This window comes from Streptosporangium sp. NPDC051023, assembly GCF_040689595.1.
Classification (GTDB): domain Bacteria; phylum Actinomycetota; class Actinomycetes; order Streptosporangiales; family Streptosporangiaceae; genus Streptosporangium.
Genome location: NZ_JBFBCE010000005.1, coordinates 1 through 56159, shown reverse-complemented (window position 1 = coordinate 56159; position 56159 = coordinate 1). Strand labels below are relative to the sequence as shown.

Genomic DNA, 56159 nt, shown 5'->3' with positions numbered 1-56159 from the left:
CTGGGAGGAGAAGTACGCGGAGGTGACCGTGGAGACCGCGGTCGAGAGCGACTCCCACATCACGGCGCTCCAGCAGGCGGCGCGGGAGGCGGACGTGGTGCTGATCGGCGACCGCGCGCGGACCGACCCGGTCGAGCTGCCACTCGGCCCGGTCTGCCAGGCACTGCTGCGCGGGGCGTCCTGCCCGGTCATCGTGATTCCTTCGCAGAGGCCCGTCAAAGTCTCCCGGTGATCACCCGGTCACCGGGACCCGGGCCCCGGAGCACCTCACAGACTCGGGGCAGGTCACAGGCTCGGGCATGTCACAGTGACTCCGTCTCTGAGTGCTGCCACGTCCTGCCGCCGAACCTGCCGCGCTCGGCCCTGATGATGTGGATGACCGCGTTGATGAGGGCGAGGTGGGTGAAGGCCTGGGGGAAGTTGCCCAGGTGACGCCCGCTGACGGGATCGATCTCCTCGGCGTAGAGGCCGAGCGGGCTGGCGAAGGAGAGCACCTTCTCGCAGAGCCTGCGCGCCCTTGAGTGCTCCCCGATCTCCGTCAGCGCGGACACGAGCCAGAACGAGCAGATCGTGAAGGTCCCCTCCTCCCCCGCCAGGCCGTCGTCGGTCTCCTTGGGCAGGTAGCGAAGGACCATGTCGTCGATCGTCAACTCGTCGGCGATGGCCAGGACGGTGTTGCGGACCCTGGGGTCGTCCGGCGGCAGGAAGCCGACCAGCGGGATGAGCAGGAGTGAGGCGTCCAGGGCGTCGGTCTCGTAGTGCTGCTTGAAGATCCCCCGCTCGTTGACGCCGTTGGCGCACACGTCGGCGTGGATCTCGTTCGCGATCTCCTGCCAGCGCGTGGCCAGGACCATGTCCTGGCGGAGCCTGGCGAGCCGCGCCCCCCTGTCGGTCGCGACCCAGCACATGACCTTCGAGGTGGTGAAGTGCTTGGGCTCACCGCGCACCTCCCAGATGCCCCGGTCGGCCTCGCGCCAGTACGTGATGGCGGATTCGACCTGCCGCCTCAGCACGGGCCACATCCGCTCGTCCAGACGATCCCTCGACCGGGTGTGGATGTAGAAGGAGTCGAGGACCGCTCCCCAGACGTCGTTCTGCCGGTGGTTGTAGGCGGCGTTGCCGACGCGGACGGGCCTGGCCCCCTCGTATCCGTCGAGGTTGTCGAGGATGTACTCCTCCAGGATGCGTTCGCCGTCGACGCCGTACATGATCTGCAGTTCCTCGTCCCGCTCCGCGACGTCGGCGATGAACCAGAAGAAGTCGTCCGCCTCCCAGTCGAACCCCAGCGTGTACAGGCCCCAGAGGGCGAAGGTCGAGTCCCGGATCCAGCTGTAGCGGTAGTCCCAGTTGCGGTCTCCGCCCGGCACCTCCGGCAGGGAGGTGGTCGCCGCCGCGATCAGCGCGCCACTCGGGGCGAAGGTCAGGCCCTTCAGGGTGAGCGCGCTGCGTTCCAGGAAACTCCGCCACGGGTGATCCGGGAAGTCTCCCCTGGCGAGCCAGTGCTGCCAGTGGTGGGCGGTCCACACGAGCCTGCCGTACGCCTCCTCGAAGGTGTAGGGCGGCTCGTGGGGGGTCCAGGTGAGCGCGCAGAAGCGCGTCTCGCCCTCCCTCAGCAGGGTGCGCGCCGTCGCCCGCGTCCCCTCGAACCCCAGCCGCATGTCGGTGGTGAGCCTGAGCTCCAGGCTCTCCTCCTCGGCCCTGGCGATGCCCTGGTGGTAGCCCCTGTCGGTGTAGGACCAGCGGGCCGGTTTGCGGCCGTAGTCGAACATCGGCTCGCAGTCCAGCGTGACCTGCACCTCTCCGCTGACGCAGCGCACCGTGCGCAGCAGCACGTGGCTCGCGTCGTAGTCGGTCGGCGCCCTGCGGTGGGTGTGCGACAGCTCGTCGTCGTGGTGCCATGGGCCGATGACCAGCAGGTCGCGCACGATGATCCAGCCGGTCGGGGTGCCCCAGCTCGTCTCGAGCACCATGGTGCCCGGCAGGTAGCGGCGCGCCGCGGGCACCCTGAGATCGGCGGGCCCCAGGCGGAAGCCTCCGGCGTCCCGGTCCAGGATGGCGGCGAACACACTGGGCGAGTCCATCCGGGGCAGGCACAGCCATTCGACGTTGCCGCTCGGCGCGACCAGCGCGGTGGCCTCGCAGTCGGAAAGGAAGGCGTAGTCGGCGATGGGGGGGAACGGAGAACAGTCGCAGAACACGCCTACCGAGGAATTCACCGTCATGCGATGACCTGCTTTCCCCAGAGACCTCGTCCAGTTGACAACCAACGGGCCCCGGCGGCGCGACGACCAGCGGCGGCGAGGCCAACGCCGATCGTCAACCTCCACTTTAGGCACGAAAGCGCAGGTAGGAAAGCCTCAGCCGGTCCGTTCCCGGTCGCGGGCCAGGGAGGCGAACAGCAGGACGAGCGCGGTCTGGGCGAGCGCGCCAGGCGCGAGGGACGGCGCGGGCCCCACCGACTTGGTCAGCGCGTACCACCAGCGCAGCGCTCCGGGCAGGGTCTCCCAGGTGGTGGCGTAGCCCTGGTCGAGAGGGCCTGCGTCGTAGTTCGCGGCCACGTGCGCGTAGACACCGAAAACCGCCGCAACCAGTACGGCCAGCGCGAGCGCCCTGACCACCCTGACCGTCTTCGGCGAGTCCGAGAGGGCGAGTAGCACGCCCGCGACGACGAGGACGGCCAGCGCCGCCCAGGGGACCAGCTGCTCCCAGTTCTTCCAGTGCTGTTCTGTGGCGAGCTCGAAGGCGGTGCCGAGAACGCCGAGCGCGCTCACCCCGATGAGCCCCCGGCGCAGCGTCAGGAAACCGGCGCTCACGGGGTCAGCGCGGAGACGATCTTGTTGACGGTCTCCTCTCCCGGGTTGTATTTGGCGAGGTTCTGGCGTAGCGAGGTGAGGTCGGGGTCGTCGGCGGCGTAGGGCCGATACTCGACGACCTCCCTGGCCCACCGTTCCGGGTTGGGCACGCCCGCGGCCCCGAGCGCTCCGGCGATCTCGGCCTCGCTCGCGGTGTTCGCGGAGACCTTCGTGACCTGGGAGGATCCGCCCGTCGCCGGGTCGGGCGAGGACGCCTGCGACGCTGATCCGCCCGTGGCGGTCGCGGAGGGAGAGTCCTGGGCCGAGGAGGATCCGCCGCAGGCGGCGAGGGAGAGACAGGCGGCGAGCGCCGTCACGACCAGCTTTGTTTTAACTGCTTTCACGGTGAGCCGTCCTTATTCGAGTCCTTGTCACGTGAAGGCTGACCGAACCGTCTCAGACGAGTCTCTGTGAAGCATGAGGATCAGATGAGAATGGACCGTTCCGGCGGGCGTTGTCGCGCTCTTCCCTTCCATCAAGGCCCCCACGGTGACCTGCTGATCCTAGGGTCCTCATGATGTGCTGATCGTAAAGTTCTCATGATGTGCCAGGCCATCACGGAACGTGCGCGGGAAAGCCGCGGACGACACCGGCGGAAGCGGTCGGCGGCCGGTGCCGGGGAAAGCGGCGGCCGGTGCCGGAGAGAGCCCCCGCGATCAGGCGTCGGAGGCGGGGAGGGGGATTCTGAGCTTTCTCATCGCGGCGGCGAGTTCCTCTGCGGGATCGCCCTGATAGCTCCACGGAGCGCCGCGCCCGACGCGGTTGCCCACCTGCCTGAGATGCCTGGCCGCGAGGTCGTGCGTGGTGGTCTCGCGCATGAAGATCGCCCCGAACAGGTGATGGGCCTCCAGGTCACGAGGGTGCGGCGTCGCGTGGGCCGTCCAGCGGCGTTCCGCCTCCTTGAGCTCGTCGACGACCTGTTCGGAGAAGTACTTCATGCCGAACCTCACATAGGCCATCATCTTGTTCTCCAGCACGAGGCGGCGCTCCTCGGCGAGCAGATGCTCCAGGTGCGCCAGCGCCAGCATCGCCGTGAGCGGATGCCCCGCAGGTGCGATCGCCACCGCGTCGCGGGCGTGGGCGAACATCTCCTCGTGGGAGCCGCCCCACTTCTCGGTCAGCGCCTGCAGCCTGGCCCAGTGGGCGGAGAACAGCGTGTCGGACCGGGAAACGGTCTCCTCCCAGATCACCTCCTCCTCCACGCGGTCGAACTGCATGCCCATGGCGAACCAGATCATGGACTCCCACGGCACGGGGTCGTCGGGACGCAGCCTCGCCGCCTCCATGAGGGGGTCGTGAGCACCCGACAAGGTGGCGAAGAACATCTTGTACCGGTCCTCGCCGATGCTCTCGGCGAAGCTGCCACCGCGGATGGCCCAGGCCTCGTCGATGACCGTACGGCCAAGCCACAACAGGATGTCCGCCCTGTCACGGGACCCGTCGAGCAGCTCGGCGATTCCCTGGCTCCTGCCCACCGCGGCGCGGCTGAGCGCGTCGAGCCGCAGCGAGCGCAGTTCGGGGTCACGATGAGTCTCACCGAGAAGGGCGATCCCGGCGTTGAGATAGCCCTCCTCAACCGCCTCGACGGCGACATCAAGGGCGATGTCCTTCCAGACACGCCCGACGACGAAGGCACCGCCGACAGTTTGTCCGCCTTTACGGCGTCGGAAGATTCTCATAGAAGGCCATGTTTAGCACTTCGCGTTTGCTCAGACGAGCGAAAAACACAAGAGCCACGATCAATCATCCGTACGACATACCGGAAATACAACTTTAAGCAGAGTTTCGACTGGAAATCCGTGCGGTAAAGCGGTAATCCGGGATTCCGCTTGGCCGTCCGCGGGCGTGTCCCACCGATCTCCGTGTTCTCCGGCCGTCTGGACAGGCGGAAAACGGGAGGCGGGAAAACCCGGCCGAGCGACCTCACATTCGGCGGCCGGGGAACGTTTACCAGGTGTGAGACAGCAACCCTTCGAAGTGATCGTGGCCAGGTACGGGCCGATGGTACTGCGGGTGTGCCGTGCCGTACTGGGTCACACGGCCACCGCAGAGGACGCCTGGTCCGAGACGTTCCTCGCGGCGATGCGGGCCTATCCCGACCTGCCGCTGGACAGCGACGTCGAGGCATGGCTGGTCACGATCGCCCATCACAAGGCCATCGACCAGGTTCGTGCGGAGTCCCGGAGGGCGGTCCCGACAGAGCGGGTGCCCGAGGTGCCCAGCGTCGACGGGCTGCCCGGCGGCGAGGAGCGCGACCTGCTGGACGAGCTCAAGACGCTGCCGCTCAAACAGCGCCAGACCATCGCCTACCACTACCTGGCGGGCCTGCCGTACGCGGAGGTGGCCCAGATGGTCGGCGGTAGCGCCGAGGCCGCCCGCAGAGCGGCGGCCGACGGCATCGCCGCCCTGCGCAAAACCTACGGGAGAGGAGAGACCCGATGACGACCACGAACCGACCGCCCCTCGACGGCGACCTGTTCGCCGCACTGCCCGGCGTCGATGAGGAGACCCAGGCCCGGCTGCACGCCCGCCTCGCCGCTGCCTCCGACCGGACGGGCATCCTGGACGTCGCGTACCGCACGCTGGAAACCCCGGTCGGCTCGCTGCTGCTGGCCGCGACCGGCGAGGGCCTGGTGCGCGTCGCCTATGCCCGCGAGGACCACGAGAAGGTCCTGGAGCAGCTCGCCACGGACGTCAGCCCCCGGGTGCTGCGCGCCCCCGCGCGTCTGGACGGCACGGCCAGGGAGCTGGAGGAGTACTTCGCGGGTCGACGCCACCTGTTCGACCTGCCGCTGGACTTCCGGCTCGCACGCGGCTTCCGCCGTACCGTCCTGTCGCACCTGAGAGAGATCGGGTACGGCGCGACCGCGAGCTACGCGACCGTCGCCCAGGCGGCGGGCAGCCCCAGAGCGGTGCGCGCCGTCGGTACGGCGTGCGCGACCAACCCGCTGCCGATCGTGGTGCCCTGCCACCGCGTGGTGCGTAGCGACGGCACCATCGGCCAGTACGTCGGCGGCACGGAGGCGAAGAAGGCCCTGCTGGGACTGGAGGCCGCGGTATGAGCGGCGGGAACGACGGCGCGACCATGACAGACGGGATCGCGACCGGCCGGGCCGTGAGCGACCCGACCGTGAGAGGAGGGACCGCGGCCGGGGAGACCGGGATCGACCTGACGGCCGATCCGGCGAGCCGGGTCGGCCAGGTCGGCTGGGCGGCGCCGGCCGAGGAGCTCGACGCGCACGGATGTGCCTTGACTCCACGGATTCTCACCCCCGCCGAGTGCGAGAGCGTCTCCGGCCTGTACGAGGAGGCGGGGCGCTTCCGGTCAACCGTCGACATGGCCCGCTACCGGTTCGGATCCGGCCAGTACCGCTACTTCGGCCGCCCGTTCCCCGAGTTGGTCGGGCGGTTACGGCAGGCGTTGCTGCGTCCCGCGCGGCGGCGGTGCGGACACCCCCATAACGGGTGACCGACCGCCGCCGCGGGTACGGCTCGGTGCAGCCTGGACTCAGCAGTGCTTGTCCATCCGCAGGGACTTGATGAGGTTGAACTTGGCCGGGTTGAACCAGCCCGAGGCGAACCACCGGTACCGCTGGGTGCGGTCGGGCAGGTTCATGACGAACTTGCTCCGGTCGGCGGGGTCCTGGATGTTGTTGTTGACCAGCCTGCCGAGCACGGCCTTGTTTTCGTCCTGGATGTTCACCCACATCAGCCAGGCGTCGTTGTTGTCGCCGCTGGTGACCGTGGCGTCGAACGTCGCCGTGCCGTTCGGGTACAGGGTCCACTTCGCGCCCTGGAACATCGTGCAGTCGCCGGCCCGCAGACCGTTGTTCCAGGTGAAGACCTTGGGGTAGAGCGCGCCTGCCGACCCCGCGGCCGTGGCCGATGCCGGGGCCGGGGAGATCAGTCCGATGGCCAGGGCTCCCGCGACCGTGGCCGTACTTACCATCCTGCGGATCATGCGCACGAGACTTCCCTTTCTTCTGGGCTCCGGGCGGAGAGTTTCCGCCTCCCCGTCCGTGTCTTTCGGTCGGGTCTGTGACTGAACTGTCGCCCGGGAGGCGTGCGGGCCGCTTCGAGGCTGGCGCGGAAAACGGGCTGGGTGTTAGCACGGATGTCGTAGGGGCCTGTCCTCCTCTAGCGTTGGCCCATGCCCCGGCCCCGTGATCTCTCCTCAGCGACCGCGCTGCTCGCCACGGCGGTGACCGTCGCCGACTGCGCGCTGCTGTCCCTCGATCCGGGCCTCTCGGCGGCAGGTGTGACCGGCTTTCTGACGGTCGTCGTCACCGGGGCGTTCTCCACCGGTCTCGGCCTGTTCGTCTCCCGGCGGCATCCCGCCAATCCGGTCGGCTTCCTGCTCACCCTGATCGGGCTGGTGCCTCCGCTGATCGCGCTGACCGACATCTATGACAGCGTGAGCCTCGCCCGTCCCGGCCTGCTGCCGGGCGCCGAAGCGGTCCACCAGCTCGCCACGGGCCTGTGGGTGCTCTGGTACGCGCCGGTCATGTCGCTGGTGCTGATCTTCCCCGACGGGAGGCCGCCGCGGGGCCGTTTCCCCCGCCTGGTGCTGTACGGGGTGCTGGCCGACACGCTGCTCACCATCGTCCTGATCACCCTGGATCCGTCACCGTACCCTCCGCCCTTCCAGGGGTACGGGCATCCGCTGCCGACCCTGCCCGCGTCACTGGGCTGGATCTGGGCGATACCGCTCCTGCTGTTCATGGTGCTGCTGGTCTCCACGGTCCTGGTGATGCGCCGCCGCTATCGTGCCGCGGGCCCGGTCGAGCGGGCGCAGGTGAAGTGGTTCACGCTGGGTGCCGTGGCCCTGCCCGGCACACTCCTGCTCTGCTGGGCCGACTCTCTCCTGTTCGGCCAGGTCGGTTTCCTCAGCGTGATCGGTCTGGTCTCCCTCTACCTCGGCGTGCCCTCTCTCACCACACTCGCGATCCTGCGCCACGACCTGTACGACGTGGACCGTGCCACCAGCGCCGTCGTCACCTGGGGCATCGTGACCACAGGCCTGCTCGCGGTCTACAGCGCCGTCTCCTTCGCCGGCGGTCTCGCGCTTGGGCGCGACAGCGCGGTGACTGCGGCCGCGGTGACGGCGCTGATCGCCGTCGTCCTCGTACCGGCGAAGAAGCGGGTGCGCCAATGGGTCGACCGGCGCTTCTACCCCGTGCGGGAACGGGCGCTGGCGGCCGTGGCGGCGCTGGAGCGCCAAGTCCACGCTGGACAGGCACGACCCGAGCAGCTCGAAGAAGTGCTGCGGGAGGCACTGCGCGAACCACGGTTGCGGATCGGTTTCCTCCTGCCGGGCGGAACGGGATTTCACGACACGGCGGGCGCACCGGTGACGTCCGGAGTCGAGGTACGGCTGGCCGGGCGCCCGATCGGGATGATCGAAGGATCGTGCCCGCACGAGGTCGCAACCGCAGGCGCGCCACTCGTCGAGACCGTAAGGCTCCGGCTCGAACTCCGCCAGGCTCTGAGCGAGGTCGAGGCCAGTCGCAGCCGGATCCTGCGCGCCGGATACCGCGAACGGCGCCGCCTGGAACAGGACCTGCACGACGGTGCCCAGTCCCGGCTGGTCACCCTCGGCATGACGCTGCGGCTCGCCCAGCGCCACCTGGGCAACGGCAGCGTCGACGTCAACGGGCTCCTCGACCAGGCCGTCGCCGAGCTGGGCACGGCCGTCGTGGAGCTGCGCGAGCTCGCGCACGGGCTGCGGCCGAGTTCCCTCGACGACGGGCTCGGCCCCGCCCTTGAGGCCCTCGCCATCCGGTCTCCGGTACGGCTCGAATGGCGGCTCGACGGGCGCAGGCTGCCCGACGACATCGCCACCACGGCGTACTTCGTCGCCAGCGAGGCCGTCACGAACGCCGTCAAGCACGCCGACGCAACGGAGATCGACATCGTCGTCGGCGACGACGAGGATGGGGCGTTGCGCGTCACCGTCCAGGACGACGGGCGCGGCGGCGCCGACCCCGGCAAGGGGTCGGGGCTCTCCGGGCTCAAGGACCGAGTCGCCGCGCTCGGCGGACGACTACACATCACCAGCGCGCCCGACGGCGGCACGACAGTGGAGGCGGTGTTGCCATGCGCATCGTGATCGGTGAGGACTCCGTCCTGTTCCGGGAAGGCCTGGCCAGGCTTCTCGCGGACGCGGGCCACGAGATCGTCGCCCGCGCCGCCGACGCGCCCACACTCGTCGAGGCCGTGACCGAGACCCGGCCCGACCTGGCCGTCATCGACATCCGGATGCCGCCCGACCTCACCGACGACGGCGCCCGTGCCGCCAGACTGATCCGGAACACGCTCCCCGACCTCGGCATCGTGCTGCTCTCCCAGCACATCGAGACCCGCAACAGCGTGGAACTCGTCTCACAGGGCCGTTTCGGCTATCTCCTGAAGGACCGTGTCCTCGACGTGGACGACTTTCTTGAGGCGTTGCGCCGGGTCGCCGCAGGCGGTTCCGCGCTCGACCCGGAAGTGGTCGCCCGCATGCTCGGCGCCCGCCGCGATCCGCTCGCCTCGCTGACCCCCCGCGAGTCGGAGGTCCTGGGCCTGATGGCCGAGGGCCGTACGAACCTGGGCATCGCACGGCACCTGTGGCTGACCGAGCGGACCGTGGAGGCCCATGTCGCCTCGATCCTGGCGAAACTGGGACTCACGCCGGGTGAGGAGCACAACCGCCGCGTCCTGGCGGTGCTCGCCTACCTCACGGGCTGACCGCCCCGGACACGGGTCACGGCGTGTTCCTGTGGTAGGTCCACATCTCGCTCATGCGCCCGCCCATTCTCCCCGGCGTCGGAGCCGCGAAGGCGGCGATCACACCGGCGAGCGGGTACAGGAAGCGCATGACCCGAATGATCAAAGGGCTCCTGTTCGATCTCGACGGCACGCTGGTCGACCACGAAACGGCCGCCGCGACGGCGTTCGCGACGGCGCTCACGGCGGTCACGGGATCGGCGGGCGTCGACCACGAGACCGCGCGACGCCGCTGGTCGGAGCTCGAACACCACGCCATGGACCGCTACCTCGCCGGTGAGCTCACCTTCGCCGGACAGCGCCGCCTGCGCATCACGACCCTCGTCGCCGAGCTCGGCCTGGGAATCTGGGACGAGCAGAAGGCGGACGCCTGGTTCGCGGGCTACCTGCGACACTACGAGTCCGCGTGGAGGGCCTTCCCCGACGTTCTGGCGAGCCTCGGCGCACTGACTGAGGAACGGCCTGAGCTGCGGCTCGGGATCCTCACCAACGGCGAGGCCGGGCAGCAGCGCGACAAGGTCGACCGGGCCGGGCTGAGCGCGGCGCTGCCCGTGCTGGTCGCCTCAAGCGACGTCGGCGTCGCCAAACCGGAGGCGAGGATCTTCCACCTGGCCTGCGAGGCGATCGGCCTGCTCCCATCCGAGGTGGTCTACGTCGGAGACAGGCTCGACACCGACGCGGCCGCCGCGAGCGCGGCGGGGCTGCTTGGCATCTGGCTGAACCGCGCGGGCACCCCCGCGCGAACCGAACTCCCCGTCGTGCGCACCCTTCGGGAACTTCCCGCCCTTCTCACCGAACTCACCTCGGACGGCTGACGCGGATGTTTGACTCGGATGAGCGAAAGAGGCGGCGGCCGAACGCCGATTTCCACGAGGAGACCCGGTGGGCACGATGGGCGCGGAACGCAAAGTCCTGGCAAGATCCACACACATCTCGGCACCGCCTGGTAGTCAAGGAGATACGGAGCGGGATCCGGTACCGCGACGAGCGTTCGTCGCGCGTTCACTGTGACGACCGCATCAGGGAAAGGACCGTTCAGACCAGAGGATTTGAGTCCAGTCACAACCTTCCACACCGTGCGAAAAAGGTGCCCCTATGACTTCCCCGATCTCTCGCCGTGACCTGCTGCGTTCCGGGGCGGCAGGTGGCCTGGGCATTGCCATCGTCGGCAGCATCGAGGCCATCGCGGGACCGGCCGTCGCCCAGACCGCTCAGGCCGGCCTTGGCGCGGCGGGCTACGGCCCCGTCGTCGCGGACCCGGCCGGGCTGCTCGCCCTCCCCCGTGGCTTCTCCTACAAGATCGTCGCCCAGGCGGGCAAGACGCTGCTCGAGTCAGGGGAGCCGACGCCGAGCGACGCCGACGGCACCGGCTTCTTCCAGGGACACGGCGGCCTGTCCGTCCTGGTCAACAACCACGAGATCGGCGGCGGAGAGCCGTACTCCGTGCCCGCGCTGCCCGGCCTGACCTACGACCCCGGCGCACACGGCGGAACCACCAACATCGAGGTCGACCGGCGGGGAAACCGGGTCCGCGAGTACGTCAGCGTGGCCGGCACGCACAACAACTGCGCGGGCGGCATCACCCCCTGGGACACCTGGCTGACCTGTGAGGAGACCGAGCAGCGCGCGGGCGGAGCGTTCCAGAAGGACCACGGGTACGTCTTCGAGGTCGACCCGTTCGACCGCGACGCCAACCTCAACCCGGTGCCGCTGAAGTTCCTGGGCAGGTTCTCCCACGAGGCCGTTGCGGTCGACCCGCACACCTCCACGATCTACGAGACCGAGGACGCGAACGGCCCGCACGGCCTGTACTTCCGCTGGACCCCGCCCAGGCACTTCCGTGGCCGCAAGGGCGAGCTCAAGGCGCTCGCGCTCGGCCAGAACGGCGCGACCGCGGGCACCCTGGAGGCCATGAGCTGCTTCAAGGGCACCAAGCACATCGCCGACCTGTCCGAGGCCACCCAGCCCGGCACCCGCTACCGGGTGCAGTGGGTCGCCGTGCCTGACCGCGACGCCGCGACGGTCTCGGTGCGCAAGCAGTTCACCGACGACCAGGTGACCCGGGCCCGCAAGCTTGAGGGCGCCTGGTGGGGAGACGGCGGCGCCTACTTCGTCTCCAGCTACGCCCGCACCAGCGACGGCAGCGTCAACGAGCACGACGGGCAGGTGTGGTTCTACGACCCCAAGTCGGAGACGATCACCCTCAAGACGATCTTCGGGGTCAACCCCGACCCGACGCAGGACACCAACTACGACGGACCGGACAACATCACGGTCTCGCCGTACGGCGGAGTCATCCTGGCCGAGGACGGCGAGGGCCTCTCGCACCTGGTCGGCGTGACCAAGCGCGGCCAGGTCTACCCGCTGGCCCGTAACGAGCTCAACGACAGCGAGTTCACCGGCCCGACCTTCAGCGCTGACGGCAGGATCCTGTTCGCCAACATCCAGACCCCCGGCTACGTGTTCGCGATCACCGGCCCCTGGGGCAGGCTGGACAACGACGGCCACCACGACCACTGACCGTCGCACGACCGCAGACATCGCACCGTCCCGGCCATCGGCCGGGACGGTGTTGTGTTTTCCCCTGAATTGACCTGAAGTGACCTGACGTCGCCGGGTGTCAGGGGCGCGAAAGTCCGCGCACGGCCACGGAGCCCCCCGTCTCGGCGGTGCACAGTTCGGTCACGGCGCAAGTATGCGCGGTCCCCCTATTGACACGTACGGCCGAAAGAGCGAATCTGTTCGTCAACTTTCCGAACGAATGGATCATCGTGCAAGAGATCACTCATGCGGGTCCACTGCTGCGGCAGGTGAACAGCCAGTCGCTACTGCAGTTGATCATCCATGCCGGACCGGTGACCCGAGTCGAGCTGGCACGCCGATCGGCGCTGTCGAAGCAGACCGTGTCGGAGATAGTCCGTGAGCTGGAGCGGGCCGGGTGGGTCCGGGAGACCGGCCGGGTGCATGGGCGGGTCGGCCGCAGTCCGGTGGCCTACGAGTTCAACCCGCGCTCGGGATTCGTGATCGGAGTCGACCTGGGCGGCACCAAGCTGCGCGCGGGAATCGCCGACCTGGGTGGCGAGGTGCTGCACGAGCTGGTCGAGCCGACCGACGTGCGGGGCGGGCGGCACGTGATCGAGCAGATCACCGCGCTGAGCCGGCGACTGGCCGCCCTGACCGAGGCGTCGTGGGACGCGGTGCGCTGCGTCGGGATCGGTTCGCCGGGGGTGCCGAACCCGCAGACCGGGGTGATGGACTTCGCCGCCAACATCCCGGTCTTCGGAGATCTGCACGTGGGCGAGGATCTCAACGCTCTGCTGGGCGTTCCGGTCCTGCTGGACAACGACGTCAACATGGCGGTGCTCGGCGAGCACTGGCAGGGGCTTGGCCAGGACAGCAGTGACTTCGTGTTCGTCGCGATCGGCACCGGCGTCGGCATGGGCCTGGTGGTCGACGACGAGATCCGTCGCGGTGCGCGCGGCGCGGCCGGGGAGATCTGCTACCTCCCTCTCGGGGCCGACGCGTTCGACCCGGCCAACCAGGTGAAGGGCGCCTTCGAGGAGGCCGCCGCCGGTGCCGGCCTGGTGCGCCGGTACGTCGAAGCGGGCGGCGCGAAGCTCGGCGTCCCGGAACTCTTCGACGCCGCGGCGAACGGTGACGCGCTCGCCCAGCAGGTCCTCGACGACGAGGGGCGGCTCATCGCCCAGGCGGTCTGCGCGGTGGCCAGCGTGCTCGATCCGGAACTTGTAGTGCTCGGCGGGGGGATCGGGTCCCGCCCCGAGCTGCTCGACCCGGTGCGGACCTGGCTTGGCCGGCTGATGCTGCAGCCGCCTGAGGTGCACACCAGCATTCTCGGCCATCGGGCTTCGCTGATCGGGGCCCTCGCGCTGGCACTGCGAGCCGCGCACCGGGACCTGCTCGGGGCGACCAGCCCGGTCGCACCGCTGGTGCTGCCCATCCCCTCCAACGACATCACCATCGCGTCGCCCACTGTGGCGAACACTGTGGCGAACACTGAGTCCGGGAGCACATCATGACCGGAGAAAGCAGTGTCCACGACCGGATCCGCGCCGCGGTGGACCGCGACGAGGCCCTCGAACTGCTCCGGCAGGCGGTCGCGACGCCGAGCGTGACCGGTGACGAGGACGCCTTCGCCCGCCTCGTGGCCGAACACCTCACCGACGCGGGAGCCGGGGACGTCACCGTGACGGACTTCGCGCCGGGCAGGCCGAACGTCTGGGGCGTGACCCGCGGCACGGGCGGTGGACCGGGACTGATGTTCCTCGGTCATCTCGACACCGTGCACGTACGCGGCTGGGAGGAGCACTGGCGCGGCGACGTGCGGGAGAACCCGTTCAGCGGCGCCGTCGTCGACGGCCACGTGTGGGGACGCGGCGTGGGTGACCTGAAGGCCGGCATCTGCACGGTGATCAGCGCCCTCAAGACGCTGCGCCGCGCGGGCCTCGCCCCGCGCGGGGATGTGAGCGCGGTGTTCGTCGGCGACGAGGAGAGCGGCGAGCCCGGCAGCGGCGTCAGCGCGGGCATCAAGGACGTGGTGCCGCGGATCGCACGCGGTGAGATCCCCCGGCCCGAGTTCGCGGTGTACGTCGAGCCCACGCAGCTGCACGTCTACACCGCCCAGATGGGTTTCCTCATCGCCGAGATCACGCTTGAGGGTAAATCCGCGTACTTCGGTGCCCCGGAACTCGGGGTGGACGCGCTCCGCGCCGCGCACGAGATGCTCTCCGCGCTGTGGGCGCACACGGCCGAGCTGGAGCTGCGCGCGGAACACGAGCTGGTCGGGCGGCCGTTCCTGCTGGTCACCGGTATCACCGGCGGCGGGTACATCGCCGTTCCCGGCGAGTGCCGGATCGACCTGATCAGAAAGCTGCTGCCCGGCGAGAGCCTGGACGAGGCCAGAGCCGAGCTGGACGCCGTCGTGGCCGCCGCGGTCACCGACGAGCGGGTGAAGACGACCATCGCCTACACCGCTCCGCGCGACCACTCCGTCGGTGGCACGCCCAACGAGACCGACCCGGCGATCAGCGGTGTGGTCCGGTTGCAGGACGCCGTACGGCGGGTGCGTCCCGACCGCGGAGCCGTACAGGGCGCGCCGTACTGGTCGGAGACCCCGTTCCTGGCCAAGCAGCTGGACATTCCTGCGGTGTACTGCGCACCCGGGGACATCCGCAACTGTCACACGTTCGACGAGCGCGTCGCGGTCGACGAGTATCTGGACGCCGTCAGCGTCTTCGCCACCTTCATCGCCGACTACTGCGGCGTCTCCGAGGTGGAACCCGAGACGTCCGCTTCCCCGACGAACGACGCCGACCGGTGAGAGCGCGTCACCCGGTCCAGACGACCTGGGCCGAACCGGCCGAGAAGGGAGGGGCGACACCCCCGACCCGGGCGACCCCCGTACGGAGACGGTCGTCCTGGAGCGTTCCGAGATCACCTTGGAGCGTTCCTAGATCATCCTGGAGCGTTCCCGAACGACCTCGGCGAGGCGGCCCGGACCTCCCACCACCCTCGCCCAGAAGACGGCCCCCGGCGGCACCGTGACCGGCCGCCCCGGACGACATTCGCAGAAACCGGCGGCAGCCGCCGTACCGCGAAGCCCCCACCCCCCGCCCCGCGCCCAGGCAGTCCGCCGAGCGCGACCGCAAGGAGAGACCATGCACATCCGTAAGATCCTGGGGGCCGTTGTGACCTCCGTCACCTTAATCGCCGCGGCGGCCTGCAGCACGGGCGCGGAGACCAGCGGCACCGCCGGTGCCGGCACCGGCACCGCTCCCAGCGCCGGCACGAGCGCCAGTGCCAGTGCCAGCGCCAGCGCCTCGGAGACCGGCGGAGCGCTCACCGAGACCCGCGGTCCGAACGGCGAGAAGCCCAGCCCGTCCAGCGCGCTGACCCTCACCGACGCCGAGGTGGCGAAGGTGAAGAGCGGCAAGCACACCGCCGCGCTGCTGTGGCACACCTCCTCCGACTTCACCAACGCGGTCACCGCGGGCGCGAAGGACGAGTTCGCCCGCCTCGGCGTCCAGGTGGTCGCCACCACCGACGCCGCCTTCGACGCGGCGAAGCAGAAGAGCGACGTCGAGACCGTGCTGGCCAAGAAGCCCGACGCGGTGATCTCCCTGCCGCTCGACCCGACCACGGCGGCGGAGGCGTTCCGCCCGGCCCAGCAGGCCGGGGCGAAGCTGGTGTTCCTGTCCAACGTCCCCACCGGCTACAAGCAGGGCTCCGACTACGTGTCCGTGGTCACCGACGACCTGTTCCAGATGGGCAAGCAGGCCGCGGACGCGCTGGCCACGGCGATCGGTGACAAGGGGAAGGTTGGCTGGATCTTCCACGACGCCACCTACTACGTCACCAACCAGCGGGACAACGCGTTCAAGACGACCATCCAGCGTGACCACCCGGACATCCAGGTGGTCGCCGAGCAGGGCATCGCCGACCCGGCCCGCGCCGAAGAGGTCGCCAACGCGATGCTCGCCCAGCACCCCGACCTGGACGGCATCTACGTGACCTGGGCCGAGCCCGCCGAGGGGGTACTGGCCGCACTGCGCAACGCGGGCAACACCCACACCAAGATCGTCACGCTGGACCTGTCCGAGCCGGTCGCCCTCGACATGGTCTCCAACGGCGCCGTGACCGGCCTCATCGCCGACCAGGCCTACGAGGTCGGCCGGGCCCTGGCCGTCGCCGCCGCCTACGGGCTGCTCGACAAGCCCGCGCCGCCGTTCGTCGTGGCGCCCGCCCTCACCGTGACGAAGGACAACGTGCAGGAAGGCTGGCAGCAGTCCCTGCACCGCGACGCCCCCGCGTCCGTCGTCAAGGCCACCCGATGAAAACATCCGCCTCACCCCCTGCGGCGGGCGTGCCCGCCGTACTGGAACGGCTTCGAGCGGTTGATCCCCGCCGCTACGTCGTGTACCTCGGCTTCGCGCTGATCATGGTCGTCTTCTCGATCGTGCTGCGGGACGACGGCTTCCTCACCGGCTCGAACCTGGTGAACATCGTCCAGCAGACCGCGCCGATCACGGTGATGGCCGTTGGCATGGTGCTGGTGCTCACCGCCGGTGAGATCGACCTGTCGATCGGATCGGTGGTGGCACTGTCCGCGCTGGTCGCCGGGGTTGTGCTGCGCAGCTACGACAACATGCTGCTGGCCGTCGCCGCCGCGCTGGCCGTCGGCGCCGCCGTCGGCCTGTTCAACGGGCTGTTCGTCACCCGGGTCAGGGTGCCGTCGTTCCTGGTCACGCTGGCCACCCTCGGGCTGGTCGCCGGGCTCGCCCGGACGATCACCAACCTGCAGTCCGTGCCGATCACCCACGAGTACTTCAACGGGCTGTTCGGCTCAGGGGCACTCGCCGGTGTGTCCACGCTGGTGATCTGGAGCGTGATCGTCGTCGCGGTCGGTCACTACGTGTACCGGCACACGCGGTTCGGCGCGCACGTGCTCGCCGTCGGCGACAACGCCCGTGCCGCCCGCGTCTCCGGGATCAGGGTTCAGCGGATCAAGGTCGCCGTACTCGTGATCAGCGGGATGTGCGCCGCGCTCGCCGGCCTGCTCTACGCCGGTCGGCTGCACGGTGCCCGCTACTCCCTCGGCGACGCCGACCTGCTCACCGTGATCGCCGCCGTGATCGTCGGTGGCACCCGGCTGTTCGGCGGGGCGGGCACCGTCATCGGCGCGCTGGTCGGCTCGCTCATCATGGGCGTGCTCAACAACGGCCTCATCCTGGCCGGGCTGTCCGTCTCCCAGCAGATGATCGCCCGTGGCGCGATCATCCTCGTCGCGATCGCTCTCACGCTGCGCGAGGAGAAGACATGACCGGACCGTCGTCCCACGTCCAGCCACGGACAGCCACGAGGAGGCTGTGATGTTTCTCGACACGCTGCGGCGCCGCAACCCCGCGCTGATCGAGGCCGCGATCGCGCTGCACCAGGCGGGAAAGCTCCCCGCCAACACCTACGTGCTCGACCTGGACGCGGTCACCGCCAACGCGCGCACCATGCGCGCCGAGGCGGACCGGCTCGGGCTGCGGCTGTACGCGATGACCAAGCAGGTCGGCCGCAACCCCGACTTCATCGCCGCGCTGCGCGCCGGCGGCGTGGACGCGGCGGTGGCCGTGGACATGGCCGACGCGCGGGCCGTACACCGGGCCGGGATGCGGCTCGGGCACCTCGGGCACCTGGTGCAGGTGCCCCGCGCCGAGGCGGACGCCGCCGCCGCCATGGCTCCCGAGCACTGGACCGTGTTCAGCATGGACAAGGCCGGGGAGGCCGCCGCCGCGGCCGGTCGGCACTCCCGCGAGCAGACCCTCCTCGCACGGGTGCACGCGCCGCAGGACAGGTTCTACCGCGGGCACGAGGGCGGCTTTCCCGCCGACGCCATCGTGGAGGTCGCCGACGAACTCGACCGTCTGCAGCACGCCCGGTTCGGCGGCATCACGACCTTCCCCGCGTTGCTGTTCGACCCGGTGGCCCGTGCCGTACGGCCGACGCCGAACCTGGACACCCTGGCCCGGTGCGCGGAGGAGCTGGGCAAGGCGGGCCGCGACAACCTGGAGATCAACGCGCCCGGGACATCGTCCTCGGTGACCTTCCAGGCGCTGGCCGACGCCGGTGCGACCCAGGTCGAACCCGGGCACGGGCTGACCGGCACGACACCGCTGCACGCACTGGAGGACCTTCCCGAGATCCCCGCCGCGCTCTATCTCACCGAGGTGTCCCACCTGCACGGCGACCTCGCGTACGCGTTCGGCGGCGGCCTGTACGTCGACCCGGTGTTCCCGCCCTACCAGATGCGGGCCATCGTCTCCAACACCCCGACCGCCGACGCCGGGGCGCTGGCCGACGTGGAGATCCCACCGCCGGACGCCATCGACTACTACGCCATGGTCGACACGGCCGGGTCCCGGCGCGTCCGTACCGGGGACAGCGTCGTGTTCGGTTTCCGCATCCAGGCGTTCGTCACCCGCGCCTACGTCGCCGGCGTGCGCGGCGTCTCGTCCGGACGGCCGCAGGTCGCCGGTGTCTGGTCCGCCGACGGGACTCCCGCCGACCTGTCGGCCTGACCCGCGAAACAGGAGAGCCCATGACCACGACAGGGACCGCCTCCCCTGCGCTGCAGCTCGACCACATCCGCAAGGAGTTCGGCGGCGTCGTCGCCGTCCAGGACTTCAGCCTCGATGTCCGTCCCGGGGAGATCGTCGCCCTGGTCGGCGACAACGGCGCGGGCAAGTCAACCATCGTCAAGATCGTCTCTGGCGTGTACCGGCCGACGGCCGGATCGATCGAGCTGCGCGGCGAGCCGGTGAACTTCGCCGACGCCAGCGACGCTCGCAGCCACGGCATCGAGGTCGTCTACCAGGACCTCGCCCTGGCTGACATGCAGACGGTCTACATGAACATGTTCCTCGGCCGCGAGCTGGTCACGGGGGTGCTGCGCCGGCTGGACAAGAAGAAGATGGCCGCCCAGACGCAGCAGCTCGTCGACGAGCTCGACGTGCGGATTCCGTCCGCGCACGCCACCATCCGGGAGTTGTCCGGCGGGCAGCGCCAGGGCGTGGCCATCGCCCGGGCCACGCACTGGGCCACCTCGCTGGTGCTGATGGACGAACCGACCGCGGCGCTCGGCGTCGCGGAGACCAACCGCGTCGAGCAGCTCATGATGCAGCTGCGGGAACGCGGCAGGGCGATCCTGCTGGTCAGCCATAACCTCGACCAGGTTTTCCGGGTGGCGGACCGGATCGCCGTACTGCGCCGCGGCGTACAGGTCGGCATCCGCGAGACCGCGCAGACCACGCACAACGAGATCGTGTCCATGATCACAGGCCTGCAGCAGGCCGACGGATCCTGAACACGAGGCCTGGGAACACGATCCCGCAACCTCCATCCCTCACCCCTGACGAAAGTCAGGGGTGAGGGATGCCGATCGTGCGATACATCCGCCCTGTCCGGCTTCATACGGTCGTCCAGTGAACGGAACCAAACGGAGAACACCGTGAAGCCCGCGGTACGCACTGGTCTGTTGGGCGCGGTCCTCATAGTGCTGATCATGGCGATACCGCTGGTCATAGCGCCCGGAGCGGTCGCCGCTCCCCCGAGTGTCCTCGACGCGGCCGCCGTGGACCACTACGTGAACGGCTATCTGGAGCGGACCGGCCTTCCCGGCGCCGTGGTCGCGGTCACCCGGGGCGGCGAGGTCATACGTGCCGCAGGTTACGGGCACGACGCCGAAGGCAGGCCACTGACGGCGGAGACCCGGATGCCGATCGCCTCCCTCTCCAAGTCGTTCACCGCCCTGGCCGTCATGCGGCTGGTCGAGGCGGGCACGGTGAACCTGGACACACCGGTGCGCCGCTACCTGCCCGAGTTCGAGGCTGGTTCGCCAACGGGAGTCAGGGCGTCGTCACCACGGCCGACGACCTGACCCGCTGGCTGATCACACAGAACGGCCACGGAAAGGCCCCGGACGGCAGGCGGATCGTCTCCTCCCGGAGCATCGAGACCATGTGGACCGCTCCCCGTGGGAGTTCGTACGGGATGGGCTGGTCGGCCTACAAGCCCGAGCACGGCCCCGCGCGTCTCCAGCACTCCGGCTGGCTGCTCACCCACAACGCCATGCAGACCCTGATCCCCGCGACCGGCTACGGCATCGCCGTCGTCGCCAACACGGGGATGAGCCTCGAGGACGACAGCGCACTCATCGCGGAGGGTCTGGTCGAGCTGTCCGAGGGCAGGACTCCGGCCCCCTCGGCCCCCTTCACCATGACCGCCGATCCCGTCCTCGCAGTCCTGACGCTCCTGTCCCTCGTGCTCGGCGTGCGGGGCGTCATCCGCGCACGGGGCTGGGCCGGGAGAAGGTCGGGACGCCGTCTGTGGCGGGGCGTTTTGCGGCTGGTGCCGTACGGGGTGCCCGTCGTGCTCTTCCTCACGCTTCCCGACCTGTTCGGTCTTCTCCTCAACCGCAGGGGCACCCTGGAGCAGGTCACCTACGCGTGGTTCGCCCTCTACGTCTGGCTCGCGACGGCCGCTCTGGCGAGCGTGGCGGTCGTCGTGGCACGTGGTTTCCATCTGGGTTTCCACCTGGCCAGGACACGCCGCCGACCATCCGGTGACGCCCCACCGCGCACTGAGTTCCTCCTTCGCGCTACTGCCGGTATGGCTTCGACGAGGTGCGAGTGATCACCACAGGTGAACGGCCTCCCGTAGGGGTGAACCGGGACGCCGGCCGCTTCGACGGCTCGGCGTTCGATGAGGCGGCTCATCGACGGGCCTCGCCGGCGGGTTCGTGGCAAGGTGCCAGGATCGGCCTGCCCGCCGCTGGCTATCCTGTGGCACGTCGAGCCAGGTACGGCTCCCCACCACGAGCCCACCGGAAGGCGACGACCGTGACAGCCTCCCAGCGCCAGAGCACATGGCCGGCGACGACGGTGGTGGTGGCGCACGTGGTCCTGGCTCTCCTGACGGTGCTCATCCTGGCGGGCGTCTGGCACCTCGGCGCGGACCTGTGGCAGATCTTCGCCGCGGCGGGTGCCGCCGTCCTGCTCCATGCGGGAGCGGTGGTGGCCCATCGACGGCCGTGGGTGGGGTACGCGATCGGCGCGCTGGCAATGCTCGTCCTGGTGACGATGCCCTCCCTGAGTTGGTCACCGAACATGCTGCCCTCGGCCGTGTGCTTCCCCCTCATGTTGTGGCGGCTGACCAGCCTGGTCTCGGTCAGGTCCTCGGTGGTCGCGTTGGCCGTCGCCGCGCTCGGGATCGTCCTCACCGAGCTGGTGGCGTGGGCCCGGCTGCCCCCTGACGGGTGGACCCGCCTGGTCGAGGGCGGGCTGCTGATGCTCGTGGTCGGCGGTGTGTGGCTTGCGGCCCTGCTGATACGCCGCAGGCACGAGGCCGGCCAACGAGCCGAGAGCGAACGACTGGCCGCGGCGGTCGTGGACGAACGGGCCAGCATCCGCCGCGACCTGCACGACGTGATCGCCCACACGGTCACCGTCATGGTCGCGCGGATCGAGGCCGCGGCGGTGACGACGGCGGATCCGGCGACCCGCCGCGAACTCGGCGCCATCGCCGAGACCGGCCGGGACGCCCACCAAGGTCTGCGAGCGATGCTGGCCACCTTGGGTCCGACCACCGTGGCGCCGCGCGCCGATTCCCGGCCAAGAAAGGTCCCGATCTCGCTCGATGCCCTCCCCGACCTCGTGGCCTCGGCGGCGAGCCCGCTCCATGCGGTGACATTCGCGGAGGTGGGTGAGCGACGGCCACTGAGCCTGAGTGCCGAGGTCGCGGCGGTCCGTACCGTGCAGGAGGGCATCACCAACGCGCTGCGCCACCTCGAACCACCGGTCGAGGTGACCGTTCGCCTGCGCTGGACCCCGGCCGAGGTGGTGGTGGAGGTGCGTGACGACGGCGGCAAGGCGCTTCGCGACGTCGGCAGCCACGGGACCGGCTTGATAGGGATCGAGGAACGTGTGCGTACCGCAGGCGGCACCCTGTCGATCGACGACGGGGACGACGGGTGGGTGCTGCGGGCGCGGCTCCCCACGAAGGAGGGGGTATGACCGGGATCCGTGTCATGCTTGTCGACGATCAGGAGTTGCTGCGGGCCTCGCTCCGTACGGTGCTGTCGGCCGACGAACGCATCGAGGTCACCCACGACGTCGCGAACGGCAGCGACGCGATCGAGGTCGTCCGGCGGCACCGCCTGGACGTAGTACTGATGGACATCCGCATGCCGCGCATGGACGGGGTCGCCGCCACGGCGGAGATCGTCAGGATCGCACCGGCGAGCCGGGTGCTCATGCTGACGACGTTCGATGATGACGAACTGGTCGTGGCTGCGATCCGGGCCGGTGCGAGCGGCTACCTGACCAAGGACGTCCGCCCCGCCGCCCTGGCCCAGGCCGTGTGTGACGTCGCCTCCGGGACGTCGGCGCTGGCTCCGGGGGTGGCCGCGACGATCCTCGATTTCGTACGGCAGGTGCCGATGCGGAGGACGGCGGCCCTGGACGGCCTCACCCCGCGCGAGGTCGAGATCTTCGGCCTGCTCGCCCGCGGCAGGTCCAACAGCGAGATCTGCGCGGAGCTGGTGCTGAGCGAGAACACGGTGAAGTCCCACGTCCGGGCCGTCCTGCAGAAACTGAACCTGCGCGACCGCGTGCACGCGGTGATCCATGCGTACGAGAACGGGCTCGTCGGTCGCAGCGAACTGCCTGACTGAGGATTCCGTCCTGCCGGGTGGGCCCGGCTCACCCCTTCGGGTGATGTCGGCCGGTGACGCCCGGCCTAGGTTCGACGGCGTGCATTTCCTACGTCTCCGCTTTCCCCGTGTGACCTCCCTCATCGTCCTCGGCGGTGTGCTCGTCGCCCTGCTGCTCGGCTGGACGGCACCGGCCCATGCCACCGGCGAACGGCTGGTCGACGATTACCGTTCCGTCTACGGCACGCCGGGTGTCGCGGCGGCCGTGATCGACGGGACGTCGGTCGAGACGATCGTCCGCGGCCGGGACGGGGACGGCAACGCGGTGACGGCGCGGACCCGGTTCCGGATCGCGGGGCGGTCGCACTCGGCCGTCGCCTCTGGTGCTTCCGCCGCGCCGGTCAGACGACCTTCGCACCGGCACAGCCGGCCACGGCGGACAGCTGACCTGGGCGGGAACCTGGCTGGAACCGCCAGGACAGGTCCCGGGGCGGCGCTCCCTGGTTGCGGCTAACGACCGGCAGCGGTCATCGGGCCGGTCGCCTTGACGGTTCGGAGCACGGGAGCGGTCTCGATCGTGTGGATGGCCTCGACCGAGCCGAGCCCCTGGGTCAGGTAGCGGTGCAGGGCGGCCGGGTCGGCGCACAACGCGTTGGCGACCAGGTTGGTGGAGCCGGTGGTGGCGGCGACGAAGGCCAACTCGGCGTGCCTGGCCAGAGCGGTGGCGACTCGGTCCAGGTGGCTCGGGGCGACCGACATCCATAGCAGGGCCTGGGCGGTGACACCGAGCACCGCCGTACTGATCTCGATATCGAAGAAGATCGCGCCACTGGCCCGCAGGTCGGCCAGGCGGCGTGCGACGGTGGCAGCCGACCAGCCCGTGGCCTTGGCGAGATCAGCCTGGCTCGCCCGGCCGTCGGTACGTAGCGCTGCCAGCAAGGCGGCGTCGGAGTCGGTCACACCGGGTCGCTCACCGTGTGGCTGAACAACGGGCTCCAGTAGCCGTTGCTGCTGCTCGTTCAACACGTTCGGGCGTCCACGCCAGGCGGTGGGACCGCCGTAGTAGGTGTGCAGCAGATAGTGCGCGGAAACAGCGGTGATGCCCGCGGTGCGGGGGATGTCGTGGAGAAGCAGCGAACGATCCGGCTGATGGTTCGCGGCGGTGACGATCGCGAAGATCTCCGTGCCACCGGAGATGAGTTTGACCCAGGAGGTGTCGGCCCGCCGTGCCAGCGCCTGGGCGAGGTTTTGGGCGGCGTGCGGGGCGGCGGTCAGCCGGAGCATCCACTGTGCCTGCCCAGCGTGCCGGGTGTCGTGGAGCCCCACGACGCGCAGTGCGACCTCGGCGGTCAGCCGCCGATATCGGCGGGTCACCGTCTGTGTCGACACACCGAGCGCGGTGGCGATCCTGCTGAACGGCGCGCGACCGTCGATGTTCAACGCATGGATCAGGCCTCGATCGATGTCGTCCAGCACGTGATGATCCCTCATCCTTTGGTGTCTCCATGGAAAATATCACCTACCTCACGACGGAAAGTGGAACGCGGCTCGCTCCTCCTCACAGGATCGGTCGCGACGAACCGACCTGTTGGGGGGGATTTCCCATGGTGATGAGTCCGGTGTTGGCTTACCGGTGGCGGTGGGGCGCATTGGCGGCGCTACTGGCCGCAGAGGCGATGAATCTGCTCGATGCGACGATCGTCCAGGTCGCGGCGCCGGTCATTCATGCCGACCTTGCCGGTCCCGCTTCCGATATCCAGTGGTTCGGCGCTGCGTACACGCTGCCGTTCGCGGTGCTGTTGATCACCGGCGGCCGGCTCGGTGATATCGCAGGCCGTGCTCGGGTGTTCCGGATCGGAGTCGCCGGGTTCGTGATCACCTCGCTGGCCTGCGCGCTGAGTGCGTCCGCCGGAATGCTGATCACCGCACGGGCGGTACAGGGGGCTGCGGCGGCGCTGATCATCCCGCAGACCATCGGGTTGATCCGTGGCATGTTCGACGGCGCCGAACTGCCCAAGGCGCTAGGGAGCATCGGCCCGGTCATGGGCCTTTCGGCAGTCTGCGGCCCCGTGCTCGGCGGCTTCCTCACCCACGCCGACGTGCTCGGATCGTCGTGGCGATCGGTATTTCTCGTGAACCTCCCTCTCGGAATCGCGGTTCTCGCCCTCACGCCGCTGCTGCGTGAGGACCGTGCCGCCCACCGTCCGCGCCTCGATCTGCCCGGCACCGCGCTGGCGACCTTCGGCACCGGCCTGGTGGTCTACCCGCTCATCGAGGGCGACGCCGCCGGGTGGCCCGCCTGGACCTGGATCGCGCTCGCCGGCGGCGTGGGAGTGCTGGTGGTGTTCTGGCTCCATCAGCGTGAACGGTCGCGTCAGGGGCGACCCGCTCTGGTCGAGCCCAGTCTGTTCGGCAACCGCGGCTTTCCGGCCGCGCTGGTGAGTTCAACGCTGTTCTTCGCGGTGATGAACGGCCTGATGCTGACCGTCGTCCTGCAGGCGCAGCTCACCCGCCATGTCGACGTCCTGACCTCGGGCCTCACGCTGCTGCCCTGGTCGTGCGGGATGGCGATCTCCTCGTGGGTCTCCGGCGCCCATCTGTTCCCGCGAATCGGCGCGAAACTCATGTACGGCGGGCTCGCCACGCTGCTCGTAGGAACCCTGCTCCTCATCGCCGCCTATACGGAGGAGCCCGGTTACCTGTGGCTGGCCGTACCCGCGCTGGCGCTTGGCGGGCTCGGGCTGGGGATGTTCACCACACCGTTCTTCAGCACCGCGCTCGAACGCGTCCGCTCACACGAGACCGGCTCGGCCGCGGGGCTGCTCAACGCCGTCCAGCAACTCGGTGGCACACTCGGCATCGCCCTGCTCGGCACGCTGTTCCTCCGCACGGGTGCGGCCCCCACCGCTCTGTGGGCCGCCGCCGCACTCCTGGTCGCCAACGGCTTCGCCACCGCGTTCATGATCAGTGCGACGACTGCGAGACCCTGATCAGGCGGGCTGCAGGAACTGTCGTGATCGCGGCGGGACCGCCCGGGACCTTCAGCGGAAGGAGCGGCGGTAGGCGGCCGGGGTGGTGCGCAGGGCGGTGTGGAAGCGGCGGCGGAGGTTGACCGCCGAGGAGAGACCGACGCGGGTGGCGATGGTCTCGACGGGCAGGTCGGTCTCCTCCAGCAGGGCGCGGGTGGCGGCCAGGCGGCGTTCCAGCAGCCAGCGGGCGGGTGGGATGCCGAGCTGGTCGGCGAACTGGCGGGTGAGGGTGCGGGGGGAGACGCCCGAGTAGGCGGCCATGTCCTCGACGGTGGTCTGGTCGGGCAGGCGCGACAGGATCCATTCGAGCAGGGGGGCCAGGGAGTCTGGCATGGGGCCGGTGGTGGGAAGGGGAGGGTACTGGCGCTGGCAGCCCTCGCGGTGCGGACCGGCGGCGAGCTGTCGGCCGATGCGCATGGCGTGGGCCGCGCCGTACTCCTGGAGGACCTGGTGAAGGCAGAGGTCGAGGGTGGCGGCCGAGGCTCCGGCGGTGGCGACGTCGCCGTGATCGACGTAGATCACGGTGTCGTCGGGGATGACGCGGGGGTGGCGGGCGGCGAGTTCGCCGGAGAGTTCCCAGTGGACGGAGGCGCGGCGGCCGTCCAGGAGGCCCAGGGCGGCGGGGATGAAGATTCCGGCGCAGACGGCGACGATGCGGGCGCCTCGGGCATGGGCTTGGGACACCGCGTGGAGTACGGCGGGCGAGGGGGTGAGGGTCCAGCTCCAGCCCGCGATGACCACGGTGTCGGCGTCGTCGAGGGCTTCGAGGCCGCTGTCCACCTGGATGGGGATGCCGAGGGTGCTGGGGAGGGAGCCTGGGTGTTCGGCGCACAGGCTGAAGCTGTAGTGCTGGGGGATGTCGGGGCCGTGGTAGCCGAAGACGGCTGAGGCGGAGGTGACCGGGTAGAGCTCCTGGTCCGGGGCGACCAAGGCGACCACGCGATGCGGGCTGAGGGGCGTCGGGGGCGTTTCCGGGCAGTCCAGGGGCATGACGCAAATGTACCCAATGATGTCATTTGGGACACCGGTGCTCTGATCTGGAAAAATCCAGAATTGGGGCTTATGTGGACGAGGAACTTCACCCTCTACTTCGGTGCCCGCACGATCTCACTGCTCGGTGACGCGATGATGCCCGTCGCCTCGGCGCTGGCGATCGGAAAAGTCTATGGAATCGCGGGTGTCGGCTACGTGCTCGCGATCTGGACCACGTCGGCTGTGCTGGTCATGTTGTTCGGCGGGGTTTTCGCCGACCGGATCGGCGCCCGGCGCTTGATGATCGGCGCGGATATCCTCAGGGTCGTCACCCAGGGGTGTGTGGCCGTCGCCTTCCTGGACGGTGCTCCGCCGTTCGCCCTGTTGCTGGCGATGGCGTTCTTGTCGGGCATAGGCGCCGGGACGTTCGAACCGTGCGTCAACGGCATGGTCCCCCTGGTCGCCAAAGATCCGCAGCGGGCCAACGCGACACTGAAGATCGCCGAGGCGGTCACCCAGCTGGCGGGTCCCGCACTGGCTGGAGTCCTCATCGTCGTCGCCGGGCCGGTCTTCGTCTACACGGTGGACGCCGCGACGTTCCTCGTCAGCGGGGTGTGCCTGCTTCTGGTCCGGGTCACCGTACCCAGGCCGGAGCCCTCCAACGTGCTGAGCGACCTGCGCAGAGGCTGGGAGGAGTTCAAGGCCAGGACCTGGATGTGGTCGGTCATCCTGGTCTGGGTGTTCTGGGGCGTTCTGGTGGTCGGGCCGTACGTGCCGCTGTCGTCGCAGGTCATCGGGGCCGACTACGGCTGGGTGATGACGGCACTCGGCCTCGGCACCGTGCTGGGCGGACTGGTGGCGATCAGGCTCAGGCCGCGCAGACCGCTGGCGGCCGGGGCGATGGCACTGAGCGGATACGTGGCGGTGCCGCTGACGGTCGCGCTCGGGCTACCGCTGCCGCTGCTGATGGCCGGGCACCTGCTCGGGGGGTACGCGTTGGCGTTCTGGTCGGTGATGTGGTCGACCAGCGTGCAGACGCAGGTCGCGCCGGACGTGGTGAACCGGGTCAACGCCTACCAGGTGGCCGGATCGGTCTCGGGCATGGCGGTCGGGCAGGCGCTGGCCGGTCCGGTCGCCGAGCTGGTCGAACCGCGCGCCTTCATGCTGGGGTCGGCCCTGGTGACGGTCGGCGTGGCGGCGGCGCTGCTGTTGATCAAGCCGGTCAGACGGCTGGGCCGAGAACCTCAGGAGGCCGGAGGCCAGTCGATCTCGGTCTCGGCCGGTTTGTCGGCGTAGTTCGGTTTGGATGCTTCCCGCCGGTGCACCAGCTCATACACCTCCCGGTACCGTTTGGTCCCTTCGTACGCCATGACCTGCAGTGCCGGGTCGACGCCGGTCACGATTTCGTGCACCGCCCCATACCCAGGCCTGGGCCGGCCACGCTGACGGCCTGCCGATGGATCTTCGCGATCGTCGAACGGGGCAGTTTGAGCGCCAGCCCTTCGATGAAAGCGATCAGTTCGTCGGGCAGCCTGCGGCGCCCCTTGTCGGAGCGGCTGGTCAGGGCGAGGCCAGTGCCTCTGCCGGGGCCAGGTGGCTGGCACGGACGGCGGGGTAGAGCCCGGCCAGGCTGCCGATCACCAGGGTGGCGACCAGAGCGCCAGCCGGCGCCCAGACGGGGATCATCATCGGCAGGGCCTGGATGGCCGCGTACACACCGGTCACCGCGGCGCCCAGGAACAGGCCGCCGAGACCGCCAAGGCCGGACAGCAGCAGCGCCTCGGTCAGGAACTGGACGCGGATCTGCCCCTGCGTAGCGCCGAGTGACCGGCGCAGTCCGATCTCGGCCTTGCGTTCCAGGACCGAGATGACCATGGTGTTGGCCACGCCCACGCCCCCGACGACCAGGGCGACCGCGCCGAGGCCAAGCAGCAGGCCGGTCAGCGCCCGGTTTGTCGCCTGGCGAGCGGCGAGCGCGTCGGATGGCCTGGACACGTTCACCTCGCCGGGCACCTGCGGTTTGGCGGTGGCGGCCAGCACGGCGCGCACCGTTTCCACGGCCGAGTCCTCGGTGCGGGTGTAGATCGTGGTCGGATACCCGTCGAACGACAGGTACCTTGCGGCAGCGGGCCAGCCGATCAGCGCGGAGGAGTCCAACTCCGGCGCGAGCGGCGCCGCGTCCAGCAAGCCGATAACGGTGAACCAGTGTCCGCTCACGTACACCTGCCGTCCCAGCGCCGTGACGCCCAGCCGTTCGGCCGCCGTCGAGCCGAGCACGACGGCGGGGTAGCGGGCCGTCGCGGCGTTGAGCCAGGTGCCTCGCGCCACGGTCGCCCCGATGAGATCGGGGACGGTGAGCTCTGTGGCGACGACGGCGATGCCGCCGCTCTCGGCGGCGGGGATCCGATCGTTGCGGTACACGTGTGCGTCGGACAGCAGCGCGGTGGCGGCGGCACCTGTCACCGGGCCGATCCTGCGGATCATGGCCGCCGCTTCCTGCGGCAGCTGCGCCTGCTTCCCGAAGACGGTCTGGCCCGGCGCGACCGTGAGCAGGTTGGTGCCGAGCCTGGCCAGGGTCCTGTCCAGCTCGGCTCTGCTGGAAGCGGAGATCCCGACGACCGACACCATCGCGGCGATCCCGATGGCGATACCGAGGGCCGACAGGAGGGCTCGCAGCGGCCGGGTGCGCAGCCCGGCACCGCCCACCCTGATCACGTCCCTGGCCAACAGCGCCGTCATGGCAGCACCCGCCCGTCCCGCATGCGCACCTGCCTGGGCAGGGCGTGCGCGATCTCCAGGTCGTGCGTGATCACCACGATCGTGGTCCCTGACGCGTTCAGCTCCCGTAGCAGCGCGAGCACGCCCGCGCCCGCCGCCGAGTCGAGGTTGCCCGTCGGCTCGTCGGCCAGCAGCAAGACAGGCCTGCGCACGGCCGCCCTGGCGATGGCCACACGCTGCCGTTCGCCGCCGGACAGCTCGTGCGGCCGGTGCCGTACGCGATGGCCGAGGCCCACCTGGTCGAGCGCCTTCAGCGCTCGGGCACGCCGCTGCCCGAGCGGCACCCCCGCATACAGCAGCCCGTCGGCCACGTTGTCCAGCGCCGACGCCCCTGTGGTCAGGTGGAACTGCTGGAACACGAAACCGATCCTGGTGGCCCGCAGCTCCGACAGGGCACGGTCTGGCAGCGCGGCCACGTCCCGGCCGTCGAGGTGCACCCGACCGCTGGTCGGCCGGTCCAAGGTGCCGAGGACGTGCAACATGGTGGACTTACCCGACCCGGACGGCCCGACGATGGCCAGGAGCTCACCCTCCTCGATCTCCAGCCAGACGTCATCCAGCGCGATGACACCACCGGGGTAGGCCTTGGTGACACCCTCGAGCCGCGCGATCATGTCGGCATCCCCACCTTCAGGCCGACGCTGAGTCCCTGTCCTGACACCTCGACACGCCCGCCGGCGAACAGCCCCGTCCGGACCGGAACGATCCGGCCGTCCGCGAGCTCGACGCCGTACCCGCCCTCGGACAGTGCCAGGAGCGCCGCGACCGGCACCGTGAGGATGCCCTTGCGCACTTCGGAGACGAGCGTCACATCGACCGCCGCCCGGTCGTAGCCGATGGCCCCGATCGCCACGGTCAGCTCCACTTCCGTGGTCGTGCCTCCCCGATCGGAATTGACCACGAACTGCGCGGTCGCGACCTTTCCCTGGACCTGCTCGCCGGCCGGTGTCTTGACCGTCGCCATCGCGCCGATCTTGGCCAGCTGGTATTCGCTCTCGTCCAGCCGTACGGTGACCAAGTGCTCGGTCCCGGTGACAGTCAGGAGCGGAGAGCCCGGATGGACGAGCGTCCCAGGCCCTGAGCTCTGGTCGTTGACGCGGATGGCGTCCGGCTGGAAGACGACTCGGCCGAGCTCGACCATGCCGGTCTGCTTGACGCCGATGTCCTTCTGCCACTTGCGTACGGCCTGCGCGGTCTCCCTGCCGAATACGTCGTCGACGGTGAAACCGCGATAGCCGAGCTCGCGCAGGTTCTCTTCCAGCTGCCGGACGTCGGCCCCTCGCACGCCGGACCGCAGCGTCCGGTAGGCAGGCACCTTGCCGTATAAGAGCACGGTGGGGACCTGGTCGACCTTGAGCAGCACGCCACCACGACGGACCGTCGAGCCGACGGCGGGAAGTGCGGTGACCGTGCCGGGAGCGGCCGCGGCGAGCGGCCGCTCCCGGCCGTAGCCCACGATCCCCGTGGCCGTCGTGGTGTCGGCCAGGTCCTGCTTGGTGACCTCGGCGACGGCGGCGGGCACGAGGTCGCGGGCGGCCGGTTCGTCTCCGCGCCCGCCGAGCACGATCACCGCGGTGGTGGCGCAGCCCGCCGCAAGGATCAGCAACCCGGCCGCGAGTCGGCCGGTCATGCCGCGCGGCACTTTTCCATGGCGGCCTTGAACTTCGGGTCGTCAGGGCTGGCTCCGAGGGCTCCGACATCCAGCTTGATCTTTCCGCTGGGGTCGGGGTCAGGGAACGTGGGGTATCCGTTCTCGCGCATGCACTTCGCCTGCTTGCGCGCGCTGTCGAGATCTTGCGGGCTCAGCTTGCCTCCCTGTCCGCCGGGGAGGAGGTGACCGCACTTGGCCATCGCAGCGTCCATCTTCTTCTTCTCTGCGATGTCGCTGTTGACCTGGAAGCGGCCGTTGGTCGGGTCCTTGATGTCGATGCCTTCACCTCGCATGCACCGGGCGAAGGCCAACTCTCCGTCACCGGCGGCCGAAGGGCTCGCGGCCACGCTCGCCGTGACACCGCTCGCGGTGGCGACCCTGGGCTCGGGTTGGGCGCCGCAGGCAGTAAGGGGGAGACCCACGGCGAGGAGCGTGATCAGCGTCTTCGTCTTCATGGACCCGGAGTTCATCGCAGAGCCGATTACCGTGGCGTTAGCGCGAACGTTAACCGTGGCGATACACACAACCGGATAGAACTTCTGAGCATGCGTGTTCTGATCGTTGAGGACGAACCGGTGCTGGCCGACGGCATCGCCGAGTGGCTGCGTCGCGACGCGCTGGCCGTTGACGTGGTCAACGACGGCGGCTCGGCGCTGGAGCGGTTGGAAGTGAACGACTACGACGTGGTCATCCTTGACCGTGATCTTCCTGCCGTCCATGGCGACGACGTGTGCCGGTCGATTGTGGAGTCGACCTCACGAACCCGCGTCCTCATGCTGACCGCTGCTGCGGCCGTACGGGATCGGGTGGCGGGCCTCCAGCTCGGCGCTGACGACTACCTTTCCAAGCCGTTCGCACTGGCCGAGTTGTCGGCCAGAGTGCTGGCGCTGCTGCGGCGCACCGGGCCCGTCACGCCTCCGGTCCTCAGCCGCCGTGGCCTCAGGATGGATCTGGCCAGGCGGGAGGTTTATCGCGACGGGCGTTACGTCGCGTTGTCGCGCAAGGAATTCGCGGTGCTCGCCGAGTTGCTGCGCGCCGACGGTGCAGTGGTTTCGGCCGAGGACCTGCTGGAGCGGGCCTGGGATGAGCACACCGACCCGTTCACCGGCGTCGTGCGGGTGACGATTCTGAAGCTGCGCCGCAAGCTGGAGGTCCCCGTGATCGACACCATTCCTGGAGTCGGGTACCGCATCGCATGAAGAAGCTCACGATCAGGACCAGACTGACCCTGGTATACGCGGTGTTCTTCCTGGTGGGCGGAGTGGTGCTGCTCGGCGTCACGACCCTGCTGGTGTCCCAGCAGGTGCCCTCGGCCATCAGCGGCAAGCACATCCTGTCGTCCACACCGTCTGGACCGCCGATGGACGAGGGCCGACAAATGCTGAGCGAACGGATCCGCACGGCGACCACCACCTCCCTGATATCGCAGGGCGCGATCGGGTTGCTGCTGGTCGGCGCAGCCTCGGTCGGGTTCGGCTGGCTGGTGGCGGGCCGCGCGCTACAGCCCCTGCACCGCGTCACCGAGACCGCGCAGCGGCTGGCCGTGGGCGCGGGGCGGGGACTGCACGAACGGATCGTCATGGACGGCCCGCAAGACGAGGTACGCGACCTGGCCGACGCCTTCAACCTGATGGTGGAGCAACTGGACGCGGCCTTCGACGGACAGCGCAGGCTGGTCGCCAATGCCTCGCACGAGTTGCGCACCCCGCTGGCCATGAACAGGACGCTGGTGGAGCTCGCGGTCAGCAGGCCGGGCGCCTCGGAGGACTGCATCCAGCTCGGCACGTCGTTGCAGACCGTCAACGAACGGCACGAACGGCTGATAGACGGCCTGCTCACACTGGCCGACTCCGAACACGGCATCACCGAGCGCACCCCCGTCGACCTGGCCGACATCGCCGGCCACGTCTGCGACCAGCTCGGCGTGCCCTGCGACGGCGCGGCCACCGCGATCACCAGAGGTGATCCGATCCTGCTTGAACGGCTGGTGCAGAACCTGGCCGAGAACGCCGTCGAGCACAATGTGCCCTCCGGGTTCGTCTCTGTGACCACGGAGACTGCCGGCGAGTACGCGGTGCTGACCGTGGTCAACTCGGGGCCTGTCGTGCCGTACTACGAGATCGAGTCGCTGTTCCAGCCGTTCCGGCGGCTCAACCGCGAGCGTACCGGCGGCGGGAGGGGATTCGGCCTCGGCCTGTCCATCGTGCGCTCCATCGCCCGCGGCCACGGCGGCTCGGTGACGGCCGTCCCTCGCGACGGCGGCGGCCTGGTGGTGACCGTACGATTGCCGGGCCCAGGCACCGCCTCACCGCGAGGGGCCGTGTGATGCACTCGGCCGGCTATCTACCGACCGAGCTATCCGATTGCCCGAGCTCCGGGAATGTCGTCCTTTGAGCGTCGGCAAACGATGGAGGTCTCAAAGGATCAACGCATCACCGCTGTTCAGGATCTCAGCGTAGACCTCCGCCGGGCTGCGGTAGCCGTGGATCCTCCGAGGGCGGTCGTTGGGCTTGGCGGCGATGACATCCAGGTCCGCTTGCGTAAAGGCGCGCAGATCGGCGTTCTTGGCTAGATACTGGCGCAGCAGCCGGTTAGGGTACGCGCGAACCCAGCACGCACCAGGGCACGTTGGGGCCCGTCCGGGTGGCCCCGATGCCCAGCCGACTCAGCGGCGGTAGGCCCAGATCAGACCGTTGCGGCCGGAAGGTGCCGCGCCGACCGCCCAGACGGAACCGCTCTCCGGCTGGATGGCGAGGTCACGAACGGACGCGCTCTGGTTCGGCGGAACCGGAAAGACGCCCGGCTCGACACTGTCGGCGCCGATGTGCAGAAACCCGCTGCCTCCGCCCTTGGCGTCGTAGACGACCCAGGCCCCGCCTCTGCCGTCGGGCTCCGCCTGGGCGCGCGGCTGGAGACCCGGTTCACCCCGGACCTCGACGTTCCAGCCGCCCAGATAGCTGGACAGCAGCAAAGTCTCACCGCAGAAGGAGGGCTTCGCACCGCCGCACGGCCAGGCGACCCAGCCGACGGCCATCACCCGGCCGGTCTCACCGTCGACCGCGACATCCGTCAGCTCCGAGATCTGGCCCGAGTGCGCGGACGGAATCGCCGGAAGTGCGACCGCGCGCCAGGCCGTGCCGGTCCAGCGGGCCAGAGCCGCCGTGCCCCGCACCGAGCCCGCCGCCCACTTACCGTCGAGTCCTTTGACCACGATCGGCGTGGGGACCCTGCGCCACACCGACCCGTCCAGACGCCGCAGCGTGGACCGCGCCTTCCACCCGGCGCTACCGGCCGACGGGAACACGCTGGCGTTCTCGATGACCCACAGGTTCCTGCCGATGGCGTATGCCCGATCCACCCGGCCGTAGCGCCATGGCTTGACCTCCCAGCGCTTGCCGTCCCACCGGGCGTATCGCGACGCGCCGAACGCCCAGACCCTGGTGTCGGACGCCGACGTCAGCCGCTTCACCCGGAAGCCCGGCCCGGTGACACTTTTGAAGGTGGACCGGCCGCCCTTCAACAGGAGCGATTCGGCGCCGGTCGATCCGTGATCCGGGCGCCTCGTCCCGGCGACCCAGACCGCTCCACCCGGCGTCACCGTCACCGCGTCGTAGGAGTCGCGGCGGTCGTTGTGGACGACACCCCACTGACCGGCCGGCGCCACGGCGTGGGCGGCGGTCGGCCCTGTGGCGACGAGAAAGGCGACGGCTGCAGCGGTGCCGCGAAACAGTAATCCCATAAGGGTGAGACGCGCCTTCCGGAGGAAAAGTTGGCATGCCGGCGGGGCATGGGCCGGCGAGATCCGACCATCGGATCCAGCGCGGGAAGCGCGAAGTGCTCCGGAAAGGTGGCCCTACAGCGTCCTCAGCGTGGCGGCGACGCCCGGCCGGTGCGTGAGCGCTCACACTCGTCTCGATCGCCGGCGAGGCGTAAACCACCATCGGACGGAGACCGAATATGCGGCCTCGGTCGAGCGCCCACGACCTTGGAGATAAAGGGTCTGCTTATAACCTGATTACAGGTCAACTGTCATGCAGACGGGTTGACACACTACGGCTGCGCCCGGGTTGACGCCGCAGCGCAAGATTCAGCCTGGCAGATCAATATCTTCAGAGCCGTGAGCAGCCGCACGACTGGAGCCCCGGAGTTTCACACAGGCGCCAGGCTTCGAATATCGGTCCCCTGATAGATCAGTTTCTCTCATGCCAACGAAATCTGCGGCATCGTAGAAGTCGTGCGGCATATTTTCCCCTCCTGGCGCTCGGGGTTCACTCTGCTCCTACAGCGACCGCCACGCCGATCAGCGCCCACAGATCCTCTGGACACTGCGGACGTGGCAGGATCACCGTCCGCGTCGCTCTCCACCCCTCCCGAATGGGACGCCACACAGCTCGCCGTGGCCGAGTACACCAGCTTACGTTCGGAGATCGTCAGCCTCACAGGATTGCAATCTCAGATCACGGCTGTGGTGACAGTGGCCTTCGGCGCCGTGCTGACGGCAGGCTTTCAAGTCCGCAACGCGGCCATCATCCTGATCTACCCATTACTGTCAATGGTCCTGGGAATCAGCTGGCTTTTCAAAGCCCATTTGATCACCCGTCTCGCGGCATATATCCGGGACAAGGTCGAAGATCGAGTCGGTCTGCAGAACATGGGCTGGGAGCATTACGTCCAGGACCACTCCCTGCCCAGTGGGCGGTTTGCCTACTGGGGCTTCCGCTCGATCTTCCCGGTGACCTCGATAATCGCGGTCGGTACAAGCTTGGCCGTACCCAGCCAGGGAGCGACCATGGTCGTCCTCTACGGCCTGGCCGTTGTCGTCACTCTCGCCACCATCGCGACGTTCGTCCTGTGGCGAGAACCGTCTCCAGAACTCCGGGGCAGGGCTCGTCCAACGAATCCCTCTACGTAGCCCGCACCGGCGCCCTGCCACGTCACCGATGTCTCCGGCCGTGGTCGTCCGGTGGCGCTCAGGCCGCTGAATGACGGCGATCCGCCGGACAACCCCCAAGGTGATCCGGAACGAGCCGGTGGTGTCGGTAGTGCGCTGCTCCTGGACACCGCCCACGATCGCGGTGTCACCGTAGAACCGTATCTACCGTTCATGAATCCGGGAGTGGTGGTTCCGCGGAACACCTGTCTGGTCAGGTGCCCGGTCGATAGACTCGTACAGAAGCTGGCGGCCTGCTCTCATCCAACGGGTTGCGCCGCGCTCTTCCAGCCACCGGGACCGCCGGACTATCGTGGACGCCGCGCGCGCAGATCTCCGCGATCTTTCAGATTTTCTGAAAGGTCTCCTGCAGAACTCCTCGATGGACGCGCGCTCTCGCCCGCCAACAGACTCCCTTCCTGAGATCCAAGCAGCGGACCCGGCCGATCGGGACCGCCTCACAGGAAGCGCGATCTATGGCGAATCGATCCCGGAGAATGGTGCCCGCAGGGCTCGCGCTCGTCCTGGCCCTCGTGACGGCGGGCTGCAACGCGAACTCGCAGTCCACCGAGCCGACGAAGGACAAGAACACGACGGCGCGCGCGTCCGTGTCCCAGGGCGGGACCCTGCACTACCTCTCGCGGCGCGCGACCGAGTCCTTCGAGACCGCCAACGCGCAGATGGTGCCGACCAGCCGGCTGCGGTGGGTGCACCGCGGGCTGACGTCGTGGCGGACGTTCCCGGACAAGGACACGATCCTCGTGCCGGACCTCGCCACCGACACCGGGACGACGAACGACGACGGCAAGACGTGGACCTTCACGCTGCAGGAGGGCCTGAAGTTCTCCGACGGCAGCCCGATCACCGCGCAGGACGTGAAGTACGGCATCGAGCGGTCGTTCGCGCCGATGTTCCAGGGCGGCCTCGGCTACCACAAGACGCTACTGGTCGGCGGCACCGACTATGACGGCCCGTACGACGGCAAGAAGCTCGACTCCATCGAGGTCGTCGACGACCACAAGATCGTCTTCCACCTGACGCGTTCGTTCGGCAACTGGCCGTGGATCGTCAGCATGCCGGCCTTCGCGCCGGTGCCGGCCACGGCCGACACCAAGCCGGAGACGTACGGCGAGCACCCGGTCGCCAGCGGCCCGTACCAGGTGACGAGCTTCCGCAAGGGCTCGCAGGCGGTGCTGGAGCGCAACCCGAACTGGAAGGCCGACACCGACCAGGCGCGGTTCGCCGGCCCGGACAAGATCGTCCTCGACATGGGCCTGAACAACGACACGATCGTGCAGCGCCTCATCGACGACAAGGGCGAGGACAAGACCGCGATCAGCAACGCGCTCATCTCGCCGTCGCAGTTCCAGCGGATCGAGTCCGACCCGTCGATCTCCAACCGCATGGCCAACAGCCCGTCGGGCTACTTCCGCTACCTCGCCATGAACGTCAAGCGCCCGGGCCTCTCCGACGTCCGCGTGCGGCAGGCGATCAACTACGCGATCAACAAGGCCGAGTTGCAGAGCGTGTACGGCGGCCCGAAGTTCGGCGGCCAGATCACCTCGACCATCATGACACCCGGCATCCCCGGCTACACCGAGTACAACCTGTACGACGGCGGTGACACCGGCAACGTCGACAAGGCGAAGGAACTGCTCGCCGACGCCGGCGTCTCCGACCTGAAGTTCACGCTGACCTACCCGACCGACGTGAGCGCGATCGAGGAGAAGGAAGCCCAGAGCATCAAGAACTCGCTGGCGCGGATCGGCGTCAAGGTCGAGCTCAAGGGCCTCGACGGCGACACCTGGTACGAGCTCATCTCGTCCGCCGACGGCGACTACGACATGACGACGAACGGCTGGGGAGCGGACTTCCCGAGCGGCATGAGCACCATCCAGCCGCTGTTCGCGTCGAGTGAGATCGACAACGGCGGCGGCAACGCCTCGAAGTTCTCCAACCCCGAGGTGGACGCCGCGATCGACGCCGCGACCGCGGAACCGGACCTCGACAAGGCCGCCAAGATGTGGGCCGCGATTGACAAGCAGATCATGCAGGACGCCCCGATCGTGCCGATCCTCGTGCAGCGCACGCAGGCCCTGGCCGGCTCGAAGATCCTGAACTACTTCATCCCCGCCTACCCGCCGTTCGCGAACGAGCTGGTCGCCGGTGTCGATCACTGAGATCCAGCAGGCGGAGGACCGGGGTACGTCGGTCCTCCGCCGCTTCCTCCGGAAGCGGTCCGGCGTCGCCGGCCTGGTCATGCTGGTCGTGCCGCTCGTCGCGGGACTCTGCGCCCCGCTGCTCGTGCAGATCGAGGGACAGGACCCGAGCACCTTGCACACCGACCTGCTCGACCCGGACGGCGGCCGTCCGCTGGGCGTCTTCGGTGGCGTCAGCGCCGACCACTGGCTCGGCGTCGTCCCGGTGACGGGCGTCGACCTGTTCGCCCAGATCGTCTACGGCATTCGCTCGTCGCTGTTCATCGCGTTCGGGGCGAGCATCCTGTCGATCGCCTTCGCCGCCGTCCTCGGTACGGCGATCGGGTACTTCGGCGGCTGGTTCAACGCCGTCGCGGGGCGGGTGATCGACTTCATGTTCGGCTTCCCGGGCCTGATGTTCGTCATCGCGATCATGGCGATCGTGCCGCCGGAGATGCCACGGGGCCTGGTCCTCGTGCTGGTACTGGCCTTCTTCGGCTGGACCGTTCCGGCCCGGATCATCGGCGCCCAGGCCGGCGCCATCAACGCCCGCGCCTTCGTCGAGGCGGCGCGCGCGACCGGGGCTCCGCCCTGGCAGATCATCCGCCGCGAGATGCTGCCGCACCTCTTCGGCCTGGTCGTCGTCCTGTTCGCGATGTCGCTGCCCGGCAACGTCAGCGTCGTCGCGGGACTGTCGTTCCTCGGCGTCGGCCTGCGTGGCGACGTCCCCGACCTCGGCAAGCTGCTCTCGGACTCGCTGCCGTGGATCTACAGCGGTGCGGACGTCTGGTACATGCTCTTCCCGGGCGCCGTGGTGTTCCTGATCGTATTCGGCGCCACGCTCGCCGGCGACGCGCTCCGCGACGTCCTCGACGTGCGCACGGAGGATGCTGCATGATCGTCTACATCGCCCGCCGCATGGTCACCGCGGTGTTCATGCTCCTCGCGATCGCCTTCGTGACGATAGCCCTCTTCTTCGGGGCCTCGAAGGACCCGGCCCGCGCCATGTGCGGCAAGCCGTGCCCGCCCGAGACCCGGGCCAAGGTCAGCGCCTACATGCAGACCGACCAGAGCGCGCTGTGGCAGTACACCGAGTTCGTGAAGGGCCTCTTCGTCGGCCGTACGTACGGCAAGGGCGCCCAGCAGGTGCACTGCCAGGCGCCCTGCTTCGGCTACTCGTTCCCGAACCGCAGCGACGTCACGACGCTCATCGCCGAGCGGCTGCCCGTCACGTTGTCGCTCGCGTTCGGCGCGGCCGTCCTGTGCCTCGTCGTGGGCATCGGCCTCGGCGCGTTGTCGGCGATACGCAAGGGCGGGATCGTCGACCGGTTCTCGACCGGCTTCGCGATGTTCGGGTTGTCGGTGCCGACCTTCCTCGTCGGCCTGCTCGTCGTCCAGGTCTTCGGCTTCATGCTCAACGCGCTGCCGTACTCCGGCTTCGTGTCGTTCTCGGAGTCACCGGCGGACTGGGCCTGGCACCTGATCGGCCCGTGGATGGTGCTGTCGTTCATCCTCGCCGCCGGCTACATCCGGGTCACCCGCACCCAGCTCCTCAACGAGCTCTCGGCCGACCACCTCGTCGCGATGACCGCGCGCGGCGCGTCGGCCCGGCAGGTGAACCGGCACGCCGTCCGCGGCGTGATGGTGCCGGTCGTGGCGATGTTCGCGCTCGACGTCACCGCGCTCCTGGGCGGGTCGGTGATCGCGGAGAAGGTGTTCAGCCTGCACGGGCTCGGCGACCTGCTGCTGTCCGGCGTGAACGAGTCCGACCTGAGCATCGTCGTCGGGGTGACGCTCTTCTCCGCCTTCCTCATCATCGTCGGCAACCTGATCGCCGACCTGCTGATGCCGCTTCTCGATCCGAGGATCCGCCGTGCCTGACCCCGTACTCCAGGTCGAGGACCTGTGCGTCTCGTTCACCAGCGGCGGCGTCACCGCCGATGTCGTCCGGGGCCTCTCCGTGAGGCTGGACGGCGGCCGCACGCTCGCCGTGGTCGGCGAGTCGGGGTCGGGCAAGACGATCACCGGCCGGGCGATCATGCGGCTGCTGCCGCGCGGGGCGAGCGCCCGGGGCCGGATCGTCGTCGCCGGGCGGGAGATGCTCTCCGCCGACGAGCGCGAGCTGCGCCGGGCCCGCGGCTCCGAGGTGGCCATGGTGTTCCAGGACTCGATGTCCGCGCTCAGCCCGTACCTCGACATCGGCGCGCACATCGCCCAGGCGGTCCGCCTGCACGACCCGTCGGTCACCCGCCGCGCCGCGCGGGCCCGTGCGGTCGAGATGCTCGACCGGGTCGGCATCCCCGAGCCCGCGGACGCCGTACGCCGCTTCCCGCACGAGTTCTCCGGCGGCATGCGGCAACGCGCGGTGATCGCGATGGCCCTGGTGAACCGGCCGGCGCTCCTCATCGCCGACGAGCCGACCACCGCGCTCGACGTGACGGTGCAGGCGCAGATCCTGGCCCTGCTCCGCGAGCTCCAGCAGGAGTACGGCATGGCGATGCTCCTGATCAGCCACGACTTCGGGGTGGTGGGGAGCGTGGCGGACGAGGTCCTCGTGCTGTACGCCGGCCGCCAGGCCGAGTACGGCAGCCTCCGCGACATCTTCGATCAGCCCGCCCACCCGTACACCGCCGGTCTCCGCGCGGCCACGCCGCGGCTGGACGCCCGACTCGACACCGGAGGGGAGCGGACCCGGCTCCGCGCCATCCCCGGCGCGCCCACGTCGCTGCGCGACGCCGGACCGGGTTGCGCCTTCGCGCCGCGCTGCGGCCTCGCGGACCAGGTCGGCGAGCGCTGTGTCGTCGAGGTACCGCTGCCCACCGTCCGCCCGACCAGCGAGGGCGGCGGCCTGCACCTTGCGGCCTGCCACCTCGATCGTCTCCCCGCACTGCAGGAGGTCACCCGGTGAGCGAGCCGATCCTGGAGATGACCGACGTCAGCAAGCGCTACCGCACCGCCGGTGGCTTCGGCCGCGGGCGCAAGGGCTTCCTCGCCGTCGACGGCGTCTCGCTCCACGTCGAGCGGGGCGAGGCGCTCGGCCTGGTCGGCGAGTCCGGCTCGGGCAAGTCCACGCTGGCGCGGATGGCCAACGGCCTGGTGGTGCCGACGTCCGGCACCGTCCGTACGGACAGGCAGGACGTCGCCTGCCTCAGTCGGCGAGGACTGCGGCGGCTGCGGCGCAACGTCGCCATGGTCTTCCAGGACCCGTTGGCGTCGCTGAACCCGCGGCAGACCGTACGGCAGACGCTGGAGAACGTCTTCCGTGCGCACGGCGAGACGACGTCGACCGCCGAGCTGGTCGCGCTGCTGGAGTCGGTCGGCCTCGGCGCCGACTACCTGGGACGCTATCCGCACGAGGCGTCCGGCGGCCAGCTCCAGCGCGTCGCCGTGGCGCGCGCGCTCGCCCTCAAACCGGACCTGATCATCGCGGACGAGCCGACCTCGGCGCTCGACGTGTCGGTGCGTGCCCAGATCCTCAACCTGCTGGCCGACCTGCAACGCGACCAGGGGATCTCATTCCTCCACGTCAGCCACGACCTGGCGGTGATCCGGCTCTACAGCGACCGCGTCGCCGTCATGCAGCGCGGCCGCATCGTCGAGACCGGCCCGTCCGACGAGATCTTCCGCTCCCCGCAGCACCCCTGCACACGCGCGCTGGTCGAGGCGACACCGGAGGCGGGGCTACCGGCCTGGTCTGCGGGAGCGTTGCACGACGCCGATCAGGCGTGCCACGATCATGACCATGACTCACCGAACGACCACCCCGTCGTGAGCCGGCCGGGGGCCGGCGCGACAGAGCACTGAATGAGGACATGTGGGAACCGACCTGTTCGTCCGAGAGTACGGGCGGGACGCAGCAGATGCGCCCGCCATCCTCATCCTGCACGGCGCCGTGGAGTCCGGCGCGTGCTACGGCGACGCCGTCGACCGCTGGGGCGGCGACTACCACATCGTGGCGCCGGACGCCCGGGGCCACGGGAAGTCGCCCGGCCGCCTGCCCGAGCACGAGGGCGTTCCGTCCACCGACGTGATGGTGCAGGACGCGATCGACATCCTCAAGGACATGCTCGACGAGACCGGGCGTAAGACGCTCGTCGTCGGGCACTCCATGGGCGCTCGGATCGCCGCCTTCGTCGCCGCCGACGCCCCGCACCTCGTGGCCGGCGTCGTGCTCGAGGACCCGCCGTGGTGGGTGCCGGAGGCCGGTCCCAACCCGTGGCTCAGCGTCGAGCAGACCGAAAAGGACCCCTTCGACTACGCCGACACGGCGTCGGTCGAGGAGCTCGTGGACATGCAGCGCGAGCTCAAGCCCCACTGGGCGGAGCAGGAGCTGCGCCCGCTCGCCGAGGCGATGAAGGCTGTCGACACCGACTACATGGAGCAGCGGCTCCACGAGAAGCGCCGGATCTGGACGCCGACCGCGCGGCAGATCACGGTCGGCCCGGCGGGCGTACCGGCGCTGCTCATCACCGGCACCGGCGATGTCATCGTCGACAAGCACTCCCGTGAGCGCCTCACGGCCGTCGCGCCCGGCTTCGACGTCGTCGTGATCGAGGGCGCCCACCACTGCGTGCGCCGCGACAAGCCGGACGAGTACCACCGGCACGTCGACGCCTTCCTCCGCGAGAACGCGCCGTCGGCCGGAGCCGTCACTCGACGCTGAAGGTGTCGGACCGCGCGAGCGGGCCGTAGACCTCCGAGTCCGGCGCGGCGACAGCGGCCCGCATCGCCTCCAACCCCGCGCGTACGACGGGGTGGCCCTGGTTGTCGCGCCGCGTCGTCATGATCACCTTGCGCAGCGGCGCGATGCCGCGCGTCGGCAGGATCGTCACCCAGTCGGCGTCGCGGGCGGAGAGCGCAGACTCCGGCACCAGGCAGATCCCCGCCTCGGCGGCGACCAGCGCCAGCGCGGCGCGGTAGTCGTCCGAGACGTGGGTGATCGGCGGGTGGAAGCCGAGTTCGGCGCACGCCTGCAGCACCATCGTGCGGCACGGGTTACCGGGCGAGGGCATGATCCAGCCCTCCTCGGTGAGCTGGGTGAGCCCGATGCCCTCCTCGCCGGCCAGCGGGTGCGCGTGGGGAAGGACGGCCTTGAACCGCTCGATGTAGAGCGGGAACTTCACGATGTCGGGGGAATCGCGCTCGGGGTCGGACTCGTACTCCAGGCTGACGGTCACGTCGATATCGCCGCGCATCAGCATCCGGTGGCTCATGTGCGCCTCCGCGTCGACGACCGTGACGTCGACGCCCGGCGCCTGGCGGCGCAGCTCGACGATGGCGGGTGCCACCAACCAGCTGATCGCCGTGGGGAAGGCGCCGATCCTGAGCTGCCCGAGGACACCGCCCGCGTGCGCGGCCAGGTCGGCCTCGGCGATCTTCAGCAGGGAGCTGATCTCCTCGGCGTGCCCGGCGAGGATGCGCCCGGCCGGCGTGAGCGCCAGCTTGCGCCCCGTACGTACGACGAGCGCGTGGCCGACCTCGCGCTCGAGCGCCGCGAGCTGCTGCGACACCGCGGACGGCGTCAGGTGCAGCGCCGCCGCGGTCGCGGTGACCGAGTCGGACAGCACGAAGGCACGGAGGACGAGGAGACGGCGGGGGTCGATCGTGGGCACGCGGGCTCCGTCGCGAGTCGGCCGGGCATCCGTCGCGGTAGGGGCATCCGCGAGGCGGGACCGGGGACCCCGATGCTAGCGGGCGCTTCCGGACACGAGGCGCTCCAGCATGCTGACCCCGACAGAGTTCGAGAACACGACCATCATGGCATGAAAATCCACAAATCCGACTCCAGAGACTCGGGACACACCAAAGCTGGGGGGCGATTCAGCCCAACGCTTGAGAGCGTCACATACCTCGACATGAGCATCCTTCACAGTGCGATGTAGGAAGTGGCCAACTTCCGCTCCGGAACACATGTGGGACTCAGCGAACACTTCAAGGCACGCGGCCGGCACGGCCGAGGACGTTGCTGTCACCGGAGATCGAAAAAGCCCCGAACGATGATCGTTCGGGAGCTCCCCCAAGCGGGCGACGTCAGGTGGACGTTTCAGTCCCGGCGGGAAACTTTCGCAGTCGCCGCAGTAGCCGTACCCACAGTGACCAACGTGCGGGACGGCGGCTCATACGGCCGGTCGCGGCGCGTTCGGCGTTGTCGAACAGATCGTGCACCAGGGCCTCGTGCATCCAGCGGATCACCAGCGGCCACAGTACGGCCATCCGCCCCTCGGCGGTGCCGACGATCGTGTGAGTGAGGCGGCAGCGGCCGGAGCCCTGCGCGGTGATGAGAAACTCGTGGTAGCCGTTGAGCCCCGAGCCCGGTTCGAAGGACAGGCGGACGCGACGGCCGGGCTCGTAGTCGGTGACACTGTAGCCGATCGGGCCGTGACCTCCGCGCGAGCCAAGGGTCAGCCCCGCGTCGAGGACCAGGGGCGGCCATGCTGGTTTGGGCCAGAGTTGGTCGTCTTCGGTTCCCACCTGATCCAACAGTGCGCCCAGGCGCTCAGCGGGCGCGTCAACGAGTCGGTGCTGGATGTTCCGCATCCGGGCCTCCATACGCTGGCGTATTGATACGGTGCCGTATCAATACGGTAGCGTATGCTCGTGACCTCCAAACGCCCGCGGCTTACCGCCCACGACTGGGCCGAGGCAGCCCTTGAGGCGCTCGGCGCCGCTGGACTGGCAGCCGTCGCCATCGAGCCGCTGGCCGTCCACCTCGGCACCACCAAGGGAAGCTTCTACGCCCACTACGCCAACCGCGAGGCACTCGTGTCCGCCGCGCTGACGCTGTGGGAGCAGCGTTCGACCGAGGCGCCGATCTACGCGCTGGAGGCCGAATCGGATCCCGTAGCGCGGCTACGGACGTTGCTGAAGCAAGCGGGCCGACGCACCGGCCAGGACCCAAGCGAGATCAACATCCTGGCTTCGGCCGGACACGAGCTGGTGGCTCCCGTGGTGCGACGGGTGATGCAACGGCGCGTCCAGTACCTGATCTCGCTGTTCGAGCAGATCGGGTTCACCCGGACCACGTCCGTCCATCGCGCGACGCTGGCGCACACCGCCTACATCGGGCTCATCGAGATGACGGCTCGTCTCCCGGGCGCGCTGCCCCTCGAGAACGCCCGCGCAACCGACGAATACGTCAAATCCGTACTCGCCCTGCTTCTATACGGCGCGGACCGCGGCGACCTACAGGGAGAAATCTGATGAGTGACACGCTCCAGACGTTCATGCCCACATACGACCACCGCGTCGTCCATGCGATCGGCATCCCCGCCCCGCCCGAGGACGTGTGGGCGCAGATGCTCGCCGTAACGCTCGCCGAGCTTCCGCTCCCCCGCCTGCTGATGGCCATCCGTACCTTCCCCACCCGCCTTCGCGGCGGCGAGTCCGCACTCACGGCCAGATCACAGCCGCTGGCCGAGCTCTTTCGCGCCGACAACCGCTGGATAACGCTGGCCCAAGAGCCGGGCCATGAACTGGTCCTCGGCAGAGTCGCTCGGTTCTGGCAGCCCGTCCCGACGGCGCCAGCCAATGTTCGCACCGCTGAGGACCTCACCGCCTTCCAGGAATCCGGGTTCGCCAAAGCGGTGATCTCCCACGAGATCATCCCAGAGGGGACCGGCTCACGGCTGGTGACCGAGACCCGCATCCAGGGGACCGACCCTCGCGTGCGACGGCTGTTCGCCGCCTACTGGTGGCTCATCAGACCGGGAGTCGGTCTCATCCGACGCAGTGCGCTCAACGCGGTCGCCCGCCGCTGCGACCATTCCGTCTAGGACCTGTACGGAGTTGAGATCAGAGGGATTCGCCTGCGCTTTGGCCTGCGATCCTGGTGGGCCATCCCTCTTTGGCAGGGTCAGGTGAGACATCGGGAGGAAGTACCCTTCTGAGCTGCTGATCCGAGTCTCATTGTCCGTCGTCGTTTGGGGCTGCTTCTCGGCGTGATGTGCCCTTGTTGTGTCCTGGATGAGGGGCGCTGGAAATGCTGGAAAGGGAGGCCTCGCCACGAACTGGGAGAGGGCCTGTGCTCCCCTGATGAGCCGCCGACGGGTCACGTTGATGAAGTTCGGCCGAGCCGCCTCAATCGACTCCCGCGCCTGTGCCCAGGCATCTGCCGAATGGAGCTCTCCCGTCTCGATGCTGTGTTTGGTCGCCCAGAACGTCTCATCGATCAGCAGTGCGGCACGGACGAGATCCGCATGGCCTACCAAGGTCAACGTCGCCAACGCCTCGTTCCATGGCACCCAGTCAGGAGCGCTTTTCCGCCATTTTGGTGAGGTCCGGCACCGGTGTCGCGGGTCATGACGCTGCCGAGTTCTGGTCCATGAGTTCGTCGTGGTTGTCGGCGGCCCACTGTGCAAGCTGAGCCAGGGGTCCGTTCGCGAAGGACTCTCCGAGCGGTGAGAGTTGGTAGACCGCGCCTGCACGGGCAGACGCTTGCCCGGCAACGCGCATCTTGGTGACGAGTCCGTGCGACTGCAGACGTTGGAGTGCCTGAGTCAGCACCTTGTCGCTTACTCCCGCGATGCGCAAGAGCAGTTCGTTGCGCCGTGTTGGCCCCAGACGCAGGGCGGAAAGCACGATGGGATCCCAGGTGTGGTTGATCAGTTCGGCTGCCGCGCGCACGTGGCAGTCGGAGACGAAGGTCTGGCAGGTCTGCTCGGGCACGGAATCCAGTGTCCCATCGGTCGCCTACCAAACGGTAGGAGCCTCGTTCGTAGCGTTGGTGAAGGCCCTGCGTGGACACCGCTTGCGGACAAAGGAGATCGTTGTGAACCTAGGAATCTTGGGCACCGGGAATCTGGCTGTGACGCTCGGCCGAGCGTGGGCCACGGCCGGCCATTCGGTGGCGGTGACAGGGCGGAACGCGCTGCGCGCCGGTGAGGCCGCCGCCCAGATCGGCCACGCCGCCCAGGCCGTCGACCCCGCGGACTTCGCGACTCAGGTCGACGTGGTCGTCGTCGCAGTCTCTTGGGAGGGCCTGGAGACTGCGCTGTCTCTGGTCGGCGGCCCGCAGGGGTCGCTGGCCGACAAGACCGTGCTCGACTGCACCAACCCGCTCGACTACCAGACCGGACAGCTCAAGCCTGCTACCGGCTCAGCAGCGCAACTCGTGGCCGGTGCCGCCACGGGGGCGCACGTGGTCAAGGCACTGCACTTGTTCTCAGGCGCCTCGTGGCCGTATGCGGGACCGCGGGCCACGGCGCCGGTCGTGGCCATCTGCGGCGACGAGCCACGTGCGCTCGATGACGCTGCCGCACTGATTCGCGATCTTGGTGGGCAGAGCGCCGTGGTCGGAGGGCTCGATAGCTCACGGCAACTGGAGGAAGCAGCGGGATTCGTCATCAGGGTCGTCGCCGCGGGCCATAACCCGAGGCTTGCCGTTCCCGACGTGGACCCGGCGGCCCTTCGAGCCGCCCAGGCCACGACCGTCTGAGCCCTCGACAGGGCCGTGACGTCATGGCCGTAGGTCTCGACGAACTCGGCGTAGTCCGCTTCGGAGAGCCGGACGACCTCCGGCGAAGCTCGGGAGCGATCCGCAAGGCCGCCGGCCTCGGCGACATGCGCTTTCACGATCTCCGCCGCACCTACGTCAGCTGTTGCTCAACCCTCGACGTACCATCCCAGGTCGTCCGCGACATCGTCGGCCACAGCGACATCGAGGTCACCATGACCATCTAATGCCCACGTCTCCCTCGACGACAAGCGCAACGCTCTCGACAAACTTGGAGAAGCCTTCAGTAGCTTGGCATCGTGCCCTGCCTTCTCCCCTAATCAGGGCACGACAACCATTACTCAGGCCGTACCCGTACAGCTGGCTTTCCCTTCGAGCTACAGCTGACGCAGCACCTGCATGGCGTTCTTCTCGATGCGCGAAAGATCGTGGAGGATGACGCCGGCCTGCTCGAGGTACCCCGCGTCGCCACTCTCTCCAGCCTTCGCGATCAAGGTAGACACGTCCGTCCACAGGACGGCGGCATCGGCGTACAGCCTGTGACCGGCGCGGAGGTTGCCGTCGTCGATCAGCCGGGTGCACTCGTCGAGGAAGTCCCGATAGAGGGCACGAAACAGGGCACCGCCGGTGCCGCCCTTCTCCATGAGGAGGGCGGCCTGCGGCAGGTCCTGCTGCGGCTCGCCGGCGCGTAGCAGCCATCTGGGCACCTGTTTGCCGGCTTTCTCGATGCCACGGTGGCCCAGGTTGGCGATGGGAGCGGCGAGGAAGGCCTCAGCGCAGTCTTTGATGGCGGGAATGATCTGGTCCTGCCAGGAAAGCGGGTGAGCCGGCAGGGTGACGGTGAAGGATCGGTTCCTGGCGGTCATCGGGCCACGTTCGGCCCGCGCCATGGCAAGGCTGGCCCGGCCGGTGCGCACCGCTCCTCCCTGCTGGTCAGTGTCCACAAGGTAGACGTCATGCTCGTCGTAGCCGTACATGGCGACGACATGACCGCCGAAGTGCACCTTGGAGCGGAAATAGTCCAGGTGGTAGCAGTCGAGTTGGAGGCCGACCGGCCGACCGGCGTCGATAGGGGCGGCCACGTTCTCCCACGCCTTGCGCGGTGAGGTGGTCTCCTCGGCCACTAACGTCAGCCCCAGCCTGGCGGCCAGGTTCCTGGTGAGGTCGAAAGGCTTGACGCGGCCTCCGAGAAAGGGGAGCGTCATGCCCTTGCTGTCCCAATAAATGAAGGACAGGCCCGAGCCCAGCCCGAACAGCATAGGCTCGGACAGATCAAGTCCCTCATGCCGCAACAGCACCCCCAGCGCCGTCGTCTCGCAGTGGTGCATGCCGCGGGCCTCGATGTCCTTCACGGTGGTCATGCGTTGCTCTCCTCGTGCTGACGCAGCGAACAGTCACACCGTCCCCATCCCTGACACCTTCATGATCAACTACTGGGGACCACTGGGAGGAGCATGAGGTCTCCCACAGTGGGAGAGTCCAGCCGAGACCGGACTCACCTTCGACGCTCCGGCAAACCCATGACCGACTCCACGAGTTCAACCTGTGTGACAGCCGAACTGCTCGATCATCCATCATCAGAGCGTTCGACTCCGAAGCCCGTTGCTGTCACCGGAGATCAAAAAAGCCCTGAACGATGCTCGTATGGAACACGACCAAAACCACGACCGGAAAGCGACACCGCTGTCTGGCGCAAGGGCGCGACTCAAACCGAGCCGAGCTCATGCCATCCTGTCAGCTGTGGATCACGGAGCTCTGGTCGGCCTCTGGGAGAGCACGCCCTATGACCACGGGTCATTGGAGACCTGCTGGCTGGGGTTTCTCCAGGATGACCGCGGTTGGAGCGCTTGGGCCAGCATGGCAGGCGGAATCGATGTGGACCGGTTTCGCTGGCACTGCCCGGCTGCGGACGTCCTGGAACTGCGATACGAGTGGCATGCCAGCGGCGACTGGCAGCGGACCGGGAACGCCCTCACCGTCGCCACGATCACGGAACAGGAATCAGGCGACGAAGTAGTACAAACAGGCTTCACGATCGGACCAGACGAAACGGCCATGACCAGAAGCCCGTTCACCGCGCTGCATCTTGAACTGGCTCTTCAGTTCTGTAAGGACTACGCGTTCAGACAACGCGGCATCTCAACCAGAGACGACCCGGCTCACGATGTCTCCCCGTGGTCGTCGCCCGCCCCGTAGAGGCCCTCCGAGGCATCGGAAGGGGAGACAGCTCGCCGGGGGCGTCCTGGTCTGGTCAGGTAGGCCGGGTTGTGATCATGGTGGAGATTGAGCCAAATGCAGGCATGACAGAGGTGCCGAGAAGCTTGCGCTTTGGAGACCCTCTGTAAGTCATCCCGCGCCGACATTGTCGGCAAACGTAACCAAGAACGCCCCGGCCGTGATCGGCTCGGGGCGTTTCTGCTGCTCAGCTGCTGTGGTCAGGGGCGGGGTCGAACCGCCGACCTTCCGCTTTTCAGGCGGACCAATCACCCTGCTCCCCTGAACCTGCACGAGGTCAGAGGGGTGTGGACGGCTGCCGCCGTACGTCTGTGGTGGCCGACGTTGTCGTCAGCGTTGTCGTCAGACCCACGCTGTCTCAGCCCAGGTCATCGTCATCGACTCACCGCTTTCCAGTGCCAGGGACGGGGACCACTCTCACCGCGGATCGCGGCCAGCCGTACGGCCGCCTCACTGCGAAGCCCGGCGTCCTCCATGCCGACCTGGGCCGCCATGGTGACCAGGCGAAGCTCCCGAATGTCCCTTAGCACCCGATAGCCCTCCCAGGCCATGACGTCATGACCGTAGGTCTCGACGAACGCGGCGTAGTCGTCTGCGGAGATCCCTCCGAGAGTGGCGTACTTGACCGCCATGGACACCAGATCCCATTCTGGCGGCCCGAACGCGCTGCGCTCGAAGTCGGCCAGCACCACCCGGCCGTCCTCGGTGGCCAGCACGTTGCCGATCCAGGCGTCCCCGTGCACCACACAGCCGGGCAACCCCGGCGACAACTCCGCGTACCCGTGTTCGAGGTCGGCCAGGCGCTCACGCAGCCACTGTCGTTCCTCTGCGGTGTACATGCGGGCACGGTCGATCCGGTCCGCGAGCCGTACGAACGGATCCAGCGCGGAAAGTATGAAGTGCTCCGGAGGAGTCAGACCGTGCAGCCTCCGCAGCAGGGCGGCGACGTCAGCGGCGGTGCCCGGCCGGTGCGGCGGAAGCTCCCGCCAGAACGTCACCGCCCTGCCGTCGGCCTCCACCGGCTGCTCCACATCGGGGAGGGTCTGTACGGCAGGCACCCCGGCGCCTTCCAGCCAGCGGGCCACCTGGACCTCCTTGACCGCGGCCTGGAACTGGCCGACCCGGCTGACCCGCGCGACGACGCCGTATGACAGCCGGTAGATGGCGTTCTCACTGAAACGGATCGGCTCAGCGTCGCGTGCGTCGACCCCGGCCTGTCGGCAGGCGGCACGCAGCGCCCTCAGGCTTGCCTGTTCCACAGGGTCGGCCTGGGTCATGCGCCCGCGACCACTTCGACGATGCGGTGCCGCAACTCCGCCACCTCACTCAGGCGCTCGTGCGGAACGGCGAGCCGATGGAGCTCGCGGAGCTCGTCGGCGGTTCTGCCGGAGCGTACGGTGGCCGCGTCCCGCAACGCGCGCGTGCCAATCGCGGCGGCCTCTTCCGGGGCACCGGTCACCATGGTCAGCGACGCGAGCTTGATGCCGCTGAACGCTCGGGAACGCGCGTAGATATCACCGTGACCGGCCACCGCGGCCGAGAGCCGATCGGACGCCTCCCCGACGAACCGGCCGTTGACCGCGAGGTCGAACAAGGCATGCCCGGTGTCTCCGGCGTGCTGGGCGGCATCGTAGTAGCGCATCCACGGCCATTCCTCACCGGTCTTCAAACGGCCGAACTCCTCATCGGCCATACCGATCGTGCTCAGGGTCTCCTGGGTGCGGCCGAGCTTGGCCAGTGCTCGGGCGCGGGCAGACAGCAGCATGGCCCGCTCGGCCGCGGTGAGCCGGTCGGCGCGGACCAGGGCGAGCTCGACGAGGGTCAGACCGGTGTCCGGGTCGCCGCACCAGATCGCCTGCCGGGCCATGGTCGAGAGCACCTTCGCCCGGAGGTGCCAGTCTCCGACCTCCTCCGCACAGGCCAGCGCCATCCGGAACATACGCCTGGCGTCCTCATGGGCATAGGCGTCGAACGCCATGGATGCCGCGACGTGCCCGAGGAATCCGACCGCGGCATACAGGTCGGTGTGCAGCCGCTGCGGGCACCGGGCCGCCAGCAGTTCGGCCGAGTAGCGGAGCTGGCTGTTGACGGCCTCACGGACCAGGCCGCTGCCGTAGGCGTGGTCCCACCTGGAGAAGACTCCGGCGATGTCACGCACGCCCTGGATGTCGGTGGCGGTGACGACCGCCGGAACACGGGTCACCTCGGTCGCGGTCGACAGTTCGGCGAACGGGTGACCGGCCGCCATCGCGACGGCCCCGAAGGCCGCGCGGAGAAACTCTTTGCGGTCCACGTCCGTCACCGTAACCGCGACCGGCGAGTGATGCGGGCGCCGGAATCCGAGGGCGCCATCGGTCTGCACACCCAGTACGGCACGCAACCCCCTGCGGTAGTCACTGTTGGGCCAGCGGAGAACCCCGCGCTCCATCTTGCCGATGTAGTTCGCACTCAGACATGCCTTACGCTTCAGATGCTCATAAATCCACGCATTGACCATATCGGCGAGTTCTTGTCGAGACAGGACCTGCCCGGCGATATTCGGGGATTCCCTGCGCTCTCGTGCTTGACGTAGCTGAACGTTCGGTTCGGCCATGGCCACTCCCCTCTTCGGGACACCCTTAAAGCATGACCGCGAGAAGCATGCCGGGCAAATCTTCAATCTGCCCTCTATCTGCCCCTTGACAGGCCTGACATCTGGTCTTCCGTCTCTCGACTTCTCTTCGCAGAGTTGTTCCAGCAGATGGCGCACTGAAGCGATGCTCTTATCCCTCCGTGTCCAATGGCACAGGTAAGGCGATTTCATAAGGCGCTACAAAAGCGGGCACCGCAGGCACTACCCGCCGTACGGGCCCTCGATCACACCGGAGGTGCGGACCCATGAACGACTCTGGGACCGTTTCGCTTCCCCTTGACGAGACAACTACAGAAAGCCAGGACAAGGCCTTGGCCGTCGTGCAGCGGCTCCTCAAAACGCGAGGAGTGCGCGCCCAGTACCACCAGACGATCAGCATGGCTCTGTTCGCCAACCGTCCAGACGTCCTCTACCGGCCCCACAAGCCACCCCTTCAGCAGTGGCTGACCTGGCACCCTCCCGAGCTGGTCGTCCGCGACGCCTCGGGGCGCCGCGCCGTCACCGTGACCATGGGAGCGCACGCCGACTGCTACATGATCTGCCTGCACATGCCTCCCACTTCTCAGACGGTCAGTCGGCAGCGGGCGGAAAAGGTCGTGGAACTGATCCTGTCAGCCGCTCCGATGATGCAAGGAACGCGGCCAGACGCTCCCCCTGTACCTCCACCGCTGCCCAAGCGGCTATCCCGCCCCCCTTCCCTCGGCCCGGCGTGCGGCCTGAGACCACCAGATCTACCCGGTGCAACGACGGCCAACGTCCCCGCGCCTGACGACATTCGCGTGAACACCTGTGGCTCCGATGGGATCAGCACGGCTCCATCGACGCCTCACTCATCCGCGCTGACGACGCGCTCCAGAGTCTTCTTCCCCACCACATAAGTCGGACCCGCCCGACGTACGCGGCGTCGGAACGGGTCCTTAATCGGACGATGGAGGTCCGACTCATGGGAGATGGTAGATCTGCAACACCCGCACCGGCCATCCCGGGCTGGCGGCTGATCATCAGCGACAGGGGCCGGTTCTGGGCCATCCGCCGCCAGGCGTTCCCCCGGGGCGCGTTGCACGCCGGGGCCGAACCCACCGTGGACGCCGACACCTTCGAGCAGGTGCAGGCCGAGGTCGCCCGCCAGGAGGAGATCGCCCAGCAGTTCCCCGGACGGGTGGCGTCGTGATCGGGCGCGCAGCCCGTGAGCCGGGACGGCACCGTGAGGGCCAACCACACAGCGCCGTTCATCGCCGCCTGTGGGATGGCCCGGCCCGCGCCGAGGCCGAACGGCTGGACCGCACGTGGCTGGAGTGGACCGTGCTCTACAGCCTGGGCAACCGCCGCTTCTACGCCGTGGCGGGCTGGCCGAGCATCCAGCCGGTGCTGATCGAGAACGAGACGGCCACGGGTCTGGAGAAGCAGATGTACGAGGCGGAGATGACCAGGATCGCCCACCGCGCACCCGGCCCGGCATCTGCACCTCCCGTAGACAAGCCCGGCGGCGCCTTTTCCCAGGCGCCTGCCGCCGTACCACACCACCCCCACCCCTACCGTTCACGCCGGGGGAGGGCCGCATGAGGACACCGAAGCGGCACGTGATGACACCGGAGCAGAAAGAGCAGCTCGCCGAACTGAAGCAGGCCCACCCCGGCTGGATCGTCTCCTACGACGACGGCATCCGCGTCTGGAACGCCTTCCGCCGGAAGATCCCCGACCGGCAGGAACGGGAAGCGGGCATCGACTTCCTGATCAAAGCGCCCACGGCCGAGCGCTTGGACGAGGAGTTGGTCCGGCAGGCGGAGATCCTGGCCGCCCTGCCCGCCCCTCCCCCGCGACCCACTGTTCCCCGCACCTTCCTGCGGCCCTGAAGCCGGTACGGCGGGCGGAGAGCCCCCTCCCCGCCCGCCGTACCACTCCCGCGTGCGGCCCGAGAAAGAGGAGGGACTCGGGTCGCACCACCACGCGGTTCCCGGGGCATCGGGGAAGGGGAACCGCTCCGCGCCGGTCACTGTGCCCCGGTGACTGGCCTCCCCCAGGTGCCCGGCCAGACGACAGCCCCACTGGCCGGGCACCTCCCACGCTCACCACCTGGCACGAGAGCCGACCTTGACCGAACACGACCTTGAGATGATCGCCCTGCTGGGCACCATCTATCCCGGCTGGCGCTTCCAGACATGCGACGCCCCGGGCGTTGCCCGATGGTGGGCGCTCCGCTACCGGCCGGTCACCGCAGCCCAATACGCGGCCGGGGCGCGTGACTCCATCGGCCGGTCCACCCCGGAGCGCCTGGCTGCCGCGCTCGGCCAGCACGTCGAGATCACCGACCGCGTCCGCCAACAGCACCCCTGATCCCCGGGCGGCTCGTGCCGACCACGCTCCGCGAGCCGTCCGGCCACTTCCTCATCCGCCCCTCACCGAGAGACAGACCCCATGGCCAGCATCATGATCACCGGCCCTAACGGCGTCTTCACCGTTGACGGCACCACAGAGCGACTCCTGACCCCCGGCGAGGTCGCGCGCATGTTCCGCGTGGATCCCAAGACGGTCAACCGCTGGGCGAACGCGGGCAAGCTCAACTCCATCCGCACACTGGGTGGATACCACCGCTACCGGGAGAGTGAGGTACTGGCGTTGCTGCGCGGTGATCGGGAGACATTGGCGGGTGAGAACGAAACCAGATAAGACACCCGCGTTAGGAGAGCGATCGTCTTTCCCAGTGATCATTGGCCTGAGCTGCCAAAACCGCACATGTAGTGATCAACTTCCATTGATCATTCCGTACATGCTCCATGGCCGGAAGCTCATTACTGCGGCCCTCGGACTGGGGCGATTTCCTGATGCCGATCTGGACGCCCTCGTCCCGGCGGGGCCGACGCCACTGCACGCGAGCCGTCAAGCGGCGATCCGATCGCAGGCCATGCACCCGCCGGGCCGAGAGGTGACAACCCTTCAAGGGGCTGTCTACCCAGGATCTCTTAATGAGTCGATCGCCCCAGCCATATATGGAGAGTATCGAAGTAAGCGATCGTCACGGCCTGAGCGGCTGGCTGCCTGATTCGCTGGCTCGCTTGAACATGAGGTGAGCAGAGCTGCGCGAGCAAGTAGTCATGGGCATACATCCCGCTGGTAGGACTCGCCAGGCAGATACTGCGCCCAGTTCTCCTTACTCATGGGGCCTCCCGTGAGAGCGCAGACAGCGGAGAACGGATTAGCCGGAAGGTTCACGTCCCACACCCGGGCGGTGTTGTCGCTGCTGGCGGTGGCCAGACGCGTTCCGTCGGGACTGAACGCCACCTCCCACACCCTGTCTTGGTGGCCGGTGAGGGTGGTGATCAGCTTGCCGGTCTTCGCCTCCCACACCCGGGCGGTGTTGTCCCAGCTGGCGGTGGCCAGACGTGACCCGTCGGGACTGAACGCCACCGCAGACACGTTGTCTTGGTGGCCGGTGAGGGTGGTGATCAGCTT

58 protein-coding genes, 1 tRNA gene and 1 pseudogene (1 of these 60 running past the window's edge) are annotated in these 56159 nt (G+C 68.8%); 40 read left to right on the top strand and 20 right to left on the bottom strand.

Translation table 11 applies throughout. From position 1 onward, the window contains the following. Positions 1-232, top strand: partial view of a universal stress protein gene (locus AB0395_RS04835; RefSeq protein WP_366277140.1) — the end only. Its footprint begins 614 nt before the window's first position; only the last 232 of its 846 coding nucleotides appear in the window; its start codon lies beyond the left edge, outside the window; the stop codon is at positions 230-232. Positions 233-302: 70 nt separating this feature from the next. On the opposite strand, the gene AB0395_RS04830 is transcribed toward AB0395_RS04835, so the two are convergent. From AB0395_RS04830 to AB0395_RS04815, 4 genes are all read right to left on the bottom strand, one after another. Next, complete coding sequence (locus AB0395_RS04830) at positions 303-2222, bottom strand: glycoside hydrolase family 15 protein (RefSeq protein WP_366277138.1); 1920 nt, start codon at positions 2220-2222, stop codon at positions 303-305. 135 nt (positions 2223-2357) lie between these two features. After that, positions 2358-2813, bottom strand: coding sequence for a hypothetical protein (locus AB0395_RS04825; RefSeq protein WP_366277136.1), 456 nt, complete (start codon positions 2811-2813; stop codon positions 2358-2360). After that, positions 2810-3196 (bottom strand): hypothetical protein, encoded by a 387-nt coding sequence (locus tag AB0395_RS04820; protein ID WP_366277134.1) that lies wholly within the window; start codon positions 3194-3196, stop codon positions 2810-2812. Before AB0395_RS04820 ends, AB0395_RS04825 begins: the two co-directional genes overlap by 4 nt. Positions 3197-3508: 312 nt before the next feature. Then, the gene (locus AB0395_RS04815; RefSeq protein ID WP_366277132.1) at positions 3509-4531 is read right to left on the bottom strand and encodes a hypothetical protein; all 1023 of its coding nucleotides are present in this window, start codon (positions 4529-4531) and stop codon (positions 3509-3511) included. 277 nt (positions 4532-4808) lie between these two features. On the opposite strand from AB0395_RS04815, the gene AB0395_RS04810 reads away from it, so the two are divergent. The 3 genes from AB0395_RS04810 to AB0395_RS04800 are packed head-to-tail and all read left to right on the top strand — an operon-like array spanning position 4809 to position 6321. Continuing rightward, positions 4809-5294: an RNA polymerase sigma factor gene (locus AB0395_RS04810; RefSeq protein WP_366277131.1), complete on the top strand. Its 486-nt coding sequence runs from the start codon at positions 4809-4811 to the stop codon at positions 5292-5294. Next, positions 5291-5914 carry a methylated-DNA--[protein]-cysteine S-methyltransferase gene (locus tag AB0395_RS04805; RefSeq protein ID WP_366277130.1) on the top strand — a complete coding sequence of 208 codons (624 nt, stop codon included), beginning with the start codon at positions 5291-5293 and terminating at the stop codon, positions 5912-5914. The genes AB0395_RS04810 and AB0395_RS04805 overlap by 4 nt, the downstream gene beginning before the upstream one ends. Continuing rightward, positions 5911-6321 carry a hypothetical protein gene (locus tag AB0395_RS04800; protein WP_366277128.1) on the top strand — a complete coding sequence of 137 codons (411 nt, stop codon included), beginning with the start codon at positions 5911-5913 and terminating at the stop codon, positions 6319-6321. The genes AB0395_RS04805 and AB0395_RS04800 overlap by 4 nt, the downstream gene beginning before the upstream one ends. A gap of 39 nt (positions 6322-6360) precedes the next feature. Here the strand turns inward: AB0395_RS04800 and AB0395_RS04795 are convergent, their stop codons facing one another. Next, positions 6361-6813 carry a DUF6294 family protein gene (locus AB0395_RS04795; protein ID WP_366277127.1) on the bottom strand — a complete coding sequence of 151 codons (453 nt, stop codon included), beginning with the start codon at positions 6811-6813 and terminating at the stop codon, positions 6361-6363. 189 nt (positions 6814-7002) lie between these two features. Here AB0395_RS04795 and AB0395_RS04790 point away from each other — a divergent pair, with 189 nt between their 5' ends. The 15 genes from AB0395_RS04790 to AB0395_RS04720 all read left to right on the top strand — a co-directional run bounded on the left by AB0395_RS04790 (position 7003) and on the right by AB0395_RS04720 (position 23347). Then, positions 7003-8961, top strand: coding sequence for an ATP-binding protein (locus AB0395_RS04790; protein WP_366277125.1), 1959 nt, complete (start codon positions 7003-7005; stop codon positions 8959-8961). Continuing rightward, on the top strand, positions 8949-9581 hold the full coding sequence (locus tag AB0395_RS04785; protein ID WP_366277124.1) for a response regulator transcription factor: 633 nt from the start codon (positions 8949-8951) through the stop codon (positions 9579-9581). The genes AB0395_RS04790 and AB0395_RS04785 overlap by 13 nt, the downstream gene beginning before the upstream one ends. 128 nt (positions 9582-9709) lie before the next feature. Next, a complete protein-coding gene (locus tag AB0395_RS04780; protein ID WP_366277121.1) occupies positions 9710-10435 on the top strand; it encodes an HAD family hydrolase in 726 nt (241 codons plus the stop codon). Positions 10436-10715: 280 nt separating this feature from the next. Continuing rightward, complete coding sequence (locus AB0395_RS04775; RefSeq protein WP_366277118.1) at positions 10716-12140, top strand: alkaline phosphatase PhoX; 1425 nt, start codon at positions 10716-10718, stop codon at positions 12138-12140. A 251-nt stretch (positions 12141-12391) separates the two neighbouring features. After that, a complete protein-coding gene (locus AB0395_RS04770) occupies positions 12392-13657 on the top strand; it encodes an ROK family transcriptional regulator (RefSeq protein WP_366277116.1) in 1266 nt (421 codons plus the stop codon). Further along, positions 13654-14958 carry a M20/M25/M40 family metallo-hydrolase gene (locus AB0395_RS04765; protein ID WP_366277114.1) on the top strand — a complete coding sequence of 435 codons (1305 nt, stop codon included), beginning with the start codon at positions 13654-13656 and terminating at the stop codon, positions 14956-14958. Before AB0395_RS04770 ends, AB0395_RS04765 begins: the two co-directional genes overlap by 4 nt. A 337-nt stretch (positions 14959-15295) precedes the next feature. Then, positions 15296-16471, top strand: a complete 1176-nt coding sequence (locus AB0395_RS04760; protein ID WP_366277111.1) for a substrate-binding domain-containing protein — start codon at positions 15296-15298, stop codon at positions 16469-16471. Continuing rightward, entirely contained in the window at positions 16468-17457 is a 990-nt protein-coding gene (locus AB0395_RS04755) for an ABC transporter permease (protein ID WP_366277108.1), read from the top strand. The genes AB0395_RS04760 and AB0395_RS04755 overlap by 4 nt, the downstream gene beginning before the upstream one ends. A 49-nt stretch (positions 17458-17506) precedes the next feature. Continuing rightward, complete coding sequence (locus AB0395_RS04750; RefSeq protein WP_366277106.1) at positions 17507-18703, top strand: alanine racemase; 1197 nt, start codon at positions 17507-17509, stop codon at positions 18701-18703. A gap of 20 nt (positions 18704-18723) precedes the next feature. Continuing rightward, on the top strand, positions 18724-19488 hold the full coding sequence (locus tag AB0395_RS04745) for an ATP-binding cassette domain-containing protein (protein WP_366277104.1): 765 nt from the start codon (positions 18724-18726) through the stop codon (positions 19486-19488). Between the two features lie 198 nt (positions 19489-19686). Continuing rightward, positions 19687-20061, top strand: coding sequence for a serine hydrolase domain-containing protein (locus tag AB0395_RS04740; protein WP_366277101.1), 375 nt, complete (start codon positions 19687-19689; stop codon positions 20059-20061). Further along, positions 20058-20816, top strand: coding sequence for a hypothetical protein (locus AB0395_RS04735; protein ID WP_366277333.1), 759 nt, complete (start codon positions 20058-20060; stop codon positions 20814-20816). The genes AB0395_RS04740 and AB0395_RS04735 overlap by 4 nt, the downstream gene beginning before the upstream one ends. 206 nt (positions 20817-21022) lie before the next feature. Then, positions 21023-22195, top strand: a complete 1173-nt coding sequence (locus AB0395_RS04730) for a histidine kinase (RefSeq protein ID WP_366277099.1) — start codon at positions 21023-21025, stop codon at positions 22193-22195. Next, positions 22192-22854 carry a response regulator transcription factor gene (locus tag AB0395_RS04725; RefSeq protein WP_366277097.1) on the top strand — a complete coding sequence of 221 codons (663 nt, stop codon included), beginning with the start codon at positions 22192-22194 and terminating at the stop codon, positions 22852-22854. The genes AB0395_RS04730 and AB0395_RS04725 overlap by 4 nt, the downstream gene beginning before the upstream one ends. 79 nt (positions 22855-22933) lie before the next feature. Next, positions 22934-23347 carry a hypothetical protein gene (locus AB0395_RS04720; protein WP_366277095.1) on the top strand — a complete coding sequence of 138 codons (414 nt, stop codon included), beginning with the start codon at positions 22934-22936 and terminating at the stop codon, positions 23345-23347. On the opposite strand, the gene AB0395_RS04715 is transcribed toward AB0395_RS04720, so the two are convergent. Then, the gene (locus AB0395_RS04715; protein WP_366277093.1) at positions 23344-24324 is read right to left on the bottom strand and encodes an AsnC family transcriptional regulator; all 981 of its coding nucleotides are present in this window, start codon (positions 24322-24324) and stop codon (positions 23344-23346) included. The two genes, AB0395_RS04720 and AB0395_RS04715, sit on opposite strands and share 4 nt — an antisense overlap. A 113-nt stretch (positions 24325-24437) precedes the next feature. Here AB0395_RS04715 and AB0395_RS04710 point away from each other — a divergent pair, with 113 nt between their 5' ends. After that, a complete protein-coding gene (locus tag AB0395_RS04710) occupies positions 24438-25823 on the top strand; it encodes an MFS transporter (protein ID WP_366277091.1) in 1386 nt (461 codons plus the stop codon). Positions 25824-25874: 51 nt separating this feature from the next. Here AB0395_RS04710 and AB0395_RS04705 read toward each other — a convergent pair whose 3' ends face one another. After that, positions 25875-26852 carry a helix-turn-helix domain-containing protein gene (locus tag AB0395_RS04705; RefSeq protein ID WP_366277089.1) on the bottom strand — a complete coding sequence of 326 codons (978 nt, stop codon included), beginning with the start codon at positions 26850-26852 and terminating at the stop codon, positions 25875-25877. 72 nt (positions 26853-26924) lie between these two features. Here AB0395_RS04705 and AB0395_RS04700 point away from each other — a divergent pair, with 72 nt between their 5' ends. After that, positions 26925-28130, top strand: coding sequence for an MFS transporter (locus AB0395_RS04700; protein WP_366277086.1), 1206 nt, complete (start codon positions 26925-26927; stop codon positions 28128-28130). A gap of 264 nt (positions 28131-28394) precedes the next feature. Here the strand turns inward: AB0395_RS04700 and AB0395_RS04695 are convergent, their stop codons facing one another. From AB0395_RS04695 to AB0395_RS04680, 4 genes are read right to left on the bottom strand one after another with little or no spacing between them, the layout of a single operon-like run. Next, positions 28395-29573, bottom strand: a complete 1179-nt coding sequence (locus tag AB0395_RS04695; protein WP_366277084.1) for an ABC transporter permease — start codon at positions 29571-29573, stop codon at positions 28395-28397. Beyond that, positions 29570-30226, bottom strand: coding sequence for an ABC transporter ATP-binding protein (locus AB0395_RS04690; RefSeq protein ID WP_366277082.1), 657 nt, complete (start codon positions 30224-30226; stop codon positions 29570-29572). Before AB0395_RS04690 ends, AB0395_RS04695 begins: the two co-directional genes overlap by 4 nt. Further along, positions 30223-31242 (bottom strand): peptidoglycan-binding domain-containing protein, encoded by a 1020-nt coding sequence (locus AB0395_RS04685; protein WP_366277079.1) that lies wholly within the window; start codon positions 31240-31242, stop codon positions 30223-30225. Before AB0395_RS04685 ends, AB0395_RS04690 begins: the two co-directional genes overlap by 4 nt. Beyond that, positions 31239-31718 carry a hypothetical protein gene (locus AB0395_RS04680; RefSeq protein ID WP_366277076.1) on the bottom strand — a complete coding sequence of 160 codons (480 nt, stop codon included), beginning with the start codon at positions 31716-31718 and terminating at the stop codon, positions 31239-31241. Before AB0395_RS04680 ends, AB0395_RS04685 begins: the two co-directional genes overlap by 4 nt. A 90-nt stretch (positions 31719-31808) precedes the next feature. Here AB0395_RS04680 and AB0395_RS04675 point away from each other — a divergent pair, with 90 nt between their 5' ends. Both AB0395_RS04675 and AB0395_RS04670 read left to right on the top strand, forming a co-directional pair. Continuing rightward, positions 31809-32462 (top strand): response regulator transcription factor, encoded by a 654-nt coding sequence (locus tag AB0395_RS04675; RefSeq protein WP_366277075.1) that lies wholly within the window; start codon positions 31809-31811, stop codon positions 32460-32462. Then, on the top strand, positions 32459-33589 hold the full coding sequence (locus AB0395_RS04670; protein ID WP_366277073.1) for a HAMP domain-containing sensor histidine kinase: 1131 nt from the start codon (positions 32459-32461) through the stop codon (positions 33587-33589). Before AB0395_RS04675 ends, AB0395_RS04670 begins: the two co-directional genes overlap by 4 nt. 339 nt (positions 33590-33928) lie before the next feature. On the opposite strand, the gene AB0395_RS04665 is transcribed toward AB0395_RS04670, so the two are convergent. Continuing rightward, positions 33929-35002 carry a hypothetical protein gene (locus AB0395_RS04665; protein WP_366277070.1) on the bottom strand — a complete coding sequence of 358 codons (1074 nt, stop codon included), beginning with the start codon at positions 35000-35002 and terminating at the stop codon, positions 33929-33931. Positions 35003-35659: 657 nt separating this feature from the next. On the opposite strand from AB0395_RS04665, the gene AB0395_RS04660 reads away from it, so the two are divergent. The 7 genes from AB0395_RS04660 (at position 35660) to AB0395_RS04630 (ending at position 43054) form a co-directional block, all read left to right on the top strand. Continuing rightward, positions 35660-36175: a hypothetical protein gene (locus tag AB0395_RS04660; RefSeq protein WP_366277067.1), complete on the top strand. Its 516-nt coding sequence runs from the start codon at positions 35660-35662 to the stop codon at positions 36173-36175. A 494-nt stretch (positions 36176-36669) separates the two neighbouring features. Then, a complete protein-coding gene (locus tag AB0395_RS04655; RefSeq protein ID WP_366277066.1) occupies positions 36670-38373 on the top strand; it encodes an ABC transporter substrate-binding protein in 1704 nt (567 codons plus the stop codon). Continuing rightward, a complete protein-coding gene (locus AB0395_RS04650) occupies positions 38360-39289 on the top strand; it encodes an ABC transporter permease (protein WP_366277065.1) in 930 nt (309 codons plus the stop codon). Before AB0395_RS04655 ends, AB0395_RS04650 begins: the two co-directional genes overlap by 14 nt. Next, positions 39286-40272: an ABC transporter permease gene (locus AB0395_RS04645; RefSeq protein WP_366277062.1), complete on the top strand. Its 987-nt coding sequence runs from the start codon at positions 39286-39288 to the stop codon at positions 40270-40272. Before AB0395_RS04650 ends, AB0395_RS04645 begins: the two co-directional genes overlap by 4 nt. Continuing rightward, positions 40265-41299, top strand: coding sequence for an ABC transporter ATP-binding protein (locus AB0395_RS04640; protein WP_366277059.1), 1035 nt, complete (start codon positions 40265-40267; stop codon positions 41297-41299). The genes AB0395_RS04645 and AB0395_RS04640 overlap by 8 nt, the downstream gene beginning before the upstream one ends. Beyond that, positions 41296-42195 carry an ATP-binding cassette domain-containing protein gene (locus AB0395_RS04635; protein ID WP_366277058.1) on the top strand — a complete coding sequence of 300 codons (900 nt, stop codon included), beginning with the start codon at positions 41296-41298 and terminating at the stop codon, positions 42193-42195. Before AB0395_RS04640 ends, AB0395_RS04635 begins: the two co-directional genes overlap by 4 nt. A gap of 10 nt (positions 42196-42205) precedes the next feature. After that, positions 42206-43054: an alpha/beta fold hydrolase gene (locus AB0395_RS04630; RefSeq protein WP_366277055.1), complete on the top strand. Its 849-nt coding sequence runs from the start codon at positions 42206-42208 to the stop codon at positions 43052-43054. Here AB0395_RS04630 and AB0395_RS04625 read toward each other — a convergent pair. Together AB0395_RS04625 and AB0395_RS04620 are read right to left on the bottom strand one after the other, a co-directional pair. Further along, entirely contained in the window at positions 43041-44003 is a 963-nt protein-coding gene (locus tag AB0395_RS04625) for a LysR family transcriptional regulator (RefSeq protein ID WP_366277052.1), read from the bottom strand. The genes AB0395_RS04630 and AB0395_RS04625 overlap by 14 nt on opposite strands. A 418-nt stretch (positions 44004-44421) precedes the next feature. After that, the gene (locus tag AB0395_RS04620; RefSeq protein ID WP_366277050.1) at positions 44422-44928 is read right to left on the bottom strand and encodes an SRPBCC family protein; all 507 of its coding nucleotides are present in this window, start codon (positions 44926-44928) and stop codon (positions 44422-44424) included. Between the two features lie 60 nt (positions 44929-44988). On the opposite strand from AB0395_RS04620, the gene AB0395_RS04615 reads away from it, so the two are divergent. Then, a complete protein-coding gene (locus AB0395_RS04615) occupies positions 44989-45591 on the top strand; it encodes a TetR/AcrR family transcriptional regulator (protein WP_366277047.1) in 603 nt (200 codons plus the stop codon). Next, positions 45591-46163, top strand: a complete 573-nt coding sequence (locus tag AB0395_RS04610; RefSeq protein ID WP_366277046.1) for a hypothetical protein — start codon at positions 45591-45593, stop codon at positions 46161-46163. The genes AB0395_RS04615 and AB0395_RS04610 overlap by 1 nt, the downstream gene beginning before the upstream one ends. A gap of 523 nt (positions 46164-46686) precedes the next feature. Here AB0395_RS04610 and AB0395_RS04605 read toward each other — a convergent pair. Continuing rightward, on the bottom strand, positions 46687-47055 hold the full coding sequence (locus tag AB0395_RS04605) for a helix-turn-helix domain-containing protein (RefSeq protein WP_366277044.1): 369 nt from the start codon (positions 47053-47055) through the stop codon (positions 46687-46689). A gap of 103 nt (positions 47056-47158) precedes the next feature. On the opposite strand from AB0395_RS04605, the gene AB0395_RS04600 reads away from it, so the two are divergent. Together AB0395_RS04600 and AB0395_RS04595 are read left to right on the top strand one after the other, a co-directional pair. Then, positions 47159-47824, top strand: a complete 666-nt coding sequence (locus AB0395_RS04600) for an NAD(P)-binding domain-containing protein (RefSeq protein WP_366277041.1) — start codon at positions 47159-47161, stop codon at positions 47822-47824. Between the two features lie 23 nt (positions 47825-47847). Then, entirely contained in the window at positions 47848-48069 is a 222-nt protein-coding gene (locus tag AB0395_RS04595) for a hypothetical protein (RefSeq protein ID WP_366277038.1), read from the top strand. 150 nt (positions 48070-48219) lie between these two features. On the opposite strand, the gene AB0395_RS04590 is transcribed toward AB0395_RS04595, so the two are convergent. Continuing rightward, on the bottom strand, positions 48220-49203 hold the full coding sequence (locus AB0395_RS04590) for a BtrH N-terminal domain-containing protein (RefSeq protein ID WP_366277036.1): 984 nt from the start codon (positions 49201-49203) through the stop codon (positions 48220-48222). A gap of 283 nt (positions 49204-49486) precedes the next feature. Here AB0395_RS04590 and AB0395_RS04585 point away from each other — a divergent pair, with 283 nt between their 5' ends. Further along, a complete protein-coding gene (locus AB0395_RS04585) occupies positions 49487-50038 on the top strand; it encodes a hypothetical protein (protein WP_366277034.1) in 552 nt (183 codons plus the stop codon). Positions 50039-50274: 236 nt separating this feature from the next. Here the strand turns inward: AB0395_RS04585 and AB0395_RS04580 are convergent. The 3 genes from AB0395_RS04580 to AB0395_RS04570 all read right to left on the bottom strand — a co-directional run bounded on the left by AB0395_RS04580 (position 50275) and on the right by AB0395_RS04570 (position 52505). Continuing rightward, positions 50275-50344 (bottom strand) — tRNA-Phe (locus tag AB0395_RS04580). A gap of 107 nt (positions 50345-50451) precedes the next feature. Further along, positions 50452-51354: a phosphotransferase gene (locus AB0395_RS04575; protein ID WP_366277031.1), complete on the bottom strand. Its 903-nt coding sequence runs from the start codon at positions 51352-51354 to the stop codon at positions 50452-50454. Further along, entirely contained in the window at positions 51351-52505 is a 1155-nt protein-coding gene (locus AB0395_RS04570; protein ID WP_366277028.1) for a hypothetical protein, read from the bottom strand. The genes AB0395_RS04575 and AB0395_RS04570 overlap by 4 nt, the downstream gene beginning before the upstream one ends. 1147 nt (positions 52506-53652) lie before the next feature. Between AB0395_RS04570 and AB0395_RS04565 the strand changes: the two genes are divergently transcribed. The 5 genes from AB0395_RS04565 to AB0395_RS04545 all read left to right on the top strand — a co-directional run bounded on the left by AB0395_RS04565 (position 53653) and on the right by AB0395_RS04545 (position 55376). After that, on the top strand, positions 53653-53880 hold the full coding sequence (locus tag AB0395_RS04565) for a hypothetical protein (protein WP_366277025.1): 228 nt from the start codon (positions 53653-53655) through the stop codon (positions 53878-53880). Then, complete coding sequence (locus AB0395_RS04560; RefSeq protein WP_366277022.1) at positions 53877-54272, top strand: hypothetical protein; 396 nt, start codon at positions 53877-53879, stop codon at positions 54270-54272. The genes AB0395_RS04565 and AB0395_RS04560 overlap by 4 nt, the downstream gene beginning before the upstream one ends. Next, on the top strand, positions 54269-54562 hold the full coding sequence (locus tag AB0395_RS04555) for a hypothetical protein (protein ID WP_366277020.1): 294 nt from the start codon (positions 54269-54271) through the stop codon (positions 54560-54562). Before AB0395_RS04560 ends, AB0395_RS04555 begins: the two co-directional genes overlap by 4 nt. Before the next feature lie 238 nt (positions 54563-54800). Continuing rightward, the gene (locus AB0395_RS04550; protein WP_366277018.1) at positions 54801-55043 is read left to right on the top strand and encodes a hypothetical protein; all 243 of its coding nucleotides are present in this window, start codon (positions 54801-54803) and stop codon (positions 55041-55043) included. A 93-nt stretch (positions 55044-55136) separates the two neighbouring features. Beyond that, positions 55137-55376, top strand: a complete 240-nt coding sequence (locus AB0395_RS04545) for a BldC family transcriptional regulator (protein WP_366277331.1) — start codon at positions 55137-55139, stop codon at positions 55374-55376. Between the two features lie 423 nt (positions 55377-55799). Here the strand turns inward: AB0395_RS04545 and AB0395_RS04540 are convergent. Continuing rightward, positions 55800-56159, bottom strand: a pseudogene (locus AB0395_RS04540) (hypothetical protein); the annotation flags it as partial.

Bases quoted from the DNA above. Each gene is read 5' to 3' on its own strand.
- AB0395_RS04740 (WP_366277101.1), top strand. From the start codon at position 19,687: ATGGCGATACCGCTGGTCATAGCGCCCGGAGCGGTCGCCGCTCCCCCG.
- AB0395_RS04610 (WP_366277046.1), top strand. From the start codon at position 45,591: ATGAGTGACACGCTCCAGACGTTCATGCCCACATACGACCACCGCGTC.
- AB0395_RS04690 (WP_366277082.1), bottom strand. From the start codon at position 30,226: ATGATCGCGCGGCTCGAGGGTGTCACCAAGGCCTACCCCGGTGGTGTC.
- AB0395_RS04620 (WP_366277050.1), bottom strand. From the start codon at position 44,928: ATGCGGAACATCCAGCACCGACTCGTTGACGCGCCCGCTGAGCGCCTG.
- AB0395_RS04570 (WP_366277028.1), bottom strand. From the start codon at position 52,505: ATGGAGCGCGGGGTTCTCCGCTGGCCCAACAGTGACTACCGCAGGGGG.
- AB0395_RS04645 (WP_366277062.1), top strand. From the start codon at position 39,286: ATGATCGTCTACATCGCCCGCCGCATGGTCACCGCGGTGTTCATGCTC.
- AB0395_RS04585 (WP_366277034.1), top strand. From the start codon at position 49,487: ATGGAACACGACCAAAACCACGACCGGAAAGCGACACCGCTGTCTGGC.
- AB0395_RS04795 (WP_366277127.1), bottom strand. From the start codon at position 6,813: ATGATCCGCAGGATGGTAAGTACGGCCACGGTCGCGGGAGCCCTGGCC.
- AB0395_RS04575 (WP_366277031.1), bottom strand. From the start codon at position 51,354: ATGACCCAGGCCGACCCTGTGGAACAGGCAAGCCTGAGGGCGCTGCGT.
- AB0395_RS04705 (WP_366277089.1), bottom strand. From the start codon at position 26,852: ATGCCCCTGGACTGCCCGGAAACGCCCCCGACGCCCCTCAGCCCGCAT.
- AB0395_RS04745 (WP_366277104.1), top strand. From the start codon at position 18,724: ATGACCACGACAGGGACCGCCTCCCCTGCGCTGCAGCTCGACCACATC.
- AB0395_RS04805 (WP_366277130.1), top strand. From the start codon at position 5,291: ATGACGACCACGAACCGACCGCCCCTCGACGGCGACCTGTTCGCCGCA.
- AB0395_RS04750 (WP_366277106.1), top strand. From the start codon at position 17,507: ATGTTTCTCGACACGCTGCGGCGCCGCAACCCCGCGCTGATCGAGGCC.
- AB0395_RS04670 (WP_366277073.1), top strand. From the start codon at position 32,459: ATGAAGAAGCTCACGATCAGGACCAGACTGACCCTGGTATACGCGGTG.
- AB0395_RS04665 (WP_366277070.1), bottom strand. From the start codon at position 35,002: ATGGGATTACTGTTTCGCGGCACCGCTGCAGCCGTCGCCTTTCTCGTC.
- AB0395_RS04590 (WP_366277036.1), bottom strand. From the start codon at position 49,203: ATGACCACCGTGAAGGACATCGAGGCCCGCGGCATGCACCACTGCGAG.
- AB0395_RS04700 (WP_366277086.1), top strand. From the start codon at position 26,925: ATGTGGACGAGGAACTTCACCCTCTACTTCGGTGCCCGCACGATCTCA.
- AB0395_RS04830 (WP_366277138.1), bottom strand. From the start codon at position 2,222: ATGACGGTGAATTCCTCGGTAGGCGTGTTCTGCGACTGTTCTCCGTTC.
- AB0395_RS04760 (WP_366277111.1), top strand. From the start codon at position 15,296: ATGCACATCCGTAAGATCCTGGGGGCCGTTGTGACCTCCGTCACCTTA.
- AB0395_RS04775 (WP_366277118.1), top strand. From the start codon at position 10,716: ATGACTTCCCCGATCTCTCGCCGTGACCTGCTGCGTTCCGGGGCGGCA.
- AB0395_RS04555 (WP_366277020.1), top strand. From the start codon at position 54,269: ATGAGGACACCGAAGCGGCACGTGATGACACCGGAGCAGAAAGAGCAG.
- AB0395_RS04765 (WP_366277114.1), top strand. From the start codon at position 13,654: ATGACCGGAGAAAGCAGTGTCCACGACCGGATCCGCGCCGCGGTGGAC.
- AB0395_RS04785 (WP_366277124.1), top strand. From the start codon at position 8,949: ATGCGCATCGTGATCGGTGAGGACTCCGTCCTGTTCCGGGAAGGCCTG.
- AB0395_RS04715 (WP_366277093.1), bottom strand. From the start codon at position 24,324: ATGAGGGATCATCACGTGCTGGACGACATCGATCGAGGCCTGATCCAT.
- AB0395_RS04595 (WP_366277038.1), top strand. From the start codon at position 47,848: ATGGCCGTAGGTCTCGACGAACTCGGCGTAGTCCGCTTCGGAGAGCCG.
- AB0395_RS04790 (WP_366277125.1), top strand. From the start codon at position 7,003: ATGCCCCGGCCCCGTGATCTCTCCTCAGCGACCGCGCTGCTCGCCACG.
- AB0395_RS04800 (WP_366277128.1), top strand. From the start codon at position 5,911: ATGAGCGGCGGGAACGACGGCGCGACCATGACAGACGGGATCGCGACC.
- AB0395_RS04565 (WP_366277025.1), top strand. From the start codon at position 53,653: ATGGGAGATGGTAGATCTGCAACACCCGCACCGGCCATCCCGGGCTGG.
- AB0395_RS04675 (WP_366277075.1), top strand. From the start codon at position 31,809: ATGCGTGTTCTGATCGTTGAGGACGAACCGGTGCTGGCCGACGGCATC.
- AB0395_RS04685 (WP_366277079.1), bottom strand. From the start codon at position 31,242: ATGACCGGCCGACTCGCGGCCGGGTTGCTGATCCTTGCGGCGGGCTGC.
- AB0395_RS04755 (WP_366277108.1), top strand. From the start codon at position 16,468: ATGAAAACATCCGCCTCACCCCCTGCGGCGGGCGTGCCCGCCGTACTG.
- AB0395_RS04815 (WP_366277132.1), bottom strand. From the start codon at position 4,531: ATGAGAATCTTCCGACGCCGTAAAGGCGGACAAACTGTCGGCGGTGCC.
- AB0395_RS04695 (WP_366277084.1), bottom strand. From the start codon at position 29,573: ATGACGGCGCTGTTGGCCAGGGACGTGATCAGGGTGGGCGGTGCCGGG.
- AB0395_RS04780 (WP_366277121.1), top strand. From the start codon at position 9,710: ATGACCCGAATGATCAAAGGGCTCCTGTTCGATCTCGACGGCACGCTG.
- AB0395_RS04655 (WP_366277066.1), top strand. From the start codon at position 36,670: ATGGCGAATCGATCCCGGAGAATGGTGCCCGCAGGGCTCGCGCTCGTC.
- AB0395_RS04680 (WP_366277076.1), bottom strand. From the start codon at position 31,718: ATGAAGACGAAGACGCTGATCACGCTCCTCGCCGTGGGTCTCCCCCTT.
- AB0395_RS04725 (WP_366277097.1), top strand. From the start codon at position 22,192: ATGACCGGGATCCGTGTCATGCTTGTCGACGATCAGGAGTTGCTGCGG.
- AB0395_RS04710 (WP_366277091.1), top strand. From the start codon at position 24,438: ATGGTGATGAGTCCGGTGTTGGCTTACCGGTGGCGGTGGGGCGCATTG.
- AB0395_RS04545 (WP_366277331.1), top strand. From the start codon at position 55,137: ATGATCACCGGCCCTAACGGCGTCTTCACCGTTGACGGCACCACAGAG.